Source organism: Candidatus Stygibacter australis (genome assembly GCA_030765845.1).
GTDB lineage: Bacteria > Cloacimonadota > Cloacimonadia > Cloacimonadales > TCS61 > Stygibacter > Stygibacter australis.
Map to the genome: position 1 here is coordinate 1 of JAVCDJ010000113.1, position 49,226 is coordinate 49,226.

General features: G+C 38.6%; 45 protein-coding genes. 29 read left to right on the forward strand and 16 right to left on the reverse strand.

Annotation, left to right across the window (positions count from 1 at the left end):
- The 14 genes from RAO94_05760 to RAO94_05825 form a co-directional block, all read left to right on the forward strand.
- Window positions 1-915 (forward strand): histidinol-phosphate transaminase (locus RAO94_05760; protein MDP8321836.1); only part of this gene is annotated, 915 nt, incomplete at its 5' end.
- Window positions 912-1,337 carry a hypothetical protein gene (locus RAO94_05765; protein ID MDP8321837.1) on the forward strand — a complete coding sequence of 142 codons (426 nt, stop codon included), beginning with the start codon at window positions 912-914 and terminating at the stop codon, window positions 1,335-1,337. The genes RAO94_05760 and RAO94_05765, both read left to right, overlap by 4 nt.
- An 846-nt stretch (window positions 1,338-2,183) precedes the next feature.
- A complete protein-coding gene (locus RAO94_05770) occupies window positions 2,184-2,453 on the forward strand; it encodes an HU family DNA-binding protein (protein ID MDP8321838.1) in 270 nt (89 codons plus the stop codon).
- Window positions 2,454-2,593: 140 nt separating this feature from the next.
- The gene (gene dnaN, locus RAO94_05775; protein MDP8321839.1) at window positions 2,594-3,712 is read left to right on the forward strand and encodes a DNA polymerase III subunit beta; all 1,119 of its coding nucleotides are present in this window, start codon (window positions 2,594-2,596) and stop codon (window positions 3,710-3,712) included.
- Window positions 3,713-4,783: a DNA replication/repair protein RecF gene (gene recF / locus RAO94_05780; protein MDP8321840.1), complete on the forward strand. Its 1,071-nt coding sequence runs from the start codon at window positions 3,713-3,715 to the stop codon at window positions 4,781-4,783.
- The gene (locus RAO94_05785; protein ID MDP8321841.1) at window positions 4,780-6,036 is read left to right on the forward strand and encodes an MFS transporter; all 1,257 of its coding nucleotides are present in this window, start codon (window positions 4,780-4,782) and stop codon (window positions 6,034-6,036) included. Before recF ends, RAO94_05785 begins: the two co-directional genes overlap by 4 nt.
- 79 nt (window positions 6,037-6,115) lie before the next feature.
- Window positions 6,116-6,481 carry an aspartate 1-decarboxylase gene (locus RAO94_05790; protein ID MDP8321842.1) on the forward strand — a complete coding sequence of 122 codons (366 nt, stop codon included), beginning with the start codon at window positions 6,116-6,118 and terminating at the stop codon, window positions 6,479-6,481.
- The gene (gene panC, locus RAO94_05795) at window positions 6,482-7,321 is read left to right on the forward strand and encodes a pantoate--beta-alanine ligase (GenBank protein MDP8321843.1); all 840 of its coding nucleotides are present in this window, start codon (window positions 6,482-6,484) and stop codon (window positions 7,319-7,321) included.
- Between the two features lie 261 nt (window positions 7,322-7,582).
- Window positions 7,583-8,494, forward strand: coding sequence for a hypothetical protein (locus tag RAO94_05800; protein ID MDP8321844.1), 912 nt, complete (start codon window positions 7,583-7,585; stop codon window positions 8,492-8,494).
- Window positions 8,495-8,667: 173 nt separating this feature from the next.
- A complete protein-coding gene (locus RAO94_05805; GenBank protein MDP8321845.1) occupies window positions 8,668-10,296 on the forward strand; it encodes a T9SS type A sorting domain-containing protein in 1,629 nt (542 codons plus the stop codon).
- 933 nt (window positions 10,297-11,229) lie between these two features.
- Window positions 11,230-14,130, forward strand: coding sequence for a hypothetical protein (locus tag RAO94_05810; protein MDP8321846.1), 2,901 nt, complete (start codon window positions 11,230-11,232; stop codon window positions 14,128-14,130).
- Window positions 14,131-14,270: 140 nt separating this feature from the next.
- Window positions 14,271-14,537 carry a hypothetical protein gene (locus tag RAO94_05815; protein ID MDP8321847.1) on the forward strand — a complete coding sequence of 89 codons (267 nt, stop codon included), beginning with the start codon at window positions 14,271-14,273 and terminating at the stop codon, window positions 14,535-14,537.
- A 453-nt stretch (window positions 14,538-14,990) separates the two neighbouring features.
- The gene (locus tag RAO94_05820) at window positions 14,991-17,516 is read left to right on the forward strand and encodes a hypothetical protein (protein MDP8321848.1); all 2,526 of its coding nucleotides are present in this window, start codon (window positions 14,991-14,993) and stop codon (window positions 17,514-17,516) included.
- Window positions 17,509-18,912 (forward strand): sigma-54 dependent transcriptional regulator, encoded by a 1,404-nt coding sequence (locus tag RAO94_05825; protein ID MDP8321849.1) that lies wholly within the window; start codon window positions 17,509-17,511, stop codon window positions 18,910-18,912. The genes RAO94_05820 and RAO94_05825 overlap by 8 nt, the downstream gene beginning before the upstream one ends.
- Before the next feature lie 336 nt (window positions 18,913-19,248).
- Here RAO94_05825 and RAO94_05830 read toward each other — a convergent pair whose 3' ends face one another.
- The 12 genes from RAO94_05830 to RAO94_05885 form a co-directional block, all read right to left on the reverse strand.
- Window positions 19,249-19,989 (reverse strand): SdiA-regulated domain-containing protein, encoded by a 741-nt coding sequence (locus RAO94_05830; protein ID MDP8321850.1) that lies wholly within the window; start codon window positions 19,987-19,989, stop codon window positions 19,249-19,251.
- Between the two features lie 60 nt (window positions 19,990-20,049).
- A complete protein-coding gene (locus RAO94_05835) occupies window positions 20,050-21,525 on the reverse strand; it encodes a lamin tail domain-containing protein (protein MDP8321851.1) in 1,476 nt (491 codons plus the stop codon).
- 12 nt (window positions 21,526-21,537) lie between these two features.
- The gene (locus RAO94_05840) at window positions 21,538-22,851 is read right to left on the reverse strand and encodes a porin (protein MDP8321852.1); all 1,314 of its coding nucleotides are present in this window, start codon (window positions 22,849-22,851) and stop codon (window positions 21,538-21,540) included.
- 19 nt (window positions 22,852-22,870) lie between these two features.
- Entirely contained in the window at window positions 22,871-24,355 is a 1,485-nt protein-coding gene (locus tag RAO94_05845; protein MDP8321853.1) for a tripartite tricarboxylate transporter permease, read from the reverse strand.
- A 12-nt stretch (window positions 24,356-24,367) separates the two neighbouring features.
- Entirely contained in the window at window positions 24,368-25,927 is a 1,560-nt protein-coding gene (locus tag RAO94_05850; GenBank protein ID MDP8321854.1) for a tripartite tricarboxylate transporter substrate-binding protein, read from the reverse strand.
- Window positions 25,928-25,939: 12 nt separating this feature from the next.
- Window positions 25,940-26,989, reverse strand: coding sequence for an anion permease (locus RAO94_05855; GenBank protein ID MDP8321855.1), 1,050 nt, complete (start codon window positions 26,987-26,989; stop codon window positions 25,940-25,942).
- A gap of 100 nt (window positions 26,990-27,089) precedes the next feature.
- Window positions 27,090-28,139: an anion permease gene (locus RAO94_05860; protein MDP8321856.1), complete on the reverse strand. Its 1,050-nt coding sequence runs from the start codon at window positions 28,137-28,139 to the stop codon at window positions 27,090-27,092.
- A 21-nt stretch (window positions 28,140-28,160) separates the two neighbouring features.
- Window positions 28,161-28,811, reverse strand: coding sequence for a DUF47 family protein (locus tag RAO94_05865; GenBank protein ID MDP8321857.1), 651 nt, complete (start codon window positions 28,809-28,811; stop codon window positions 28,161-28,163).
- A gap of 15 nt (window positions 28,812-28,826) precedes the next feature.
- Window positions 28,827-29,732, reverse strand: coding sequence for a Ppx/GppA phosphatase family protein (locus RAO94_05870; protein ID MDP8321858.1), 906 nt, complete (start codon window positions 29,730-29,732; stop codon window positions 28,827-28,829).
- A gap of 17 nt (window positions 29,733-29,749) precedes the next feature.
- Entirely contained in the window at window positions 29,750-30,340 is a 591-nt protein-coding gene (locus tag RAO94_05875; GenBank protein MDP8321859.1) for a hypothetical protein, read from the reverse strand.
- Window positions 30,340-30,708: a metalloregulator ArsR/SmtB family transcription factor gene (locus RAO94_05880; protein MDP8321860.1), complete on the reverse strand. Its 369-nt coding sequence runs from the start codon at window positions 30,706-30,708 to the stop codon at window positions 30,340-30,342. The genes RAO94_05875 and RAO94_05880 overlap by 1 nt, the downstream gene beginning before the upstream one ends.
- An 89-nt stretch (window positions 30,709-30,797) precedes the next feature.
- Entirely contained in the window at window positions 30,798-33,149 is a 2,352-nt protein-coding gene (locus RAO94_05885; GenBank protein MDP8321861.1) for a T9SS type A sorting domain-containing protein, read from the reverse strand.
- Window positions 33,150-33,242: 93 nt separating this feature from the next.
- Between RAO94_05885 and RAO94_05890 the strand changes: the two genes are divergently transcribed.
- Together RAO94_05890 and RAO94_05895 are read left to right on the forward strand one after the other, a co-directional pair.
- The gene (locus RAO94_05890) at window positions 33,243-33,371 is read left to right on the forward strand and encodes a hypothetical protein (GenBank protein MDP8321862.1); all 129 of its coding nucleotides are present in this window, start codon (window positions 33,243-33,245) and stop codon (window positions 33,369-33,371) included.
- A 21-nt stretch (window positions 33,372-33,392) separates the two neighbouring features.
- Window positions 33,393-33,542: a hypothetical protein gene (locus RAO94_05895; protein ID MDP8321863.1), complete on the forward strand. Its 150-nt coding sequence runs from the start codon at window positions 33,393-33,395 to the stop codon at window positions 33,540-33,542.
- A gap of 767 nt (window positions 33,543-34,309) precedes the next feature.
- Here RAO94_05895 and RAO94_05900 read toward each other — a convergent pair.
- From RAO94_05900 to RAO94_05910, 3 genes are all read right to left on the reverse strand, one after another.
- Entirely contained in the window at window positions 34,310-34,873 is a 564-nt protein-coding gene (locus tag RAO94_05900; GenBank protein ID MDP8321864.1) for a peptidylprolyl isomerase, read from the reverse strand.
- A gap of 29 nt (window positions 34,874-34,902) precedes the next feature.
- Window positions 34,903-35,631, reverse strand: coding sequence for a UDP-2,3-diacylglucosamine diphosphatase (locus RAO94_05905; GenBank protein MDP8321865.1), 729 nt, complete (start codon window positions 35,629-35,631; stop codon window positions 34,903-34,905).
- A gap of 132 nt (window positions 35,632-35,763) precedes the next feature.
- A complete protein-coding gene (locus RAO94_05910; protein MDP8321866.1) occupies window positions 35,764-36,432 on the reverse strand; it encodes a DUF4159 domain-containing protein in 669 nt (222 codons plus the stop codon).
- A gap of 92 nt (window positions 36,433-36,524) precedes the next feature.
- Between RAO94_05910 and kdsA the strand changes: the two genes are divergently transcribed.
- From kdsA to metK, 13 genes are all read left to right on the forward strand, one after another.
- Complete coding sequence (kdsA, locus tag RAO94_05915; GenBank protein ID MDP8321867.1) at window positions 36,525-37,325, forward strand: 3-deoxy-8-phosphooctulonate synthase; 801 nt, start codon at window positions 36,525-36,527, stop codon at window positions 37,323-37,325.
- Window positions 37,326-37,334: 9 nt separating this feature from the next.
- Window positions 37,335-37,865: a hypothetical protein gene (locus RAO94_05920; protein ID MDP8321868.1), complete on the forward strand. Its 531-nt coding sequence runs from the start codon at window positions 37,335-37,337 to the stop codon at window positions 37,863-37,865.
- Window positions 37,819-38,379, forward strand: a complete 561-nt coding sequence (lptC, locus tag RAO94_05925; GenBank protein MDP8321869.1) for an LPS export ABC transporter periplasmic protein LptC — start codon at window positions 37,819-37,821, stop codon at window positions 38,377-38,379. Before RAO94_05920 ends, lptC begins: the two co-directional genes overlap by 47 nt.
- The gene (locus tag RAO94_05930; protein ID MDP8321870.1) at window positions 38,373-39,473 is read left to right on the forward strand and encodes an LptA/OstA family protein; all 1,101 of its coding nucleotides are present in this window, start codon (window positions 38,373-38,375) and stop codon (window positions 39,471-39,473) included. The genes lptC and RAO94_05930 overlap by 7 nt, the downstream gene beginning before the upstream one ends.
- Window positions 39,474-39,553: 80 nt before the next feature.
- On the forward strand, window positions 39,554-40,294 hold the full coding sequence (gene lptB, locus RAO94_05935; protein MDP8321871.1) for an LPS export ABC transporter ATP-binding protein: 741 nt from the start codon (window positions 39,554-39,556) through the stop codon (window positions 40,292-40,294).
- Window positions 40,291-41,772 carry an RNA polymerase factor sigma-54 gene (gene rpoN, locus RAO94_05940; protein ID MDP8321872.1) on the forward strand — a complete coding sequence of 494 codons (1,482 nt, stop codon included), beginning with the start codon at window positions 40,291-40,293 and terminating at the stop codon, window positions 41,770-41,772. Before lptB ends, rpoN begins: the two co-directional genes overlap by 4 nt.
- Window positions 41,769-43,166: a dihydrolipoyl dehydrogenase gene (gene lpdA, locus RAO94_05945; GenBank protein MDP8321873.1), complete on the forward strand. Its 1,398-nt coding sequence runs from the start codon at window positions 41,769-41,771 to the stop codon at window positions 43,164-43,166. The genes rpoN and lpdA overlap by 4 nt, the downstream gene beginning before the upstream one ends.
- Window positions 43,167-43,282: 116 nt before the next feature.
- Window positions 43,283-43,813, forward strand: coding sequence for a ribosome-associated translation inhibitor RaiA (raiA, locus tag RAO94_05950; protein MDP8321874.1), 531 nt, complete (start codon window positions 43,283-43,285; stop codon window positions 43,811-43,813).
- 52 nt (window positions 43,814-43,865) lie between these two features.
- Entirely contained in the window at window positions 43,866-44,852 is a 987-nt protein-coding gene (gene hprK / locus RAO94_05955) for an HPr(Ser) kinase/phosphatase (GenBank protein MDP8321875.1), read from the forward strand.
- Entirely contained in the window at window positions 44,833-45,105 is a 273-nt protein-coding gene (locus tag RAO94_05960) for an HPr family phosphocarrier protein (GenBank protein ID MDP8321876.1), read from the forward strand. The genes hprK and RAO94_05960 overlap by 20 nt, the downstream gene beginning before the upstream one ends.
- Window positions 45,102-46,745 carry a phosphoenolpyruvate--protein phosphotransferase gene (ptsP, locus tag RAO94_05965; protein MDP8321877.1) on the forward strand — a complete coding sequence of 548 codons (1,644 nt, stop codon included), beginning with the start codon at window positions 45,102-45,104 and terminating at the stop codon, window positions 46,743-46,745. Before RAO94_05960 ends, ptsP begins: the two co-directional genes overlap by 4 nt.
- 15 nt (window positions 46,746-46,760) lie before the next feature.
- The gene (locus RAO94_05970) at window positions 46,761-47,654 is read left to right on the forward strand and encodes a hypothetical protein (protein MDP8321878.1); all 894 of its coding nucleotides are present in this window, start codon (window positions 46,761-46,763) and stop codon (window positions 47,652-47,654) included.
- Window positions 47,651-48,811, forward strand: a complete 1,161-nt coding sequence (gene metK / locus RAO94_05975) for a methionine adenosyltransferase (protein ID MDP8321879.1) — start codon at window positions 47,651-47,653, stop codon at window positions 48,809-48,811. Before RAO94_05970 ends, metK begins: the two co-directional genes overlap by 4 nt.
- Window positions 48,812-48,850: 39 nt before the next feature.
- Here metK and RAO94_05980 read toward each other — a convergent pair whose 3' ends face one another.
- Window positions 48,851-49,189 (reverse strand): hypothetical protein, encoded by a 339-nt coding sequence (locus tag RAO94_05980; GenBank protein MDP8321880.1) that lies wholly within the window; start codon window positions 49,187-49,189, stop codon window positions 48,851-48,853.
- Between the last annotated feature and the right edge of the window lie 37 nt (window positions 49,190-49,226).

Sequence of the window (49,226 nt, forward strand, 5' to 3'; positions counted from 1 at the left end):
ATCCATCTCAACCGTTATTACAGTGATATTACACAAGACCTTAACCATGAAATCGCAAACTATGCAGAAATTGAACCAGAACAGCTTATATCAGGTAATGGTGCGGATGAAATGCTTTACTTTCTGTTCAATGCAGTCAGAGATAACGGTAATTCTTTTGCCCTTACTCTCTCCCCCTCTTATTTTGATTATCAAAGTTATTGCGATGCTGTAGGATTATCCCTCAAAACCTTCCCACTTTCAGAAGATTTCAGCTTTGAGCCTGATAATCTCATGAAGTTAGCTGATGATCCTGATTGCAAACTTGTGATTATCTGTAATCCCAATAACCCTACTGGAAACCTATTTCCTTACGAAGATATAATTCAGATTATTGAGAAAAATCCTCAAAGGCTGATGCTTATTGATGAAACATATTTTGAGTTCTCTGGTGTTACTTTAGTGCCATTGATCAATAAATATCCTAATCTGGTTATTATCAGAACCTTCTCAAAGGCATTCTCGGCTGCCGGTTTGCGCTTTGGCTATCTGATCTCCTGCCAGAATAATATTAATGAGATCAAAAAAGTTGTTACTGCTTTCAACATGAGCATATTTACACAGGCTATGGCTTTAACGATTATTAGAAACAAGGGAATTTTCCTCGAATACAATCAGAAAATAATTCAGCAGAGAGAACTTCTCTACAATAATATCACAACACTTCCTCAGGTGCAGGTTTTCAAATCCTACACCAATTTTCTGCTCTTTCGTCATAAAGATTACATTGACTTATTCAACTATCTTAAAGAAAATGAAATCGCAGTTAGAAATGTCGGAAATCAGGGCATTTTAAAGAATTGTCTGAGAGTTTCCGTTGCGGAAGATAAATTAAACAGGATTTTTTTTAAAAAGGTAAATGAGTTTGGATTATGAGGAAGTATAAGTTTGTTTTACTGCTAACTGTTGTTGTAGCAGTCTTTTTTGTTCTTAGCTGGTTTGTCTATGATGGGATAGATATTTTCTTTTCCATAGTGTATTCTGCGCCTTCAGAAAAAGAGGAAACCGTGAAAGCTACCACTACTACTCCAAGTAAAACTGTAAGAACAAAATATTCAAGTAAAGAAGCAAAGCCGGAAACCCAAACAAGAGATGATATGGAAGCACCAGAATCTCGTTATGATAAATTGAGTAGTACCTCTTATCGCAAAAGTGCCTTAGAAAAATTTGTGGTAAAAATTTTCCCGGAACAGCTCAGTTATATTCTTAATCCCTACACCTTCTTCCTCCTTTTAGTGCTGACGGTACTGCCTATAATAGGCATTTTTATTTATTTAATAATTTTTTCTCTAAAGTGATATTTTCAATTTCCAGGATTTTTTTAATTTTTATTTTTAAAAAGCTGATTTTCCGTTCATACATAGCTAAGGCTCTATAAGTCAATCAGATAGCTATACATTGCGTGGGTCTTTGATGATTTATTATTATTAAGTTATAAAAATAATTTAACTTAAGTTTCGCAGATGTAAAAGCCTCTCATAAACAACGTATTATATACTTTAATATACGCGAATAACTGGTATCAAATAGCTGCGATAATTAAAGTTAACAACATATTTACATTAAATATGATTAATATAAAAAAATAATCTACAATGAGTACGAGTTAAAGTAGCTTAATCGTCTCGATTAAGCATTTTCTTAATGATTAATCGAGGACGATTAATCTACGTTACAATTCTGAATTATATATAACTCATTGAATAACTGCTTCTTACAGGCATCTCCCCTACCGTTTTCGGCGAAGCCGAAAACGGTAGGGGAGGGGGAGCTTATAATTTTGGATCCATGGGTTTCACACATGGCTATTATTGTTATGCCCTTTCAGGGCATTTTTGTAGTCAATTCCATAATTTGAAGAAATGGTATTTTACTTTTTAGATAAAAATGATAAAAGCAAAATTGAGAAAATAGATGAAGACGAAAATGTGGCATAAATGACAGTAATTGTAAAATTGTTGTATATGCTATAGTAGCAGTTAATTAAGTGCGTAAAATCCGAATATTATAGTCTCGGAAAACCCATTATATTGCACGTTTGCGTATCTGCGAAACTTGAGTAATTTAATTAGAGAAAAGATTTTACTTGACAAGATTCAGCCATAGAAGCCTATATAGTACTATTAAATAACCGAGGAGGTTTTATGAATCGCCAAGAATTAATTGCGAAAATTTGTGAGGATGTAAAATTAACAAAAAAGCAAGCAAATTCTGCTTTGGCCTGTGTTCTGGAAAATATTGGAGGAGCCTTAAAGAAAGGTGATAAGGTCTCTCTGGTCGGATTTGGTACTTTCAAGGTTGCAGAACGTAAAGCTCGTACTGGTGTGAATCCTTCAACTGGTAAGAAAATTCAAATACCAGCTCGCAAAGTTCCTGTTTTCAAACCGGGAAAGAAACTAAAAGAATCAGTTTAATCAGTTTCTAATTCGGCACAAATTAAGCAAGGGTGGATAACCCTTGCTTATTTTTTTATCTGGCAAAATAATTCTATTGACTATTTTTGCAGGGACTCAATTTTGTTGCTTAAATATATTTATATAAAAAAGAGGATATTATGAAGTTTTCGATTGAACGCAAAGATTTGTTACCCCATATTCAGCATCTTATTAATATAGTCCCCGGCAAAAATACTATGCCGATACTTACAAATTTCCTGATAGAAGCGGATGAAAATGAAAATCAACTGATTATCACCGTCACAGATTTGGAAATAACAGTTATTGCTTATATTAAGGCAAATGTGATCAACGGTGGCAAGATAGCAATATCTGCAAAAAGACTGATGGATATTCTTACCAGATTACCTGATAAAATGATTGATTTTGTCAAAAAAGAAGATGACATCGTTATCGACTGCAATGCCATTGAATTTAATCTGCTTTGCGCAGAAACAAGTCAGTTCCCACTGGTTCCAGAGGTCGATCTCTCTGCTTCTGTCCCTATTAATGCCGGTCTCTTTCGCAAGATGATAGAAAACACCAGCTTTGCTGTATCTACAGAGATCAATCGCGCAATTTTTACTGGTATCAATTGGACTCTGGATCCTGAATTTCAAATGATGGCAGCTACTGATGGTAAAAAAATTGCTGAATTCAAGCATAACAAACCAACTCATGTGGAAGAACGCATCGAGAGGATAATTCCTACTAAAGGTCTTAATTTCCTGGATAAAGTCATTAATGAAACTATCTCCGAAGTTGGTGTTCTGATTGAACCCAATAGAGTGATCTTTCAGTATGCTCCTTATGTATTGATGACTCACGTAATTGAAGGTCATTATCCTGATTATAATAAAGCTATCCCCAAAAATAATACTAATATTCTCCTGTTGGATAAACTTTTGCTAAAAGAAGCAGTTAACCGTGTTTCTCTGCTGGCTATAGAAGATACTTACAAAATCCGCATGAAAATCAAAGAAAATACTATCTTGATAGATTGTATTAATCGTGATGAAGGTGAAGCGCATGAGCAGATCCATAACTTTGAATATGAAGGTGAAGATCTGGAAATTGCCTTTAATTATAAATTCTTACTCGCAATTCTAAATGTGATAGAAACTCCTCAAGTGGAAATCCGATTTGGCAAAGATAATGAGGGAGCTCTGCTCTTTAATCATGGTGAGGAAAAGGATTATTCTACCCGTTTCCTGCTCATGCCCTTGCGGTTCTTATAATTGCTGCTCAATTCTCTTGAGATCATAGATTTTAGAAATTATCGCGCCCTTAGTATGGATTTTGATCCCAGGGGCGCGATTATTACAGGAGATAATGGAATAGGAAAAACCAATCTACTGGAAGCTGTTTATTATCTTGCGTTTGGGAAATCATTTCGAACTGCTCATGATCATGAATTGATAAGATTCTCTCATCCTTTTTTTCGTGTAATAGGTAATTTCAATAAAGGAAAAGAAAATATTTCCATTTCTGCTGCTGCTGATAAAAACAATAAAATATTTAAAATAAATAAAGTCTCTCTGGAACGGCTTTCGGAATTATTTAGATACTTCAAAACTGTCTATTTCTCGCCTTCTGACCTGGATATTGTCACTGGAAGTCCTGCCTGCCGTCGCTTGTTTCTCGATCAGGCTATCGCTCAATATGATCCGCTATATCTAGAGAACCTGCGTAATTTTCGTCACACGCTTAAGCAGCGAAATGCTCTCCTTAAAACAAAATACAACAAACAGGAAAAAGAAACCTGGGATGATCAATTTGTGGAAGCTTCCAGCAGAGTTATCATGCAGAGGCTCAATTACCTGGAGCATTTTATCCCTCTTCTAATAGAGCAATACCGTCAATTTATTCAAAACCGTGAGACAATCCATATTTTTTATCAATACTCTTTTCAACTCAGGCAGAATGAATTCTCGCGCTCTGCGTTTTCTGAACATCTCCGTAAAAATGAATTTCAGGAGAACCTTGCCCAGAGGACTTTATCAGGTCCGCATCTTGATGATCTGGAATTCACAATCAATGGTATCAATGCCCGGAGCTTTGCCTCCCAGGGACAGGCAAGATCTCTGGTCATTATCATGCGACTCGTTCAGGCTCTGCTCATCAGCCATGATCAGGATGATCTTCCCCTGCTTATGTTTGACGATGTCCTCTCTGACCTTGATCAAAATAGAGCAAAAGCCATTCTCCAATTACTGCAGGATAAATACCAGATATTGATAGCTTCTCCATTTCTTTCACATTATCAACACCTGCCTCTCCCAGTTATTGATCTCAGGAAAACTATATGAAAAAGAAATTCGATGCTGATCTTAATCGTAATGTGCTCGCCTGGGTCATGTATGATTTTGCAAATTCTTCATTCACCACTATCATCGTCACCGTGGTTTATGCGGTATATTTCAAAAATATCGTTGTTGATAATGGTGAACTGGGAACCGCACTGTGGGGGAGAGCAGTAAGTTTATCCATGCTCCTCGTTGCTATCGCAGCTCCCATTTTGGGTGCAGTAGCAGATTTCTCCCGCGCCAAAAAGAATTTCCTGATCTATTGCACCGGCATCACAGTGGTTTTTACTGCCCTCTTATATTTTGTGGGTCCAGGTGATATTTCAAAAGGTATCTGGTTTTTCGTAATTGCCAATTTCGGTTTTAATTGTGCCAATGTGTTTTATAATGCCCTGCTGCCGGAAGTAACGTCTCGTTCCAGCATGGGCAAAGTCTCCGGCTGGGGCTGGGGAATAGGCTATATTGGTGGTCTTCTCTCACTTGTGCTGGTCTATCCCCTGGTCGAAAACCACATCAGACTGGTTTTCCCCGTTGTGGCAGTCTTCTTTTCCTCTTTCGCTCTTATCACATTCATCTTCCTCAAAAGTGCCATTCCTACCTTCTCCCGACGCACAAATTATTTCCGCACTGCCTTTCAGCGCATATATTCCTCTGCCCGTAAAATCGGTCATTTTCGCGAACTTGTTAAATTTATTATCAGCTACCTTATATATAATGACGGAATTGTGATCATCATCACCTTTGCTTCTATATATGGCTCCACCCGTTTTGATATGACCGGACAGGAACTCATTAAATATTTCATCATTATGAATGTCACTTCTTTTATTGGCGCATTTATATTCGGCTATATTCTGGATAGGATCGGTGCTAAAATAACCATTGCTATCACGCTGGTGCTTTGGCTCTTCGTTGCTGCCGGAGCTTTCTTCTGTAACTCCATGGGTACTTTTTATCTCGTAGGTATGTTTGCTGGTCTGGCAATTGGCTCCTGTCAATCTTCCAGCCGCACCATGCTTGCCCTGCTCACTCCTGATGACAAAATGGCTGAATTCTTTGGCTTCTATTCTTTTACTGGCAAAGTCTCCTCCGTTATTGGTCCTCTACTCTATGGCGAGATTGCCCGGATCACAGGCTCTCAGCAGCTCTCCATCCTCTCCATCTCTTTTTTCTTCCTCGCAGGTCTACTGGTGCTATTCACAGTAGATGAAAAAAAAGGCAAAGAAGCCGCCAAAAACTGGAAAACTACAGAATAGCTTCACAACTCACGAAAATTATAGACATTTTTCACTATAATATATTTTAGACACAAATAGAGCTTTGGATGGTAAATATATGCTAAGAGAATTTTTAAATAGTAAGATACACCGGGCAACTGTTACGGAACGGGACTTGAATTATGTAGGCAGCATCTCTATTGATGCAAATCTGCTAAAGGCTGCCAATATGCTCCCGGATGAGAAGGTGGATATCTATAATATCTCCAATGGCGAACGCTTTTCCACCTATATCCTGGAAGCTCCTGCCGGTTCTGGAATGATTGGACTCAATGGTGCTGCAGCCCATAAAGTGAATCTGCATGATAAGGTGATAATTGTCACCTATAATTATCTGGCAGAAAAAGAGATCCCTCACCGTAAATCTACTGTGATCGTGATCGAATCTGATGATAATCTCATATATAGAAAACTGGAGAAATAAATGCTCCCTTCTGTGATCAATTCCGTGCTGGAGATGCAATGCCTTACCCGTAAAGCTGATACTATTCTCGGATTTGTTCCCACCATGGGCTTTCTGCACAAAGGTCATCTATCTCTGGTGGAAATGGCAAAAAAACAGTGTGACATCGTCATCGTGAGCATATTCGTTAACCCCTCTCAATTTGCTCCCACTGAAGACCTTGATAATTATCCCCGGGATTTTGATCGGGATCTTAAATTACTGGCAGAATTAGGCGTAGATTATGTGTTTTTTCCCCAAACAATTGAAATGTATCCCCCCGGATATTCCACCTGGGTGACAGTGGAAGGCGTAAGCGAAGTACTGTGCGGTAAAAGCAGACCTGAGCATTTCAAAGGCGTTTCCACTATCGTATGCAAACTCGTAAATATAGTTAATCCTAATTATATGTATATGGGTGAAAAGGATTTTCAGCAGATTGCTGTGCTTAAAAGAATGCTCCTCGATCTTAATCTGGAAACTGTAATTGTCCCCTGCCCGATTATCCGCGAAGATGACGGACTTGCCATGAGTTCCCGCAATAAATATCTTGTTGATCAGCAGCGAGAAGATGCCCTTTGCCTCTATAGATCAATCCAGCATACCCGCACCAGATATCAGCAGGGATGTCGCACAGCAGACGAACTTCTCCCCGAAATTGAGCAGATCATAACTGAAAATAACGGCAAAATTGACTATATCGAGTTCAGAACAGCAGACGACCTGAAACCAGTTGACCAGCTCGATAAAAATACCCGCCTCTTCCTGGCAGTACAAATAGGAAACACCCGCCTTATAGACAACGCATTTATCACCATTTAATAATTAATCTCATACTAATCTAATTAATATCCCCTTATATTCCCCATTATTTCTCTCGCTTGCGCATTCTAAGCACCATATTCCCACCCTTGCCTCAATTGCACTCCAAACGACACCACATTTTATTGTTGTGTTGTTTGGAGTGCAATTGGGAATTTTTTGCTTTGATTCTGGTAGATATGTAGTATATTATCAAAAGGTAGTCGTATTTAGTTTGGGAAACTTATTCTCATTGGTATCTCCTTGATCTAAGGAGTGAAAATGAGTAGCAGGAAGAAAGTATTAAGAGGAGAGGGTCTGCTGCATTTCTTTGAGATGCACGGACGCTGGGGTGACACTATCTATCGCCAGAAACGTAATGGCGAGACCGAAGAGTACGATTATGTTTATATTCCACCTTCAGGTGAATCACCTTTGAAGTTGCGGACGCAAGTGATCAATTCCTTTGCCAATAAAGTATCGAATCCGCAATATCAGGGTTATAGCAGTATCCTCAAGAAGCTGTATTATTACACGCCCTACTTCATCACGCCAGGGAATTATCAATTGCTTGCCAAGACGATATTTTATATCCGCGAAACCGATATTTATACCCTGACACTTTCAGGTCAAGCAGGATTTAGCTGGCAGCAGAAACTTTTTAAAAGGACTAAAGTTAATCTGAGCTTCAATGTTGCGGGAGAATATGAGATAGCAGTTAATAAAGGACAGGATATTGATGAATACTGCCGTCGGAGATTTATTGTGCTGGAAGATGGGGCAGACCTGAAAACAGCTTATAGAGATTATCTGAATGAATATTTGGCAGAAATACTGCAAAAAGATGAACCTGCATTTGAACGGATCAAAACCTATAAGAGGGGACTTGTCCCAAAGACGAATATAGTATCAGGCATAAGCAGAACCTATCGAGGACAGATATTCTATCAGAGGAGAAACAGTAAAATCACATTTCTCAGAGCAAATTATGATCATTCTCTAAATGCCCAAACTCAAATATTTAAGCAGCAAAAAGCAGCAGCAATCATCTCCTGGAACGCAGAAACAGAAGAATTCAAGCATAACTGGGAGAGAAAGTTTAATACCTGGTACTCCATAAATTATCGCAGAATAAATCGAATGATGACGCCTTATATGTGGTATGTGAGGAGGTTTTTAGAAGATAATAAATAGTGGCTAAATTATAATGGTGTTCCATAATAAGAGTCAATAGTTAGAAAAATTATTTGACTTAACATTAATTATAAGATATTTTTGAATTGGTGCTGGGTAAGATCACGCATCTTAATAATTGGGAAATGGGATAAGTATAATACCCCAACAAGAGCCTTATGCAAAGGATGGTTATGATGAAAAGAGCGATGATGTTATTACTATTATTATGGACAATTGGTTTATGGAGTTTTATCTGCTGGGATGCCGGTGATCGGGATGATTATGATGGACTTAATATCACAAAGATAAACGTTTATTTCCAGAATGCAAATTGTACCATTACTGCTAAAGCATGGACTGGAGTTAATGCTGATACTGAAATACTCCGCCAGACATTGACTGCTCCTGTAGCAGATGCCGGGATCGATCAAGTTGTTCGTGATGGTGAAACTATCACTCTTGATGGATCAGGTTCTTATGATCCTGATGATGACGTAATCACTTATATCTGGACTGCTCCTGCTGGTATCACTCTTAATAATGCAGCCGCAGAAATGCCTACATTTATTGCTCCAGAAGTTAATAATGATATTGATTATACATTTACTCTGGTTGTAAGCGATGGTGAACAAACTGATTCAGATCAGGTAGTTGTTACTGTTCAGCAGGATGAACCACGAAATGTTGACGCTGTTCATCTTACAAATCCAGCTTTTATTATGCTTACCTGGGAAGCTCCTGGTATTGGTGGCGAAACAGGTGAATGGATACATTATGATGATGGCATGAATGATGATGGTATTGGAATCACCAATGGTGGCTCATTTAGAGTAGCTGCCCGTTGGGATGCTGGTGATCTTGATGATTATGATGGATTGCAGATCACTAAGATGAATTTCGTCCCACGTGAAGCTGGAAGCACATATACTCTTAAAGTCTGGACTGGTGTAAATGCCTCTAACGAAGTTCTCAGTCAGCCAGTTACTGATCTGGTTATGGAAGCCTGGAATGAAGTTTATTATACTTCTCCAATTACGATTGATTCAGCTGATGAACTTTGGATTGGTTATGCTATCGATAACCAGCCAGCCGGTAGTTATCCTGCTGGTTGCGATGCTGGACCTGCTATTGCCGGTTATGGAGATATGATCTCTATGAGCGGTGGTGCATGGCAGGCACTGAGTGCTTTAGAGCTTGATTATAACTGGAATATCCAAGCATGGGTTACCGGTGCAATTCGTCCACTTCCAAAGGCTGCTGTTTCAGAAGCTCCTGAAGTAATTGGTTTTCTCACTCTGGAAAGTAATGAATTCGCCAGGGGTAACCTGAGACCAGCTTCATCTGATACTCGTGATGAACGCTCATTCCTGCTCGGATTCTATGTTTTCTTAGATGACGTTCAGTATGATGAAGATCTTCTTGATATCGATGAAACTTCATATATCTTTCTGAATATGATTGGTAATCACAGTTATGGTGTTGCTGCTGTTTATAATGACGGTATGTCTGATATAGAATCGATAGGTACAGATACCGATGGTAATAATGTACTACCTGTTGTTACTGCTCTAACTAGTGTATACCCAAATCCATTCAATCCTGAGACTAATATCAGTTTTGAACTTGCTGGCGATGGGTTTGTGTTGATAGAGGTTTATAATATCAAGGGGCAGAAGATTGCCACTGTGCTTAAGCAAGAGATGGCTGTTGGAGCACATACAGTTATCTGGAATGCTGAAGGGCAGAATAGTGGGATTTATTTCCTGCGTTTTGAAGCTGACGGAAAATGTGATTTGAAGAAGGTGATTTTATTGAAATAAAGCGAGATACGAGACACGATATTTAGAAAATGCAGGGGCAGGATATTTTCTGCACCCTCTTGTTTTGCTCAACTGAGCACTCATAATTCAGGGACTTTAAATATATAACAATCCATATTTCGTTTTTATTAATCTAAATATACCTATTATCTGCGATCCTAAACGCAAATTATTATATTTATCAGGCATACTCCCGATAATTATATTAACAGGAAGGCTATTTAATTAATTTGCAACAATATAAGTCATCTAATATATTTAAATTCCCCGAAGGGGATAAAGGTGCATAGCCTCTGGTGGCACTTCGTTTCACCGGAGGCTATGCTTCTTTTTCCCCTTTCGGGGAATAATAAAAAACTGTGATGAATACTGATAAAATTCTGGGGTGATGCGTGTTATTATAATTATAACTTGCCAATGGAATCCAAAGAAAAAAGTTAAATTTCCCCAATCCTTCCCAAAAAAATTGAACTGTCTCTGTATTTAATGAGGCTGTTCATATAAGTAATTGATATTATTGCAGGTTTTAAATTTTGGTAAATTGACCTTACTAAGACCTCGCGGATGGTAGAAAACCTCCGCAATGTTTGACCGTTATGAGCAAGATATTAATATCATTATCTCATATCTTTGTATGGGATTAGGAGTTATAATTCCCTGATCAACCATTGCGAAGGCATCAGCCTATGCGTGGCTCCGGCTCCAGACTATGTTCCACCTCCGTCTCGACAAGCGACAAGCCATTCGCAAGGTTTTGGCTAGTGGTATTGAACAGTCTCTTACTGAATAAAATTTAATAGATAGAGAAATAATTTGACTTAACATTAGTTATAAGATATTTTTGATTTTGTGTTGGGTAAGATCACACATCTTAATAATTGGGAAACGGGATAAGTATAATATAACAACAAGAGCCTTATGCAAAGGATGGTTATGATGAAAAGAGCGATGATGTTATTACTATTATTATGGACAATTGGTTTATGGAGTTTTATCTGCTGGGATGAGAGTGGGGCACTTGTAGCAAAATCTAATAATCTAAGCTGGGATAAGGGTGGATTAGAGTTATCCGATGGTAATCTTCTGGTAGTATGGAGTGATTCGGAGAGTGAATGGCAGCAAATGAAAGCAATGAAAGTGAATGAAATGGGCGAGCAAATCTGGGCAGCTCCGGTTTTATTATGTAATAGTGTCAGCTTATACCCAAGGGCAATAGAGCTTCTGGAGACGGATACTGGAGTAGTGATCAGCTGGCTTGAGCAGGAAGAAATTACCAGCTTACGAACACAGAAAATTGACCTTTCAGGTAATAAACTATGGGGCGAGGATGGATTAAGTTTTGATATGGGGACTGGATATTCGAGTGGACCCAAACTGTGGCTAATAGAAGGTGAAGCAGGAGGATTATTCTTAGTTTTGCATGAATTTGACTGGCCCCAGGAAGTAAAGGCTATTTATCTTAATTCAGACGGAGAATTGGGCCAGGATTGGTCGGCAGAAGGAAATATTATTCTCTCAAGTATGTGTGAATTACCCTTTTTTGTAATTTCTGATGGATATGGTGGAATATTAGTGGGATATCTTGATTATGGATATGGGATTTTTCAGCGCTGCACAAATGAGGGTGAATTATTGTGGGGAGAAGCAGGAATAGAGCATCCGTTAGATGCATGGAACTTACAGATATATTTACATGAGCCAGGGGAATACAGATTCATATATGAGAATGATAATCAGTTTTATTTAAATGGGTTGGATGCGAGCGGTGAGTTTTTATGGGCAGACCCGATAGAGATATTTACCCTGCCAGAAGAGGCAAGTTACAGATATGATGTGGAGATATCCAGTGACGGCAGTTATCTGATAGCCTGGCGCGAGGGTGATCAGCTCAAAGCTCAGAAAGTAATTTTAGGAGAAGAACCATTATGGGGAGAAGACGGATTAATAATTGGCAATGATTTCACGACTTATTCATATTTTAATATTATTCCCGATGATAGTGGAGGTGCATATATAGCTTGGGATAATGTAGGGGCTAACCCGGATATATTTCTATTTCAACATATAGATTCAGATGGAGAACCATATTTTGGCGAAATTGGTTATGGGGTGGAGGTATGCGAAAAGAATGGTTATGATATGCAGGTTTTCGTGGAGTCTAATGACTCAGCGAAATTTATCTGGTATAGTGGTGAGGATACCCTTTCTGCGATAAAAATGCAGGTTGTATCCAGTTCAGGAGAATTGCTGCTTGAGCCGGAGAGTAGAGATATTTATTCATTGTTCAGATTATTTGAGGGAGATAGAAAGATGGTTTGCTGGGAGGATTATTCTGCTTTTATCACAGAATATTGTTTTACTGGTAAAACAGAGATCCGCTGTCAGATTTTGGAGGACGAAACAGGCAACAGGTTATTTCCTGAGCAGGCTCAGACAATACTTAGTCAACAAGATATGCGCTATGAAATACTGGATTGCGCCTTTGATGAAGAAGAGGAGCTATTGTATGTGACTTTTAGTATTTATTCCAATACAGATGCCCAGCATAATCTGGGAGTTCAAGCTATGGACCTAGATGGCAACTTACTTTATGGTGATACTGGTTTATTGATCAGTGACTGGGAAGATGGAACAAGTTATGAGCATGTGTTACTAAGACCAGAATCCGGTGGTATGCGAATTGTGTGGAATGAGACCTGCCCTGAAATTACTGCGCAAGCAATCTGGCGGATGCAGCAGTTAGATAATGAGGGATTAGTATGGTCTGAGGCAGTGAATTTGTGTGGAGCAACCACAATTAGTTACAAGAAAATAGTACTTACAGGAGATTATCTGGTTTGGATATATGGAGACTATGTCCGCGTGTTGAAATTTGATCAGATGGGGAATATTGATCCTGCCTGGAATGGAGACTATCTGGAAACAGCAGAACTTGGAGATTTTTTTGATTTATTTGTCCACGAGACTGATGAAGGTATGATACTGCTGACAAAAATCACAATTTGGGGTGATAATGATGAACTATATGGCTATTTAATCTCAGATCAGGGTGAATTTCTGTGGGGAGCAGAAGGTAGATTGCTGATGGAATTAGAGGGCTATGGTCGATTTGTTCTAACTGACAATTATTTTTATCGGGAGACAGGCGGGGATTGGAGCTACCAACGGATAATTGAGAAATATAATTATGAAGGTGAAATGCTCTGGGATGAAAGTGTAATGTGGATGGAATATGGTCAGGTTCATGATACCCAGATACTGGTTAGAGATGATAAGTTTTATATTTATTACTGCCAGGAAACTGGAGAGACCAGCAGAAGGGTGCTCACCATAAAAGGGTATAATGATGATGGGAGTATTATAGCAGGGATACCCACTGAAGGACTCGCGATCTGTGATGAATCTGGCAGTCAATGGATGGGAGCTGTGAAAGCCTCAGAAGAGGGCAAAGACGTGGTGTTCTGGTATGATTATCGTAACAGCGCAATTGGAGCTTCAACTCCCAGTGTATATGCTCAGAAAATAGATTTAACGGTTCTGGAAAATGGGAATAATAATATTGTGAATCCACCTGTGATCATCCGCAATTATCCCAATCCGTTCAGCCTGGGTACCTGGTTTGAAATCCAGGATGAGACAACCAGGGGAACGGGTACTATTGAGATTTATAATATCAAAGGTCAGAAATTGAAAACTCTGGATCTGGAGAGAGACGGGGAATATTGGGATGGAACTGACTCCCAGGGGAAAAAGGTTAGTGTCGGGATCTATCTCTACCGATTAAAGGGAGGAGCGTCCGGCAATGGTAACGGGAAAATGCTGATATTAAAATAAGAATGAGCAACTATCAGCATGAATTCCCTTGAAATGGTCTGATTTAATTCTATTGCAGTTTCATTTCATACAGAGAATTCTGGGAATCACTGACGAAGAAGAAGCTTTGGCGATCAGGTAGGTAACAAACGCCTTCTGGTTTGGCAAAGGATTGCGAATATTCGGCAATAACTCCGGTTTCAGGAGTCCAGGCAAAAAGGGCTTTATTCTGGTCACTTAATACCCAAACTCAATTATTTAAGCTGCAAAAAGCAGCAGCAATCATTGCCTGGAACGCAGAACCAGAAGAATTAAAGCATAATTGGGAGATAACGTTCAATGCCTGGTACACAAAAAACTATCGTGGAATCAACAAGATGAAGACGCCTTATATGTGGTATGTGAGTAACTTTGTAAATCGTAACTAAATAAGCTAGGGGCTCAATTTGTTGAAAATAATCAACAAAAGTTGTAAGAAATCATCATTTTTTAAATATGGGTTAAAGGCAGAAATCTCACTCATTGGTGTAAATCATTAATTATCAATATCTTAGAAAAAGATTACAGTTGTGGAACAATTATCGCTTTAATAAATAGCAATTAGAGGAGAGTTTGAATCTGGTATAGAGGAGGAGGATTTTTAAATTTCTTGAAGTTCCGAAATAACAGGTTTGCTGTAATTTCAAGTAAAAGTTAAATGCAATTATCAACATAATATGATAGTCACAAGGATTCATGAGGTAAATGTTACTATAAAAAATTTCTAAATTTAGGATAAAGGTGTCGTAAAATTAATGTTGACATTTATCAACAAAAGAGAATCTATGAATTAAGAAGAGTAGTATTTAACATGAATTAAAAAATTGGAACAGGGTTAAGCCGTGCAGCATTTTAAATTAAGAGAAATATTCTTTAGAGCTTATTTTATATTATCACTTTTGATAATAGCAGGTATTTTGGCAGTGATCATCAAACCATCCTGGGTAATGAAGGATGGTTTAGCATATAAGGTTGAAGTCAATTCTCTAACAAATGCACAAGCAGTCTGCTTTGTAGATAACCCTCGGTATGATAAAGTTCTGGCAGTTGAAAGAGGTGGAAACTGCGTGATCAAATACCAGAATTCTAAGACAGGTCTTCTCTCTGAGCATGAATATTATGGTATAACAGCTCAGAGAGTTCCAATGATCTGGGAACATAATAATGCCTGGTTCTGTGTAAAAAAGGGAGATGCAAGTTTATTACTTGTTAATGCCTTTGATTCCAATGGTGATCCAAATGCTGAAATGAGACTTATCCATCAACCATTTTATAAGGGAAAGCTATTCACATCTGAAACAGAGGTTGGTGACAAGAAAATATATGGCTTCAAAGTGGATGATGATCTTTTGGCTGGTTTTAAATTAAGTGAAGATAGAGATTCATTACGATTAGTATTTTCAGAAAAAGTATATAAAGCGATAAACAATACGACAATATTAAGTTACAATGAATCAAAAGTATATCAATCGCTCTCTGATTCTTTATCAACGTGGCTAAAAATGAATGTCAGCAAAGAGGATGTTTTTAAGATAATTGCCAATACAAGAAAAGCTATGTGGTTTAGGAATCAGAAGGAAAATGGAAAATTGGAAGGCATGCTGGGAGGCCAGATCATGGCTTCACATGACATCAATGGTGATGGTTATAATGATTTTATAATACTAACCGGGGGAACAAGATTTACACCAAACAGTTTGATCTGTTATGATCCCATTAATAAAGAGAAACTCTGGGAATATGCTTATTATGAAGGATTTATAGATTTTGATATTGCTGATATTGATAATGATAATATACCAGAAATAATAATCGGCACCTCAGCGCCAAGTGGCAGGCATGGGGCAAACTGGTTTGATCTGGAAGACCCTCTTTACAGCTTTTACTGTTCGTTACTAATATTAGATAATCATGGTAAGATAAAAGAATTAAATGGAGAAAAGGCACATTATATAACTGGCGGATTCGGTTGGGTCACAAAATTTTGTGTTCTGCCAGATAGTCGAATTGTATTAGGGGTTGATAATTATTTAAACCAGGAGAAGAAATTTCTGCAAATACTTGACCCTGCAACTGGCAAAGTTGATACGCTGAATATCGGTTTCACTAACCTTTTAGAATTAGATCTGATAGATGACAAATTAGTTATGATACACAGGAAAGGAAATCATCATTATAAAACAGTATTTAATGATGAATTTGAGGAAATAGATACTAGTTACTTCGAAAGTGAACATGTATTGAGAACTTTATTTAAAAAAAATAGGATTATATATAATAAGAAATTATTTTGGTTTATGAGTCCCTTGACAATTCTCGATAAGGATTTCAAAGTAATTTACCAGAATCTCGATATCGGTGGTTGTTTTGCTTTGCAGAGTAAAGACGATAATGTAAATATAATGGCAAACACGGGAAATGACGAAGCGACATTGTATAACATAAAATTGCTGAAAAATGATATTTTTAATTCAAATTTAATTGTATTATGGCTTATATTAGTTGTAGGATATCTGGTTTATATCATTACCAAGGCATTTTTCAATTTACCTGCCATGGCCCTGGATGGCAGTTATGCCGTATTATATAATATACTGGGTTTTGTGTACAATTGGAGAATATTTGGAGTAGGAAGAGTATATTCACAACCTGTGATAGGCTGTTTATCCAGAAAAAGATTTGAAGATATTATGAGTGATATTACGGATAGCTACCAGGAAGTAAAGACCCGCAATCTGGGTTTGATAAAACTGCAGTTTTACCGAATGGTAATAGGTAATGAGATGCATATTATGCAGCGAATAGCGCACGACATCAAAAATCAGGTGCATCTTGTAAATATGAGATTGATGGAAAGTAATCTGGAAGAAGATGATGACCTGGTGGGGGCAATGCAGGAAATATTTGAAAAATCTTCAATGTTATCAGACTTTTCCAGAATAAATCTCATGCAGAAAACTGAAGTTGATCTTGTTACTCTGATCGATAACGCTGTAATGAAATTTTATGGACATCCTCGTTATAATGACATTGTCTGGAAGTTTTCAGAGGATAGATTAATTGTTAATGCAGATGAGAATCTGCTCCATATAGCAGTTTTGAATTTGCTGGATAACAGTTTAAAGTATTCTCCTTTCGGATCAAAGGTCATAATAACATTGGATCAAGAGAAATCCAATGTTGTGTTAGCGATCAGTAATCAATTGAAAGATAATAAAATTGAGATTACCAAAGGGAGTGGAATTGGACTAATGGCAACAAATAAGATCATTAGTGCACATGGGGCAATTTTCAGGTTAAGTATCGAGGAAGAGGCCAACGCAGAGATCATATTCAATTTAAGAGGAAGGGAGGATGAAGATGAATAAGATATTACTACTTGAAGATGAGGATGGAGTAGCACGATCATTTATCAGATTACTAGGGCAAACTGATTATGAGGTGAGAAGGGCAGCTAACAGCGATGAATTCTTTCAAATTTATAATGAGTATAAACCTGATCTGATCCTACTCGACATTCAGTTGGGCAATAGTCAGCAAAATGGTGTACAGGTTTTTGATACGATACGGCGGAAAGAGGACTTTTCCAGTAAAGTAATAGTACTTTCAGCTCAAGCAACCCGAACTCAGGTAGCAGAAGCAATGAAGATGGGAGCAATAAATTATATAGAGAAAGGTTCATTTTTCCAGAAGGAGAAATTCCTGGCAGATATTCATCAGGCGATGGAATTAAGTAGAACTGAACAAGAAATTTTGAAACTGCGTTTGCTGAGTATGGATGCTCTGTTTATTGGCGAGTCTGAAGCGATAAAAAGGGTAAAGAAAAAGATATTAATGCTTTCGCCTAAGGAAATGAACATTTTGATCACTGGCGAGACAGGTACAGGCAAGGGAGTTGTGGCAGAACTTGTACACCGTTATTCTCTACGGGCTGATAAACCCTATAAAGTTGTTGATATCAAACTCATCCCGGACTCACTTTTAGAATCAGAACTATTTGGGCATCTCAAAGGTGCCTATACTGGTGCAGACTCTAATAAACCCGGTTACTTTGAAAATGCTGATACCGGTACGCTATTCATGGATGAGATATCTAATTTGAGCTCAAATGAACAATCTAAAATATTGACGGTGATAGAAGAAAAGAAGATACCTGTTGTTGGCTCGGGAGGGAAAACAAAGCAGGTGGATGTCCGCATCATTGCTGCATCTAATAAAGACCTTCCAGAATTATCAGTGCAGGGATATTTTCGAGATGACCTATATTATCGCCTGGCAGCAGGTAATATCCATATACCACCATTGCGGGAAAGGAAGGAAGATATCATGTTGCTGATGCAGCGTTTTCTGATCGATAATGCCAGAGAAAACCGGATGAAGCTTGATATTGACCTGGAAGCTATTGCCAGTGATCTACAATCCTATCCCTGGCCCGGGAATGTGAGAGAACTCAAGAACTTTGCAAACATTGTTACTGAATTATATGATATTGTCGATAATCAGGTGATCATCAAGGAATTTAATATCCACAAAAAACGTAATCATAAACTGGCAACAGTAATAAATAAAGAGAAAGAGGAAAATCCCTTTAATGAGATCATGCAAAACCCTGATTATCATTACGTGATGGATACTTTGGAGAAGAAATACCTGGAAACCCAGCTTGAGCTTCACAACCACAAAGTTACCCAAACAGCCAAAAACCTGGGACTGGAGAGAACTACTTTGTATAAGAAGCTTAAAAAAATGGGAATCTCTTTCTGATAAACATAGCTCTTAAGGGATGAAAACAAGGAAATTTATTAATACTGCAAATATTCTGCTGGTTCTTTTCCTCGGAGTTTGGATTATAATGTAAGATTAAACGGGACAAATTTTTATGAGTCTGGTGGGAAATTAGATTATATTGTTTTTCATTGGGATACACCAGGAAAAGATGCTGAGAAGGAATATGTGATCATCCCCTAATTAATCTGAGAGTTGGAAAAAACAAAGTGATAGAAATAAATATGAGATAAGTGATTAAAGATAAGCGATATATGAATAATACTATATAAGTTCAGTTAGCATGAATTTATCGAAGTTGTCTGGATATAATTTCTATTGTAATTTCATTTCATATAAAGCATTCTGGGAATCACTGACGAAGAAGAAGCTTTGGCGTTCAGGAACGTAGCAAACGCCTTCTGGTTTGGCAAAGGGTAGCGAGTATTCGGCTATTACTCCAGCTTCGGGAGTCCAGGCAAAAAGGGCTTCATTCTGATCGCTGACTATCCAGTAGAAATTTTCCTCTGTATTATAACTGATAGCGGAAAAATCTTCAGCAAAATCAATGATAAGTTCCTGTTCAACTTCATATAGTGAATCTAATTTTATAAACTTTCCCGGGTCTTTTTCTTTTACCAGAGCAAAAGTGCTGTCTGGCAGAAGGCAAATTCCTTCCAGTCCGCTGTTTGTTCCGGTTTCCAGAGGGATTTGATATCGGGCAAGTTCTGCTCCCTGCTGGGTGATATTGACTATCTGGCAATCTTCTTCTTCAGCCAGCCAGAGTGAGTTGTCAATAAAGGAATAAGCTATACCTTCCAAAGCAATGCCAATAAAGGGTAATTCCTGAATAATGTTCCCTTCCAGGTCAAAGTTATAGACTTTATTATTAGTATCACTCACTGTCCAGAGAGTGTTGGAAACCGGATCATAACTTAGGTCTGAAGGTTCTGTAAGATCAAGGGAATAGCTGGCAATCAGGACTAATTGCAATTCAGGATCGGGGGGTGCAACATCGTCCAGACTGCAGGCAGTAAGAGTGAGGATGGCAATGATCAAAAAATTAATGTATTTCATTTTTTACCTTTCATAAAAAAACGGCAGGAAATTTGACTTTCCTGCCGTAAATTAATCTATTTATTCGTTTGGTGCTCCAGGAGTTGGAACAGCAAAGTTTTCCCAGGTATCTCCACCATCAGGCATTCGGCCTTCGGAAACATCAGTTGTCTGAGCAACAAAGGTGTAGGAATCAATAAGAGTAACGCCATCAACATCAGTGAGTCCGATGTCTTCGCCATCTCCAGAGAGTTTTACATCATCAAGATGTAGAATACCCTGTTCAGGCTGTTTATCTGCCCAAAGGATAAGATAACCTCCAGGAGGGATAGTTGTTACATCAGGATCATCCGTAGGTATCATGCTTGTTTCAAGCGCTTCCAGATCATCTGTAACCCACATACCGCCGATATCCTTGGCAATATTTCCAGCATTATAGATTTCAATCCAGTCGTCATATTCACCAAATTCATCTACATTTGTGCTATCATTACTTGCTAGGAATTCATTGATATAAAGCGCAACAAAAGGAGCTTCTCCAGTGCCGTTGGCAGCACCAGGAGTTGGCATAGTATCATAACCAGCACCAAAAGATGCCCAGGTTTCACTGCCATCAGGTATTCTGCCAAAAGAAACGTCAGTAACCTGTTCTCCATAAGTGAGTGAATCAAGGATAGTAACGCCATCGATATCAGTAAGACCGATCTGTTCACCGCCACCGGAGAGCTTTACGTCATCAAGATGAAGAATACCCTGTTCAGGTTCTTTATCAGCCCAGAGTAAAAGGTATTCGCCCGGAGCAAGAGTTGTTATTGATGGATCATCAATAGGGATCATGCTGGTCATCAGGTTAGTCAGATCATCAGTAACATACATGCCACCGAGATCAACTGTTGTAGTACCGGCATTATAGATCTCAATCCAGTCTTCATGGTCACCATTTTCATCAATTGCTCCGAAGTCGTTACTTGCCAGAAATTCATTTATAACAAGCTTAGTTATGTCAGGTACTTCAGAATTGGAAATTCCTGGAGTTGATGGATCAATCAGTTCCCAGTTATCAGTTCCATCAGGAACGCGTCCCATGGACATATCATCAGGAACGACATCTGAATTAGTTTGATCTACTATAGTGCTACCATCAGAATATACGAGAGCAAAATCTTCATTATCACTAAGTTTGAGATCAAGGTGAAGAGTACCAAATTCTGGATTGGCATCAGCAATCAATACTAAATAACTTCCCGGTGCCATCGTAGTAATTTCGGGAGCGTCATCACCGATCATGGACAATTCAAGGTTACTCAGATCATCAGAAACATACATGCCGCCCACATCAATAGTTTCATCTGAACCATTATACAGCTCAATCCAGTCAGGATAATCGTCATTAGGTCCAGGCCAGCCAACATCGTTATGGCTCATAAATTCGTTAATTACAAGGGCATTAAGTGCGTCTGGTATATCAGTATCGTTATCATTATCAGTTGTATCATCCAAACTGCAACTAACAATCATGAAAACCAGCCCTAAAAGCAAAATTAGTAATTTCTTCATTACTTCCTCCTTTTAAAAGAAAAATATAGTCGTAAACTGTAGATAATTAAAGTCATATCCATCATCATAGTGATCATCAAAGATTTCATTATCAAAGCTGTAATCACCATCAGAATTGGCATTAGCATCCAGATCAACCATCGAATAAGCCATCTGGATTTTTACATTAGGATTGGCATACCAGTTCAAACCTAATGTGATGATATTCCCGGCACCACCATAGATTTCAGCATCCTCGTCAGTCAAATTAAGGTGGCTGTAACGGGCTGCGATTTCCCAAGCGCCCAATTTCTTATTTTTGGGAAGAACCTGACCAAATTCACCTTCAGCTAATTCCCAAGGTCTTCTTTCACCGGTTATCAGCCAGGAAAGATAAGCATATCCGCCAATAAATGTAGGGTCTTCTAATGGAGTTTCTTCCAAAGTTTCAGGATCTATCTCCACAGCTCCATCAATTCTGCAAACTGTAGTTTGAACAAATTCACCCTGCAGATGGAAATTCTTATATTGGAAAACACCTTCAGCAGCGATTTTACGGCTATGGTCAGCTTCATTTATACCACCGGTATCAAACCATTCCAGATCACCACTCTTGGTTTCAGCTTCACTCTTGTATTCGAGCTTTTCTGATTCATCATAAGGCATTTCATAAGCAAAAGCAGCTCCTATATGAACAAGCATATCTTCGTTTATTTCGGGTGCAACTACGAATCTTGCAGCAGCACCGCCACCGGTTTCATGAACTTCTTTTTCATAATCATTTTTAGTTTCATTAGTGAGTGTTTGAGTAAAGATTGATGAACGCAGGTTGAAAGGGATTTTACCCATATGTCCCCATTTGGAATATTCCAGACCGAACTGTCTGTCAGTTTCAAAGGCAAGCATAGGCAACGCTCTTTCGGGGAAGGTGAGTAATCTGGAAGAATTAAGTTCTTCCATACCGAAAGGTTGTTTGAAGTTTCCAAATTTAATGTGGCTGTTACTAAAGCCACTGTAGCTTACATACATGTCTTTAACTTCCACCATTTCACCGTCAGCGATATCGATATCCCATTCAAAAGACCATACTTTCCAGAGTCGGGTTTTTACCGCAAAACGGGCTTTACGAAGATTTGACTGGTTGCTGAGTATATCTTCCGGGTCGTCCAGAAAAATGCTCGCATTAATATAAAAACGGGTGTCGAGACGCATTTGGAAATTCCCATCATCAGATTTGAATACGAGATAGCCTCGTTCATCCCAACCTAACCCTCCACTGGCAGTCTCAGCCAGCAGATTTCCAAAGATAAATAACACTACGAGAAAGAAAAGAGTCTTCTTCATCATACCTCCTAAAAATTATTTCTTAATGCTTAGAAACTCTTTTTATTTTATGCTGAAGCAGTGGCCAGGCAAATGAAAGCACAGCCAGAGCTAATAAAATTATACTTAAAGGTCTGACCAGAAAAATATTGTATCCACCCATCATAACTGCTCGCCTGAAATTGGTTTCAGCGATATTTCCCAGCACTATACCAAGAATAATGGGAGCAACAGGATAATTGTGTTTGCGCAAGATCCAGCCGAAAACACCGAAGCCGAGACAGGCAGCAATATCGAAAAAGGAATTGCGAACTGCAAAGCTGCCGATAATGGAAACGGCAAAGATCATGGGATAGAGTATCTTTTTGGGTACGTCAGTTACCTTTACCCAGAGTCGGCTTCCTAATAATCCTAATCCGAGCAATACCAGGTTAGCCACCAGCAAACTGGCAAAAAGACCATAAATGATCTCAGGATTATTATTAAAAAGTTGAGGTCCGGGAGTGAGGTCATGGATCATCAAGGCACCGATGAGAACTGCCGTGGAAGCGCTTCCCGGAATACCCAGTGTGAGCAGGGGCACAAGTGCTCCACCCACTGAACTGCTGTTTGCCGCTTCTGCAGCAGCAACGCCTTCCAGGCTGCCTTTGCCGAATAGCTCTGGTTCCTTGCTGCTTCTTTTGGCAATATCATAAGAAATAAAAGATGCTATTGTAGCTCCAGCCCCAGGAAATATACCAATCAAAGTACCAACCAGAGATGATCTGATTATCCCGAATTTAAGTTTCCAATAATCACCAATCGTGGGCCATTTGGTTTTTTGCAGTTCCACTTTTTCACTTTGGAAATTGCGTTCATCAATCTGTTTAAAAACCTCACTGAGTGCAAATAAACCAATCAATGCCGGTATCAGGGAAAAACCGTCATATAGCTGTACTGAGCCAAATGTAAACCTGCTCACACCTGAAATGGGATCAATGCCAATTGTATTGATAAGCAGTCCAAAGATGGCTGCAATAAAGGCTTTCAGCCAGTTTTTGCCACCCAGGGTTGCCACTGTGGTCAAACCAAAAACTGCCAGGGCAAAATATTCTGCTGGATGAAATTTAACTGCAATTTTTGCCAGTTGCACACTGAAGAGGATCAATATTATTGTACCGATAAACCCGCCAACTGTGGAAGAGATCAAAGATACTCCCAGAGCCATACCCGGTTTATTCTGCTGGGTGAGTGGATAACCGTCAAATGAGGTAACCACTGAAGCAGGTGTACCTGGTGCATTAATGGTTACTGCTGTGATCGATCCCCCGTAATTTGCCGCTATATAGATAGAAACCAGTAGTATAAGAGCAAGAGTTGGTGACATGGCATAGGTGAAAGGCACCAGTAAGGCAACTCCCATAGAAGGAGAAAGACCTGGCATAGCTCCCGCCAGAATTCCCATGATCACACCCATCACAATGAAGAGCAAGGGTTGCCAGCCCATCACAAACTGAAATCCATGAGCCATATTTACTAAAATTTCCATATTAATATCCCCTTAAAACAGCATTTCCAGGATCAAGCCCTGAGGTAGTGGAACATAGAGTAATTTATAAAATACCAGATAAGAAAAGAGCAGCCAGCAGGCAGAAATAATAAGTGTCATCCTGATATTTTTATAGCCCAGGAGTAATATTCCTGCAATCACAAATAAAAATGTGCTGATAAAATAGCCCAGGAAATGTATTCCCATTAGATAAAGCGCCAGAAGAGCTACGAATTTGAATACTGAACTGCTGCTGTCTGTTGTTTTCAGAATTTCTTCCCTTTTAATCAGTATACTCACCAGCAGAGCAATATTCAAAGGAATCAGAATATATATCCAGAGACGAGGTACTATTGCTGGTCCCACATCTTCATTACTGGGGAAAGTGAACGAAAGAAGGTAGAAGATAAGTGACAGGAAGATGAAAAACACTGGCAGAAGAATTCCATTCAGCCAGCTTTTTATCTGAGATCGCGAGATAAAAAACCATAATACCAGGAATACTGCGCAAAGGATTATCACCAACATCCGGAAAGTATTACCACTAGCCAGTTTTGCCATAAAACTATCTGTTTCAGTATTGATAATTCTCAGTTTTGATAAATAGTAGGTAAAATCCTGTTTATCACTCTGAACTACCTGCAAAAATTCATTACTGTCAGCATACTTGACTTCAATACCACCTCGTTCCCAGTAATTTCGCCATTCCGGGTCAGCATTTACTTTCTGAAAAAGTTCATTATACCACTCTTTCACAGATTCAGGAACACCCTTCTTAAGCACAAATCCACGCCACATGTATTCATTTTCCAGATCAGGAAGCCCCAGTTCAGTCAAGGTGGGCACATTGGGGAATTGCGGTAACCTTTTTTCGCTGGAAACAGCAACTATCTGCAGGTCATCATTTCCCAGAACTTCACGGGGATTACCCACATAAGCCACTCCCTGTTCACCCAGGAGTGCTGCTATTGCTTTTCCGCCACTGGCAAAAGGTATCCACTTGGCATTAATACCTGCTTTGTCCCAAACTTTAAGGGCAGTTACATGGTCTAAACCACCATTTGCAGGACCCAGCCATATTTGTTTGCCATTCTTCTCTTTGGCATCAGCCACCAGATCGTCCCAGGTGTTTATTCCGCTTTGCCGGTAGGTGATAATGCATTCCGGGTCTGCCATCATCATCGCAGCCCAGTCAATATCCTCAATAAAAGTTTCTGCTCCAGTGGCTACTATTTTGGAAATATTTGATTTTGTGCTGGCAAGCAGAGTATAGCCATCTGCAGGTTTTTGCAGCATATTTTTAAGAGCTACTATCCCGCCGGAACCAGGTTTATTTTCAACTACAAAAGTAGCATCAGAATATTTATTTGCGATATCCACAAATTTACGGGCAGTAACATCAATCAGCCCTCCTGGTCCTGTATAAACCAGTAAAGTAATTGGTTTTTCTGGAAAAGAGAATTCGATTTCTCTTTTACAGCCTGAAAACAGCATTATCAGGATAAAGCCAAGTATCAGCAACTTTCTGAAATATTTCAGTTTATGAGAAAGACCGGTTTTAATATTTAACATATTCTCTCCTGCCTAATGATATACATTATGCATGAAAACATTTTGCATAAAAAATAAAGCGATATATGAAAAAATGGCAGATGCCAGGGGTGTTACCACCCAGCCTATACTAATCTCTGCCAGCTTTTTAAAATTTAGATTACGCACACCTTTTGCCAGACTGATACCCATCACAGATCCAACTACTGCCTGCGAACTGGATACGGGTACCAAAGGAAATGCCGGCAGATGGAGGGAAGTTAGAAAATCATATAATCCTTGCGAAGCGAAAAGGAAGAGAGTGATCGAGCTTGCCAGAACCACTACCAGCCCTGTGACAGGATTTAATTTAAAAATACCAGTTCCTACAGTTTTCATAACTCTTTTGGAATAGGTAAAAACTCCTATTGCTATGGCAATTCCACCCAGAAAGAAGAGCTGCTGTACATTAGAGATATGAAACAAGCTGGATAAAGTAATATCTTTGAATGGAGAAGAATTTATAAATACTCCCATTACGTTACCAATATTATTTGCTCCCAGACTATATGACCCAAAAGCACCCACAATGATCATAGCTATCCGGATATACATATCCATCCTAAGCATGTGGATACACGATTTTTCTACTATTCGTTTTACCAATAGAAAAAGGATAAAGGCAAATATAGCTGACAAGATTGGTGAAAATATCCAGGTCCCCACAATTTTGGTCAATGAACTCATGCTTGTAGGTGTCCCTGAAAATAAGTTCCAGCCAATTATGGAACCCACAATAGCCTGCGAGGTAGATACCGGTAATCCTGCTTTGGTCATCCATAAAACTGTAAGAGCCGCAGATAGCGCTACTATAAAGGCACCAGCGAGTTCATTTACATTTCCCAGCTTACCAAGAGTGTGTGATGCTCCAGCGCCGCTTATTACTGCTCCCAGGATCAGGAATATACTGCAGATCAATGCTGCTGTTTTGAATTTGACCATTTTGGTGCCAACTGCTGTGCCAAAGATATTGGCAGCATCATTTGCTCCTAAAGACCAGCCCAGAAACAAACCACTTGATAAGAAAAAAACTGTGATCAGCATTTATTATTTTTCCCTGCAATTAAATTACAGATCATAAAACGGCAAAACACATTTTGCCCATATTTAAAATATTTAGGCAATCTAATTTCCATTATATTTTTCATGAAACCACATTCTGTAAAAACACATTCTGCATAAAAAACAGTGTAAAATAAGCGATAACAGCCGAAAGTATTGGTGTGATGATCCAACCGAGCCCGATATGTCCTATCTTTTTAAAATTTATATTACGTCCCCCTTTAGCTATGCTGATTCCCATTACTGCCCCCACTATTGCCTGCGATGATGATACCGGTACCAGTGGAAATGCTGGTAAATGGTGTGATAGCAGAAAATGGCGTAAACCTACTGAAGCAAACAGAAATAGGGTTATTGAAGTTGAAAGCACCACTACCAGAGCAGTTACTGGTGATAATTTGAATATCCCTTCACCCACTGTCATCATTACCCGTTTTGAATAGGTGAAAACTCCCACTGCAATTGCTACGGCTCCAAGAAAGAATAACTGCTGCACAGCGCTGATATGAAGGAATCCAAATATCGTGAAATCTTTAAAGGGTGAGGAAGCGATAAAAATACCTACAACATTACCGATATTATTGGCACCCAGACTGTAGGATCCAAAGGCACCAACTATTATTAGTGCCAGGCGTGTGTAGTGATCCATGCTTAGTAGATGTATCCGTGATTTTTCTGCAATATGACGGAAAATATGGAAGAGGAAAACTGCAGTGACAGCCGTTAATACTGGGGAAAAAATCCAGGTTCCGGCTATTTTGTAAAGTGCCTGCTGATCTGTTGCCATGTGTGCATACAGATTCCAGCCGATGATACCACCTACTATTGCCTGACTGGTGGAAATGGGTATTCCCGCTCTAGTCATGATTAGTGAAGAAATCGCAGCTGAAAGTGCTACTACAAAGGCTCCTGGCAGTGTTGAAATCGAACCTAGTTTACCAAGAGTATCAGCAGCTCCAGCACCACTGATAACTGCTCCCAAAATCACAAATACACTGCATACTATCGCTGCAGTGCGGAATGAGATCATACGGGTGGCTACAGCTGAACCAAAAAAATTCGCGGCATTGTTTGCTCCTAAAGACCAGCCCAGGAATAATCCACTGGATAAAAAGAATATGACTGTAACCATTAAACTGCTATCTCCCGGTTATTATATCTTTCTTTTAATTGCATACACCGAAAGTCTCTCTGCTACCGCCTGTGCTACATCAGAGACCATAGCAATTTTTTCGGCAAAATAACGCATGTGAACTTTATGGCTGAAACGCTCGATCTCTGTGCTGTTAAAAGCTTTTCGTTTTAATTGCTCTTCCAGATCATCCACTTCGTGCTCATAGAAGTGAACCTTGTTTACATAATTACTCACCATAGTAATATCCGTGAAAAATGACCTGGCTGCTTTGACTATTTCATCTACGCAAAGGGCTGAAAGTTCTGCCAGTTCCCGGAAGTCAGATTTGAGAAAATCACGGATATCAGGGGTTTCGATGGAAAATTGTTCTAACACTTTCTCGCAAATATCCACTACATCATCAAGGGTTTCCAGAAGCCCCAGCACATCTCCGCGTGATTCAGGGATCAGCATATAAGTATAAAGTTTACGCTTAATATCACGTCGAACGGCGTCCGCTTCACTTTCCAGTGCAGTAATATCTCGGAAATTTTTGTCAAATTTTTCCATTTTCCCATTCAGATAGGCTTTCACGCCTTCATTAAAAACCAGACCAGCTCTTGACACCAGGTCAAGATAGCATTCAATATCTGCTTCTAATTGCTTTGTTTTACTGCCAAATATTGCCATCTTAACTCCTCCGTTTTAGTGGAACCTGTCAAACATCAGTCCGTGTCTTAATCCACGATCACTAATGGTCAGGCTCTCTATTTTTAGGATTTCCATTATTGTTTTTATTATTCCTGCACCAGCCAGGATCACATCTGCTCGTTTGGGTTGTAATCCAGTGATTGCCTTTCTTTGCTCAACACTTCTTGACTTATACATTTCCAATTGCCGATTTACTTCCGGCAGGGTTATACTGGAACCCTGGATAACGTTGGCATCATATTTCGCCATCTTATGCATCACAGCACCCATACTGGTAACTGTCCCTCCGATACCAACCAGATGATCAACCCTTTCACCAATGATCTCTTTTTCAAAGAATTTATGCATAAAAATCAGCATTCGCTTAACTTCTTGTTCCAGAGGCGGATCAGAAAGAAATTCCTCGGTAGGCGACACAGCACCCAGATTAAGACTGATCTTATTTTGAAATTCCATTCCACTACCAAATATGAATTCTGTACTGCCACCACCAGTATCAAATACTACAACATTCTTATCTGTTTTACCAATGGTTGATAATACTGCCAGGTAGGAGAGACGTGCTTCTTCCTCTCCGGGGATTACTTTTATCTCCAGGTTAAGTTCCTTTTTTGCCCGATCAAGAAACTTTCTGCTGTTTTTGGCTGTACGAAGGCACATAGTACCCACAGCTATGATCTCTTCGACTTTATATTCGCGCGCCTGGATCATAAATTCAGCCAGTACAGCTATATTCCTATCCATTGCCTCAGGTGAAATTTCACCGGTTTTATACAACCCTTCACCTAATCTCGAAATGTTGTTCGTGTCTATCAGTATCTCTGTTTTGCCTTGATCATGGGATAACAACATGAATTTTATTGAGTTTGTCCCAATATCTAATATTGCATAGTTTGCCATTAAGCCTCCTGCTTCACTTAATATTTGATCCCAAAAGCTCTTTTCATTGCTTTAATATAATTGATATTTTCAAATTTTGTGAGCCCCAGTTTTTGCACTGTTTGCAGAACCAGCTTTGGATCAGCATGTTCCACTGCAATAGTCTGCTGCGAGACATCATCAAATTGCACCTCTGCTATCTCCACGATTGCTCCGTCTATTTTATAGCCATGACGGTTCTTCTTTACATTAACTATCCTCAGCTCAGGATTTTTGCCGATCAATTCTTCAAGATATGCAGTGTAGCTATATTCGTCCTGTTTCAAATAGGGCAATTGCAGACCAAAAGCTTTATATACAAGTGCCAGATCATTGATATGGATTGGGAAAGCTGATTTTGCCAGAACTGTCCACTGCTCAAGTGAGTTTTCGTTATTGATACGGATAGGGGTTTTGATGTCCATCAGTTCTGCTCTGATCTTAGTATTGTCATTACTTTTGGCTGATAATATATATAATTCCTCACTTTCACGATCAAATGAATCCCCAGATTGCCTGATCACCTCTGCTTCTTTGCTGAGATCTTCACCAAAGGTTCGCCATTCCCATCTTGGGATTATCTTTTCCATTATTCTTCTCCTTTCAAAATTATTGTCTGCTTTATTTTATTTCTTGCTTCTGCTATCTTTTCCCAGTTGCCTTCCCATTTATTATATAATATCTGGGTGCCTATTTCCAGTATCTCTTTCAATTTGGGCTCACGGATGGAATAATACACTTTACGCCATTTCTGCTCTTTTTTCAGATATGCCCCTTCAAAGAGTATTTTTAAATGTGCAGATAGAGTATTTTGAGGTACATCGATCTTCTGAGATATTTCTGTCACGGAAAGACTTTCTTCCTCTGCCAGAGCATAGATTATTTTTATTCTAACGGGGTTAGACACCACGTCAAAAAGTTTTGAAAGCTTAGAGAGCACGAATTCATCAAGCATCATATCCTCCTTTCTGTCATCTTAGACACATCTGATATTATCAGATTATAAGTCAAGAACTTTTTTATTAGGATACCTGAAATAGGGTGAGACTATTTTAATAGTATTATTTTACCTGCTTTATCAATATTTTCTGCTGTTATCTGGTAAAAATATATTCCTGAAGCTACAGGGTGATTTTGTAAGTTTTGCCCTTTCCAGATAAAATAATGATAACCGGAGTTGGCATTTCGAGTGATTTTCTGCCAGATTTTCTGCCCCTTAAGATTGTAAACAGTCACTTTAAGTTCAGGTACATTATCCGCTAATTTAAAACTGATACATGTTTCGGGATTAAATGGATTGGGACTTGCCTTCAATTCAGTTATTATATCGCCTACTGGCATAATGGCATCATTGTGACTTACTGGCGGCAACAAATCTGTGAGATAGGGGAAACCACTATTGATCTCGACGTCAATAGACCAGTAATCTTCAATACCAATAATACTTTCACCTTCAAAATCCCAGCCAAGGTCAGTATAAAGAGTAATATCCTGCATCATCAAACTATCAGCAGCAACCAGATCGGAGATATTACCGCTAATTTGATAGCCAATAAAATCATCACATCCAGATAACTCATTATCCCAGATGCAGGCAGTTATATCAGAAGTATTATATCCAATCAATCCACCAGTATATATAGCAATTTCCATTTCTGTTCTTGCGTAACAGAATGAGACAGCAGAGCTAAAGCTTCTACCGATTAACCCTCCAGTAACACTTTCTCCTAATACACTTCCCAGGACATAACAATTTTCTAAAGTCCCATGGTGAAAACCTCCAGCTAACCCCCCAGTATTTGAATCCCCTGAAATTTCAATCTGGGCAAAGCTCTCTGTAAGGTCTGAGTCAGTGCAATATCCCACTATACCTCCAGCATAATCGCTGGCATTGATCTGCCCGGTCACATAATCTAATTCCATTGCTGAATATTCGCTCCTTCCGGCAATTCCTCCCACATCTATGTTTCCTGTAATTTCTCCTGTGAAAATGCAATTAGCTATATTAGAATGTTTCGCTAATCCTATTATTCCACCCGTGAATACGTCACCCTGCACTATCCCATTCACAGAGCAGTTTGAAATATTTGCATAATTGCCTTCTCCTGCTAATCCCCCAGTATTTCTATGACACGTAATATTAACGCCTATAAGCTGCAGATCACTCACATTTCCACTATCAATATAACCAAATAGACCTGTCCTATCTAACTGTGAATGAGTGATATTTAAGCCGGAAATGCTGTGTCCATTACCATCAAAATTACCATTGAAGGCAGGTATATAGAAATTGGACATTTCTGAAATATCAAGATCTGCCATCAAAATGAAATTTTGCTCATCTTCTCCAAAGGATAATAAACATGTTAAATCTTCCTCATCATTAATTTTATAAATATCATCGGAATATAAGTCCAGATAATCATCTATTTCCAAAGCCATGTCATTAGCCAGCCAGTCATCAAAAAGATCATTAGTTAATGCTCCATAGGTTACGGTGTGTTCATCATTAAATACCGAAGTTTCATAATTATAATAGGTATTGATCACACTGGAAAGATATATATCCGCAGCTAACCCGGCATAATTACTCGAAGCCTCAATGGAAAATTCTGCATAGCAATCATAAATCTCAGAGCTTGAGAATCTATAAGCAATCCCACCAGCAGATTCATAAACATCAATCTGGGAATTTGCCACACAATTATAAAGTACAGATTGACCTATAGTGCCGGCAATTCCTCCAACAGTATCAACACCATCAATTGTCACATCTACATTACAATTAAATATTGTGCCAAACAATGAGCCCGTTACTCCTCCCAAAATATGCCACCCATCCAAGTCACCGGTAATATCACAGTTATCAATAAAGCTATTATAACTGTGCCCCGTTAGCATTCCCACTCGCGTATGACCTCGCACATTGCCTTCAATAGTCACCCCATCGATATCAGAATTATTGCAGATACCCACTAACCCGCCTGTATAATCATAACCTCGCACATATAGATTTGTAAGATCAAGATTGCAGATATAGGCAGAATCTGTCCGGGCAAAAAATCCTATTACATTATCAGGGTGACGGCTGATATATAAACTATCTATTGTGTATCCCTGTCCATCATAATTAGCTTGAAAATGACTGCCAGTTGCTCCAATGGGAGGAAATCCGCTTCTCTCATTCCAGGAACTGGTCTCACTGGCATTAATATCATTTGTCTGCACAAAATATAGTCCGGGTAACCAGAAATTATCATAAGTGCTAACCCAAAGAAGATTCTCAATACAGCAGATCTCAAAAGGATTAGATTCTGTTCCATCACCCATCGGTGGTATGGGATCTGCAATTAGATAACTGAAATAAATAAATATTAACAATATTATTAGCTTTTTCATTTAAACATCCTCTTAGTTTATAACGCCATTACAACTTTTATTTGTCAAGACAAAATCAATATTTCTATACGGAAATCACCTTGAAAGGAAATTTTGTGCTTTGATTCTGGTGAATATGAGGCGGTAGTTTATCGGGGTGATGAGACTGAGGAGTATTGTCGCAGAATATTCATTGTGCTGGATGAGGGAACAGATTTGAAAGCAGCATATTTTGATTATTAAAGCGAGTTCTTACCTGCGATTTTGCAGAAGGAAGAACCGGAATTTGAGAGGATAAAAACGTATCAGCGGGGACTTGCACCAAAAACGAATGTGATCCTGGGCGAAAGTGGATCATATCGAGGACAGATATTTTATCAACGAAAGGGTCAGAATTACATTTCTGAGATCTAATTATGATCATGCAACAAATATGCAGAGCCAGTTGTTTAAGCAGCAGAAAGCGTAGGCAATAGCAGCCTGGAACGCAGAATCCTCAGAATCCAAACGAAATTGGACAGCAGGATTTTATAGATGGTACTCCAAAACTATCGAAAGATAGATAAAATGATGATGCCTTTTATGTGGTTCGTGAGCTGGTATATTGATGAGGATAGACAAAATAATTAATTATCCCGAGATTCTGTAATGAGTTTTTTTTGTCTAGTTACTGGATGGATATTTGTTATTATTTTGTATTCCGTTAAGGATACAAATAAGAAATGCCTTTTGTTTGTATGAATGAGAAAGATGAAGAAGATTTTCGATAATCAAGATGCATAGCCTCCGGAGAGGTATTCCGTAATCGGAGGGAAATAATGATAGTGTCCCCATCCCCGTCCAACTTGGCTCCACCGAGTTGGGCGGGGTGGGCTTTTGGGCTTTTTGATCCTCTCGTGAAACAAGTTTTACGGGAGGCTATACGTCTTTATCCCGTTCCGGGATGGATGTTTTTGGGAGTAATTATCATGTACCGGGATATTTATTTACAGGGTATTTTATCCTGTTCCAGGATGAATATTTCAGAGAGTCCTTATCCCGTTACAGGATGGGTATTTTCAGGGAGTTTTTATCCTGTTCCGGGATGAATATTTTGCAGGGAGTCTTTATCCGGTTTAGGGAGAAGAATAAAAAAAGCCCACACATGAATTGCATGTGTGTGCTTTTAATATAATCAGAAATTATTCTTTTTCAGCTTCCACAATTTGAGCACTTTGGATGATAACGTCTTCAAGAGGCCAGTCACGCATACCTTTTTTGGCACCGGTGGGATTGGTTTCAATCTTTTTTACCACATCCATACCTTTGATGACTTTACCAAAAACACAATATCCAAAATCACGAGAGCCATGATCGAGGAAATTATTATCTTTACAATTGATAAAAAATTGAGAAGTGGCAGAATCAACTATCTGAGTACGAGCCATGGCAATTGTACCTTCAAGGTTTTGCAAGCCATTATCAGCTTCATTTTTGATGGGATCCATGTTTTTTTTCTGGGTACCATCGGCAATGAATCCTCCGCCCTGGATCATAAAACCAGCTATCACACGGTGGAAAACCGTATCATTATAAAATCCATCTTTTACGTAAGTAAGGAAATTTTCTACCGTGATCGGTGCTTTATCAGCATAAAGTTCGATAGTGATATCTCCCATATTTGTGGAGAGATTAACAACGGGATTTTCTGCGAGCATAACGCCTCCTGCGATAATAATTAGGATGAGAATAAAATACTTTTTCATAAATTGAAAAACTCCTTGTAAATGTATATTTATTTATATTCTTTCAGGGTTAAGATACCCTTATTGAATTCGAGATAAGAGGTATGAGTAACCCAGTCACCAGTATTTGCATAGATGCCATGCTCAGCAGAGAAAATAACCGGGACATGAGAATGGGAAAAGATAACAAAGTCATAATCATGTGATTTAAGCAGTTTTTGGGCAGCCTGCTGGAGTGAATTGACCATAATCTCTCTTTTATGGCGAGGGATGCGTCTACTACGACTAGAGCGAGATAGCTTAATCCCGATATCAAGGGCAAAATCAGGGTGAAGAAGTGAGAAGATCTTTTGGACAAGTTTGTTCCTGATAACTGAGCGGAAAAGATGGTAGCGGAAATCATTCTTGGTATATCTATCACCATGATCGACAAAGAATTTCTTCCCTTCAATACTTTCAATAAAGCTATTTTTGCAAACTTCAATGTTGAGCTGGTTTTTGAGAAAACCGCTATACCAGAAATCATGATTCCCCGGTGTGAGAATAATACGAGTACCGTTTTGGGAAAGCTCAGATATAGCAGATAGCAATGAGAAATATTCTTTGATGATCACATGTTTCCAGGCAAGCCATAAATCAAAAATATCACCATTTAGCACTAATAGCTCTGTATTACCTTTGAGCGAATGGAGGAAATCAAGGAATCTTTTCCGTCTTTGGATATCTTCCTGATTTTCGTTAAATTTTATATGCGCATCAGAGACAAAAATAGTTCTCATTTGTTTTCCAGTGAATAGTGAACAGTGAATAGTGAACAGCGAATCGAATCTAAGTGTCGAGTTAAGATGCTGTACTCAGCAGATTGACTTGAGACCGACCCAGATACAGGGAAAGTGAATAGTGTCATTTCATTAACCTTTTGTGAGGATATAGTAGAAGATATTTACACCCATTTGAAAGGACTTCCGACGGATATTTTCCGGGTCATCATGAGCATTTGACCATCCATCAGAGATATTAGTTTCATAAGTGTATAGCACCATGATCCTACCCGATTCATTATAAATAGCAAATGTCTGGGGTCTTTTATCATCATGTTTGTGAATTTTAGGAGTGCCATTTAGATCATAGTAGCAATGAAAAATATCGTGCTCCGGAGGCAGTTCCATCAGCTCTTTTTCCGGGAAAACTTTTTTTATCTCTCGTCTGAAAGATTCATCCATACCATAATCATCATCGGCATAAAGCGTTCCACCGCGCAGCAGCCAGGTGCGAAGATTTTGAGCATCATTTTCAGAAAAAGTTATATTACCATGACCAGTCATGATAGCAAAAGGGAAATCAAAAAGCTTTGATTCACCAGGAGTCACAACAGCCTCTTCCGTAGCAAAATCAGTGTGAAGTTCACGATTTAGTACTTCAACAATATTAGGGATCATATCTGGGTCATTATACCAGTCACCACCGCCATCAAAGTGCAGCCTGGCAATCTGGTCTTTATTAACCTGAGCAATTACCGGAAAACTGATCAAAACCAGCATTCCAGCAACGATCAAAGTGATCAAATCTTTATTTTTCATATTGAGGAGAGAAAAAAAGCAGTTGCCAAAATGACAAGAAAAAAAAATATAAGTACAAGAAGAAATAATATTGCTTGATAAGTGAGGGTTAAATGTTCAAGGAGTTATTTGAGCGAATAAGTGCTACAGACCAGTTTTTTTTGATAGCCGGACCTTGTGTGATCGAGAGTGAAAAAATGCTGCTGGAAACAGCAGCGGAACTTATGCAGATAGCAGCAGAAAGAGATTTGATCCTGATATTTAAATCTTCCTGGAAAAAAGCTAATAGAACTAGTGTGGATTCATATACAGGACCGGGACTGGAACGAGGGATGCAAATGCTGGCGAAAGTGAAAGAAGAATTCGGATTACCGATCTTGACAGATATACATGAGTGCAGTGAAATAGAAGCAGTGGGAGAAGTTGCAGATATTTTACAGATACCGGCATTTTTGAGTCGTCAAACAGATCTATTACGAGCAGCGGGAAAAAGTGGTAGAATAGTTAATATCAAGAAAGGTCAGTTTATGGCACCGGAAGATATGAAACTGGCAGCAGAGAAAGTTGTTTCAACAGGTAATGAGCAGATATTTTTGACTGAGCGTGGCAGCAGCTTTGGGTATCATAATTTAGTGGTGGATTTCAGGTCATTTGCCGTGATGCATGAGACCGGTTATCCAGTAATTTATGATGTGACGCATAGTTTGCAGCGTCCCAGCGAAGGTAAAAAGAGTGGCGGAACACCACAATATGCTGAGATGATGGCGAAAGCAGCGATCGCGACTGGCATGGTGAAGGGATTATTTATAGAGACGCATCCTGATCCGGCAAAGGCACTAAGTGATGCAGGATCAATGTTGCCTTTGAAGGCAATGGGCAGGCTGCTTGATGAATGCTTAAATAAATGCAGATAAGGTGGGGAAGTGGACTATAAAAAGATAAAATTATTGATACTTGATTGTGATGGGGTTTTTTCTGACGGCAGGATCACTTATGATGATCATCGAGTGGAATCAAAGAATTTCTGTGCCAAAGACGGGATGGGAATAAAGCTGCTAAAATTTGCTGAGATAAAGGTAGCGATGATCACGGGTAGAAAGTCAAATGTTGTTTCACAACGCTGCCAGGATTTAAATTTTGATTACGTATATCAAGGAGTTTGGCGGAAATTGCCGGTTGCAGAAGAAATTATGGCAGAGCTGGGATATACCTGGGAAAACGTGGCATATATGGGAGATGATTGGAATGATTATCCCGTGATGAAGCATGCAGCACTCACTTCTTGTCCGGCAGATGCATTTGATGATTTTAAGGAAACAGTCAATTATGTGTGCCGTCGAAAAGGTGGCAGAGGAGCTATCCGCGAATTTGTAGAGCATATTTTAAAGCAGCAGGGGAGATTTCAGGATGTACTTAAAAAGCTCATCAATAATCTTGAAAGTACTGATAATTAGTTTGCTGATATTTCTACTTGGAGGTTGTGAGGATGATCTCAAAGAAGAGATGAAATCAGGAGACAAGAACATACCTGATGAGCAAAGCGACAGCGTGAGAGTTATCACAATGGATGGCGAAACTATCAGCATGGAGATGCATGCCAGGCATATAGACAGATATTATAAGCGAAAAGAGACTTTCATTGATAGTTTATATCTACAGAATTTCAATGAAGATGGAAGCTTGAAATCTACTTTAACCTGTAATAATGCAATAATTAATGAAACCCGTAATGAAGTGACCTGTATTGGTGATGTGGTGGTTATTAGTGAAAATGGCAGGCTGGAAGCGCCTCGACTGGTGTGGAATAGAGATAGTGATAAAGTACGGGCAGAAGAAGGCGTTAAACTAATGCGGGGCGATGATACACTTTGGGGTGAGAGAATGCTAACAGATCTGGAATTGAATGATATCGAGATCATCAAAGTATCTGCAGAAGGTACTGTAAAAAGCGGAACAGTTGAATGGTAAATAGGAATATTCCGGTAATATTGACGGTGATGATATTTTGCCTGATGGCAGGCTTGAGGGGAGAGGGAAAGGCAGAATTGCGACCTTACCGGCTTATCCATGCAGATAGTTTAAGGGCGAATAAAGTTGATGGAGCCTATATCAGCGAATTGACAGGTGAAGTACATTTTTTTTATGGCGACACAGAATTTTTTGCAGACAAGGCGTTTCTTTATGAGCGGGAAAAGATAGTGAGGATGACTGGGAATGTGAAAGTTTATGAAGATACATTGAGTCTTAAGGCGCAACGGGTGAGTTATTTCAGACTTCAGGAAAAGCTTGATTTGGATGAAGACGTGATATTTAATGAAACTCATCAGGACAGTACGTGGCGTACATTTAATGCTGAAAGAGTAGAATATTTACGGGAGAGCAAGAATTTTGAAGCCTGGGAAAATGTGTCAGTATATGATTCACGTGAAAATGTAAGCGGTGAATGTGGATATATGACATATAATGTAGATAAAGGATTTGGATATTTAAAGGAAGAACCTGAATTACAGATGTCCAAATCAGACAGTATATTGATCAAAGCAGAAAGAATCGAGTATTATGATGATTATAAAAAGATAGTAGCCATATTTGAAGTTGAAACTGAAATGCCAGATTATTTACTGACCAGTGATTTTTTGATCTATTATTCTGAGGAGGAAAAAGCGACCTATCGCGGTCAACCGAAACTTTTTTCAGAACAATTTGATGCTAAGGCATCGGAAGTTACTTTATATTTTAGAGAGAACAAACTTCATCAGGCTCTGATGAGTGATTCCTGCAGAGTAGATTATAAAGTGAGAGAATTTGAAGCAAAAGAAAATTGGGTAACGTCAGAAGAGATGGAGTTTATATTTGAAAATGGCGTGATCAAAGAAAGCAGAGCATATAGATCAGTAGATAGTTATTATGTACAGCAGCCAGATATCATCCGGAGGCAAAAGTACTTACGTAATGAGGCAAGTGCCGAAAAGCTGATAATGTATATGAATGAAGAAGGATATATAGAGCGAATAGGTTTGAGCAAAAGTATCCAGGGAAAATACACCTTTGAGGGAGAATAAAAAATTAACTAAGCAATTTAGTAGCCAAACCTAAAAAAAAAATTGACAAATAAACCGAAAAGTAATAATCTATAAACATAATGAACAGAATAAAAACAGAAGATTTAGTAAAGATATATGGAAAAAGAAGGGTTGTAAACAAGGTTAGCATATCCATTGACCAGGGTGAAGTTGTAGGAATTCTGGGACCCAATGGAGCAGGAAAATCAACTACTTTCTACATGATCCTTGGCTTGATAAAGGCTAATTCAGGAATTGTGCAGTTCAATGATAAGGATATCTCAAGATTACCTATGTATAAACGGGCACAATTAGGAATTGGTTATCTTGCTCAGGATCCATCGATATTTCATAAATTGACGGTTGAGCAGAATATAATGGCGATTCTGGAGACTTTACCAATTAATAAGAAGGAACGTAAAGAGCGACTGGAAAGGCATCTGGAAGAGCTTGATCTGGCGCGACTGGCTAAACAGAAAGCCTTTACTTTATCAGGCGGAGAACGGCGCAAACTTGAGATCACGCGATCACTGGTAACATCCCCTTCATTTATGCTGATGGACGAACCCTTTGCAGGAGTAGACCCTTTGGCAGTGGCAGATATTCAAGATATTATCCGAAAATTGAAAGATATGAATATTGGAGTTTTTATTACTGATCATAATGTATTGGAGACATTAAAAATAACTGAGAGGGCGTATATTATTTATCATGGTGAGATACTTTTTTCTGGGACATCTCAGGAATTAGTAAATGACGATCAGGCGAGAAAGGTGTATTTGGGAGAAAAATTTATCAATCCCTTTGTGCAAGAGACATGAGTAAAATAGGTTTACATCATAATCTGCATCAGAAGCAGACCCAGCAGCTTCTTATCAAGCCTAAGATGTTGCAGTCTTTGGAGATACTTGCAGCACCGATAATAGAATTGGAGACATTTCTACTTCAAGAATTGCAAAAGAATCCCATGCTTGAACTTGTGGAAGAAGATCCAGAAGAGGAAGCTGAGAATAACAGGGAAGAAAGTGTAGAGGAGAAACCTGAGGTTAAAGAGGAAAGTGCTGAAGATCAAGAGATACGGGAATTAATGGAAGAAACCCGTGAATTGAGTGAAGTACTTGATTCCTGGCAGGAATATAACGGTGATCAGCAGAATAAACTTCGAAATGATGAAGATCTTGATTTTGAGAAAAGATATGAATCAAATAGAAATATGATCACCCAATCTAATGAGAAAGACAAATATCTGGATCAGTTACAATATTTAACTTTTAATGATCTGGAATTAGAATATACAGAAGAATTGATAGAGAGCGTCAATGCTCATGGATATCTGCCGGAAGGGATAGATATTTATGAACTGGCAGCAGAATACGGAATAACTTATGAACGGGCAGATGAAATACATGAAATGGTTTTAAACCTGCAGCCGAAAGGAATAACAGCAAGAAATATCACTGAGTGCCTGCAGGTTCAATTAGATAAAGAAGATGAGTATTATGATGTGTTGTATCAATTGTTGGCAGAGGATTTTGATGATCTGATACATAAGAGATACCGTAAGATAAGTGTTAAATACGGAGTGATGGAAAGAACAGTACTCAATTGGAAAGAAATGATCTCTCATCTTGATCCTAAACCGGGATTACGGATATTGCCAGCGAATACTGATTATGTGACGCCTGATGTAGTAATAAAAAGGATAGGGGACAGGTTTGAGATAATCTCTAATGATTATTCATTTCCTAGAGTACATCTGAGCAGAAATTATCTTAATGTATTGAACATGGTTAAAGAGGATCGCAAGGCTTTGGAATTTGTAAGAGATAAGATCAATGCTGCCAAGTTCATTATGAAAAGCGTGTATTTGAGAGGGAGAACCCTGGAGAATGTAGTTCGAGCAATAATCAAACATCAACCGGAATTCTTTTATGAAGAAAATGGAACTTTGCGCCCCTTAACATATTCAGTGATAGCCAATGAACTGGGTGTGAATGAATCAACTATTTCAAGAGTTGTACGCAGTAAATATGCAGAAACACCTTTTGGGATGATGTGCCTGAAAGATTTTTTTACTAGCAAAGCAGGCAAGGACGAAAATTATAATTCGGTTTCACGTCAAAGTGTGGAAGTGCGAATTAAGGAATATATTGATAATGAGGATCCTAAAAATCCCATCAGTGATCTTGATCTGGCTGAAAAGCTCCATGATGAAGGTTTGACGGTATCACGGAGAGTAGTTGCAAAATATCGTAAACGTATGGGAATACTAAATAGTCATTTAAGGAGAAAAGAGTGAAGAAATTTGAGGTAGCTGTAATTGGTGGTGGTCCTGGGGGATATACTGCCGGGATAAGATTGCAGCAATATGGGATAAGTGCTGTAGTATTTGAAAAATCAAGGCTTGGTGGAGTGTGTTTGAATTGGGGTTGCATTCCCACGAAAGCACTGGTTAAAATAGCTGATCTATATCAGGAAATTAAAGACCATGAGCAGTCAGGCATATTTTTATCAGAGACAAAAGTAGATTATCAGGCAGCTATGAACCGTAAAGATGAAGTGGTTGAGAAGCTTGTCTCCGGGATTGAATATCTATATAAACGAAGAGAGATACCATTATTAGAAGAAGAAGTAATCGAAATAAAGAGCGGATCTGACGGGTTTATTATAAAAACCAGAGAATCTGAATATAGAAGTGATTATATAATCCTGGCAACGGGTTCAAAGCCCAAAGAGATAGGTAATCTCAAATTTGATGGAGAGCAGGTATTATCTTCGCGGGATATATTAAGTCTACCCAAGCTGCCAGAGAGTCTGGCAGTGATAGGCGGGGGAGTGATAGGTTGTGAATTTGCCAGCATTTATCAGCAGTTAGGAGTAAAAGTAAGTATTATAGAATTTCTTCCTGACCTGGTGTCTATGGAAGATAAAGAGATCAGTAAACGACTTCAAATGTTGATGAAAAAACGTAAAATAAAAATATACACAAAAACCAAAGTAACCAAGATTGAAAGACAGAAGGAAAGTGTGGTTCTGCATTTATCAAATGGCAAAGAGCTTGAAGCTGAAAAAGTGTTGATGAGTATTGGCAGGGAACCAATCTGCGAAATAAAATTCAATGGTTTTGGGCTGAAAAAAGACCGAGGATTTGTAACTGTTGACCCTGAAATGCGTACTAATAATGACCGGATATTTGCCATAGGTGATCTGACTGGGAAATTGATGCTGGCACATACAGCCAGCAAACAAGCTATGCTGGTTGCAGAAGTGCTAAGGCGGGAATTGCGTGGAGAGGGTGATGAACCTTTTTCATTGAATTATACTGATATTCCACGCTGTACATTTACCAGTCCCAGTATTGGCTCCGTGGGACTTACAGAAGAGCAGGCAAAAGAGAAATACGATGAGATTGAAACAGGCAAATTTATGTTTTCTGCTAATGGGAAAGCTCTTGCCTCTGGTCATTCAGAAGGTTTTGTGAAAGTTATTATAGAAAAGAAAACCGGATTGTTAAGGGGAATGCATATTATAGGGCCAGAAGCAGTGGAATTGATTGCTGAGGGCAGTATTATGATCAATCTGGGAACTGATATTAGAAAATTGAGAAGTCTGGTTTTTGCTCATCCCACTTTATCAGAAGCGGTTGGTGAAGCTCTGGAGGATAGTGAGGGTTTGGCTATCCATAAAATGTAAGCTATTTCAATAAAAATATGCTCATAGAAGAAAAGTAGTTATATTAATATTGAAGGAGGTTGTTGGAAAATAGTTGATAAATTAAGCAGCAAAAAAAATGACAGAAGGAGTAAATTATGCAAATTACAATTACTGCTCGTCACTTTGATCTGACAAATGCGATTCGGGAACACATCGAATCTAACGCAGAGAGATTAGATCGTTATTTTGACCACATTATGAATGTACATTTCATTTTGGTACTTGAGAATGGCTTAAGCAAAGTGGAAATGATACTTCATGTACCGCGTCATGATTTTCGATCTGAATCTGCCGACAAGGATATGTATCTGGCGGTGGATATGGCGATCGATAAGATGGAATCACAGATCAAAAAATTGAAGGACAAGTGGACAGATCATCAAAAGAAGAGCTTGAAAGCAGATACCCAATTTGTTTACACGGATCTAATCGAGAAAGCGGGAGACCGACGGAGAGTAAAGGTCAAGCGCATACCTCCCGATACCATGTCTTTAAATGAGGCGATAGATAAAATAGAAGTGGAAGAGGAATTCTTTCTCATTTTCAGGGATGTGGCAACTGACAGATTATCAGTACTGGTCCGCAAGGATGACTTGCATTATAAACTGTTTGCCACTGCGCGATAAATGAACAAGATTGGGGGTTCTATAGTGGAACCCCCATTATATTGGAAAAAATATGAAACAAAGAATTGAATATCCCTTAAAAAAGTTCTATAATGACAAGAAACAGGATTTTAAACTAAGTCTTCTAACTCATGAGAAGACTTTAAGCAAATCTATTAAAACACCATTCCTTAATCGCCCTGGCTTAGCACTTACTGGCTACTATGACAGGTTTTCAGCGGATCGTGTACAGATATTGGGAGAAACGGAGATCAGTTATTTGCAGAGTCTTGAGGAAAATGAGCTATTTGCCAGACTCCGAGAGATGCTGGTTTATGATATACCTTGTATAGTAGTTACAAAGGGCTTATCTGCTCCAAGAGCATTAACGTTTTTGGCAGATGAATATCAGATACCGGTATTTATTACCCATTTAAGTACAAATCGCTTCTATAATGATATGCTGAAGCATTTAGATAAGACATTTGCTGAGCAGATATCGATTCATGGAGTCCTGGTGGAAGTATTTGGTGTGGGAATGCTGATTTCAGGTGCAAGTGGAATAGGTAAAAGCGAATGTGCTCTTGATCTGGTTGACCGTGGCCATCGCATGGTTTGTGATGATCTGGTTACTTTGCGGTCTCTTGATGGCAGGTTAGTCGGTATGCCACGCTTTGAGAATCTATATACCATGGAAATCAGAGGAATAGGACTGGTAGATATTGAGAAGATGTATGGTATCCATGGAGTTCGCAAGACCAAGGAAGTTGATATTCAGGTAGAATTGATGAAATGGGATGATATGGAAAGCTATCAGAGACTTGGTCTGCAGGACGAAATGACAGAGATTATGGGGATAAAATTACCAATTATCTACCTACCAGTAACATCAGGTAAAAATTTATCAGTGATCATGGAAGTGATTGCCATGAACCACAGTTTGAGATCATTTGGATATAATGCAGCAGAAGAATATACACGCAAATTAAATAAATCAATTATGCAAGCCTCGCAGGCTAACAAAGAATTGGAGAATAATATTGGTAGTAAAAAGGATTAAAGTAACAAATGAATATGGGCTGCATGCTCGTCCATCAACTCTTCTGGTAAAAAAGGCAACTCAATACAGATCAGTACTTAAGATACGTAAAGATGAAATTGAAGTAAACGGCAAGAGCTTACTTGGAGTTTTGACCCTGGCTGCTGCCTATGGTACAGAATTAGAATTAATTGCTGATGGTATTGATGAAAACGAACTGATAGAAGAGATTGAGAAGCTTTTTGCAACCGGTTTTGAAGAGGTATCAAAATGAAAATGATCGGTGTGGCAGTATCAAATGGAATTGCCATTGGTAAATCGATATGTGTTGATTACAAGTTTAATATAATCAATTATCAGATTACCAAAGAAGATATAACTCGAGAACTGAAAAGACTGGAAAATGTTATTATAGTAACAATTGCTGAGTTGAACTATATATCCCGTGAACTTACAGGAAATAAGAACCAGCGGGATATTCTTGATACGCATAAGATGATTTTAGAAGATCCGGAAATGATCAACAATATAAAAAAGATACTACAAGATGAACTTGTTACGCTGGAGAAGGCATTGGATCTTAATCTTCAAGCAATTAAAGAGCAATTTTCTGAAATTGAAGATGAATATTTTTCTGCCAGGATAATAGATTATCAAGACGTCACAAGCCGTCTTTTAAAGAAATTATATAAAACAGAGTCAGAGCATGAGAACTGGACTGGCAGTATTCTGGTCGCCCAGGAAATCACACCTTCCCAGGTGCTGGAAGCATATAAAAATCATGTAGCAGGATTAATATCCATTCACGGTAGCAGGAAATCTCATTCTGCAATACTTGCCCGATCACTTATAATTCCAATGGTTATGGGTTTAGATGATGCTGAATGTGATATATGTCCTCAAGAAGTAATTGTGGATGGCAAAGCGGGAATCGTAATTGTATCTCCATCCAGAAAAGAGAAAGATAAATATCAAAAGGATTTGACTGAGATCAATCTTAAGAACCAGGAATTAGCTTTACTTGCTGATAAAGAATCGGTCACAAAAGATGGGAAAAAAATACCCTTGTTTTGCAATATTGAAATACCGGAAGAAATAGCTGCACTGGAAAGAATGAAAATAGAAGGAATTGGCTTATTTCGCACTGAATTTTTATATCTGGACAGGCAGGAGCTTCCTGACGAAGAAGAACAATTTCAGATATATAAAGAAGTCGCAGAAAAATTATCTCCCAAGCCCGTGATCATCAGAACTATTGATCTGGGAGGGGATAAAATTGCCAGGAGCTTGAAAGAAGTTGAAATGAACCCCAATCTTGGACTCAGAGGAATACGGCTGTCATTCAAGTATTTAGATTTGTTCAAAGTACAATTGCGAGCGATTCTGAGGGCAGCAGTGCATGGCAAGATCAAGATCATGTTTCCTATGGTTTCTAGTGTATCTGAGATTGATTCAGCAAGGAATATTATACTTGAATGTCAGAAGGAATTGGAAGCTGATAAAATAGAGTATCAACGTGAAATTGAAATTGGTACTATGATTGAAGTCCCTTCAGCAGCTTTGCGGGCAAAAGAGATAGCTGCTAAATGTGATTTTTTGAGTATTGGCACAAATGATCTGGTGCAATACACGCTTGCTGTGGATAGAAATAATGATCTTGTAGCGGAATATTATAATGAAATGGATCCATCAGTATTGTATTTAATTCAAAAAGTATGTCAATCAGCCCATGAAGCAGGCATCAAAGTGGCAGTTTGCGGGGAAATGGCTTCTCAGGAGCAATTTACCAGTCTGCTTTTGGGATTAGGTGTAGATGAATTATCCACCTCTCCTGCTAATTATAATGAGATCAAAAAGAAAATTCTCCAGCTTGACACAAAAGAGTGTGAAAAATATGCCGTCTCATTATTATAGGTAGAGGTTAAGAGTGTGCAGAAATTTGAATCTATATTAGATAATGATGAGCAATTAAAAGAACTGGGCTGGGAAGCAGCTTATCATCAGGCTATCCATTTTCCTGAGCAAGTGCTTCAGGCTCGAAATCTCACTTCCGGAATAAAGAAATATTCCAGACATCCAGAGAAAATATTCATCTGGCAATCTGGTATTGAAAATAAACTGCTTATCCAATTGATAAATCACATTTATGGAGATATTATTCCTATTAACAAATTAGATGAAATCCCTAATATCTGGGATAGTAAGGATGGCTTATTAATAATTCCTGATTTTCATCAAAAGCTTAAGAAAGTGCCTAATGATGATAGTATAATATATCTTACAGGAAAAGAACTGCTTCATAAATATCAAAATACCATCTGTTATTCCTTTCCCCAAATCCCTTCAAATGAAGGTCTTGGTATATTTTTGGGTTTTATCAGTGGTTTTCTGGATGAATTATCTGGGATTGATAAGAGCAATATTATCAACAAAATTGTTGCTGTGGGAATGCAAAAGGCTGGAGTGCTTGCCTGGAGACAGCCCTATAAGAGAAACTTCGCTAAAATCTGGGCTGCTCGATTGGCTGAAGCTGATAATTGGCAGATTACCTCAACTCAACCGGATTTTGAGATCATCTGCCAATACTGGCAGAATAAACTGGAAAATTGGTCAGGTATAAATTCAGCAGTAGGACAACAGATTTTCCTGGAAAAAATGTACCCAACTGAATCATCTTCTAATTTAGAAAAAGGTTCTGAAAGTATTTTTGCTGATGGTGTTGACCTTGTGAGTCAGATAATTTCTCAGTATTATTTTATAAATTGCCTTGCCATATATATTTCAATTATTAAAAAAATAAATTATCAGGAGATATTAAAATGAAATTTAGAAAGCTATTTACTTCAGAATCAGTTACTGAAGGTCATCCGGATAAGGTTGCTGATCAAATATCAGATGCCATTCTGGATGTGATTCTGCAAGGCGATCCCATGAGCAGAGTAGCCTGCGAAACCTTTCTTACTACGGGTTTAGTGATGGTCGCTGGTGAGATAACTACTGATTGTTATGTGGAAATTCCCACCATAGTTCGCGAAACCCTGAAAGAGATAGGATATGATGATGCAGATTCCGGGATTGGTTATAGATCATGTGGGATAATAACCAGCATTGATCCTCAATCAGAAGATATCAAGATTGGTGTTGATGAAAGTGAGGGACATGAACAGGGAGCTGGAGATCAGGGTATGATGTTTGGCTTTGCCTGTAATGAAACAAAATCACTGATGCCTATGCCCATATCATTTGCCCATAAACTGGCACAAAGGCTGGCTCTTGTTCGTAAAGAGAATATCATTGATTATCTGAGACCTGATGGCAAAACACAGGTAACCATTGAATACCGTGATAATAAACCATATATCTGTGACTCAATTGTGATCTCTACTCAGCACATGCCTCATGCTGATCAAAAGAAATTACGTGCTGACTTGATTGAAAACGTCATTAAACCGGTTATCCCAGCTAAGTATTTATCTGATAATACCATAATTTATACCAATCCAACCGGACGATTTGAAATTGGCGGTCCTCAGGCCGACACTGGTCTCACGGGACGCAAGATCATTGTAGATACTTATGGTGGCAAAGGCAGTCATGGGGGAGGGGCATTCTCGGGAAAAGACCCAACAAAAGTTGATCGCAGTGCTTCATATATGGCTCGTCATATTGCCAAAAATATTGTTGCTGCCGGACTTGCCACAGAATGCGAGATCGAAATTGCCTATGCCATTGGAGTTGCCCAGCCGGTATCTCTTTTGATAAATACTCTTGGCACAGGTAAGTTAGACGATTTGAGACTGGCAAAGATAGTCGATGAGCTATTTGACTTAAGACCCAAAAGCATAATTGATTATTTGAAATTAAGAAGACCTATCTATAAACAAACAGCAGCTTATGGGCATTTTGGCAGAGAACTTGCTGATTTTACCTGGGAAAAAACTGATAGAATGGAAGACCTGATACGTAAAGCAGGATTATAAAATATTAAACAAATTACACAGGATAAGCCAGATAATGGCTTATTCTGTTTTTTTTTCGAGATGTTTCCTGGTCAATTTCTTCTGATATAACCGTTGTTGAGAAATTTTCCGCCTTTCTTCTTCCTGCTTGTCATCATAGTTCATTTTCGTAATTATATAGGCAAACCAGAATCCCAGTACCAGCATAAATAAATTCAGTATACCCAGATATATTGCGGATATAAAGCCTATAGCAAGACTGAAAATTACAATTATCAAACAAATAGTCCCAACAATATTTGAACCAGGTTTTTTAAACAGGAAAAAATAGAAAAAGACAAATCCTATAAAGAGATAAATGATAAAGTAACCGACAAAATTGATCAAATTTATATCCATAAAATTACCTTCCCATAAAATTTATACTTAAATCAAA

Coding starts and splice junctions, on each gene's coding strand:
- RAO94_05765 (MDP8321837.1), top strand. CDS start 912: ATGAGGAAGTATAAGTTTGTTTTACTGCTAACTGTTGTTGTAGCAGTC.
- RAO94_05770 (MDP8321838.1), top strand. CDS start 2,184: ATGAATCGCCAAGAATTAATTGCGAAAATTTGTGAGGATGTAAAATTA.
- dnaN (MDP8321839.1), top strand. CDS start 2,594: ATGAAGTTTTCGATTGAACGCAAAGATTTGTTACCCCATATTCAGCAT.
- RAO94_05785 (MDP8321841.1), top strand. CDS start 4,780: ATGAAAAAGAAATTCGATGCTGATCTTAATCGTAATGTGCTCGCCTGG.
- RAO94_05790 (MDP8321842.1), top strand. CDS start 6,116: ATGCTAAGAGAATTTTTAAATAGTAAGATACACCGGGCAACTGTTACG.
- panC (MDP8321843.1), top strand. CDS start 6,482: ATGCTCCCTTCTGTGATCAATTCCGTGCTGGAGATGCAATGCCTTACC.
- RAO94_05800 (MDP8321844.1), top strand. CDS start 7,583: ATGAGTAGCAGGAAGAAAGTATTAAGAGGAGAGGGTCTGCTGCATTTC.
- RAO94_05805 (MDP8321845.1), top strand. CDS start 8,668: ATGATGAAAAGAGCGATGATGTTATTACTATTATTATGGACAATTGGT.
- RAO94_05810 (MDP8321846.1), top strand. CDS start 11,230: ATGATGAAAAGAGCGATGATGTTATTACTATTATTATGGACAATTGGT.
- RAO94_05825 (MDP8321849.1), top strand. CDS start 17,509: ATGAATAAGATATTACTACTTGAAGATGAGGATGGAGTAGCACGATCA.
- RAO94_05830 (MDP8321850.1), bottom strand. CDS start 19,989: ATGAAATACATTAATTTTTTGATCATTGCCATCCTCACTCTTACTGCC.
- RAO94_05835 (MDP8321851.1), bottom strand. CDS start 21,525: ATGAAGAAATTACTAATTTTGCTTTTAGGGCTGGTTTTCATGATTGTT.
- RAO94_05840 (MDP8321852.1), bottom strand. CDS start 22,851: ATGATGAAGAAGACTCTTTTCTTTCTCGTAGTGTTATTTATCTTTGGA.
- RAO94_05845 (MDP8321853.1), bottom strand. CDS start 24,355: ATGGAAATTTTAGTAAATATGGCTCATGGATTTCAGTTTGTGATGGGC.
- RAO94_05850 (MDP8321854.1), bottom strand. CDS start 25,927: ATGTTAAATATTAAAACCGGTCTTTCTCATAAACTGAAATATTTCAGA.
- RAO94_05855 (MDP8321855.1), bottom strand. CDS start 26,989: ATGCTGATCACAGTTTTTTTCTTATCAAGTGGTTTGTTTCTGGGCTGG.
- RAO94_05860 (MDP8321856.1), bottom strand. CDS start 28,139: ATGGTTACAGTCATATTCTTTTTATCCAGTGGATTATTCCTGGGCTGG.
- RAO94_05865 (MDP8321857.1), bottom strand. CDS start 28,811: ATGGCAATATTTGGCAGTAAAACAAAGCAATTAGAAGCAGATATTGAA.
- RAO94_05870 (MDP8321858.1), bottom strand. CDS start 29,732: ATGGCAAACTATGCAATATTAGATATTGGGACAAACTCAATAAAATTC.
- RAO94_05875 (MDP8321859.1), bottom strand. CDS start 30,340: ATGGAAAAGATAATCCCAAGATGGGAATGGCGAACCTTTGGTGAAGAT.
- RAO94_05880 (MDP8321860.1), bottom strand. CDS start 30,708: ATGATGCTTGATGAATTCGTGCTCTCTAAGCTTTCAAAACTTTTTGAC.
- RAO94_05885 (MDP8321861.1), bottom strand. CDS start 33,149: ATGAAAAAGCTAATAATATTGTTAATATTTATTTATTTCAGTTATCTA.
- RAO94_05900 (MDP8321864.1), bottom strand. CDS start 34,873: ATGAAAAAGTATTTTATTCTCATCCTAATTATTATCGCAGGAGGCGTT.
- RAO94_05905 (MDP8321865.1), bottom strand. CDS start 35,631: ATGAGAACTATTTTTGTCTCTGATGCGCATATAAAATTTAACGAAAAT.
- RAO94_05910 (MDP8321866.1), bottom strand. CDS start 36,432: ATGAAAAATAAAGATTTGATCACTTTGATCGTTGCTGGAATGCTGGTT.
- kdsA (MDP8321867.1), top strand. CDS start 36,525: ATGTTCAAGGAGTTATTTGAGCGAATAAGTGCTACAGACCAGTTTTTT.
- lptC (MDP8321869.1), top strand. CDS start 37,819: ATGTACTTAAAAAGCTCATCAATAATCTTGAAAGTACTGATAATTAGT.
- RAO94_05930 (MDP8321870.1), top strand. CDS start 38,373: ATGGTAAATAGGAATATTCCGGTAATATTGACGGTGATGATATTTTGC.
- lptB (MDP8321871.1), top strand. CDS start 39,554: ATGAACAGAATAAAAACAGAAGATTTAGTAAAGATATATGGAAAAAGA.
- rpoN (MDP8321872.1), top strand. CDS start 40,291: ATGAGTAAAATAGGTTTACATCATAATCTGCATCAGAAGCAGACCCAG.
- raiA (MDP8321874.1), top strand. CDS start 43,283: ATGCAAATTACAATTACTGCTCGTCACTTTGATCTGACAAATGCGATT.
- hprK (MDP8321875.1), top strand. CDS start 43,866: ATGAAACAAAGAATTGAATATCCCTTAAAAAAGTTCTATAATGACAAG.
- ptsP (MDP8321877.1), top strand. CDS start 45,102: ATGAAAATGATCGGTGTGGCAGTATCAAATGGAATTGCCATTGGTAAA.
- metK (MDP8321879.1), top strand. CDS start 47,651: ATGAAATTTAGAAAGCTATTTACTTCAGAATCAGTTACTGAAGGTCAT.
- RAO94_05980 (MDP8321880.1), bottom strand. CDS start 49,189: ATGGATATAAATTTGATCAATTTTGTCGGTTACTTTATCATTTATCTC.